This window comes from Caldicellulosiruptor diazotrophicus (assembly GCF_017347585.1).
GTDB classification, from domain to species: Bacteria; Bacillota; Thermoanaerobacteria; order Caldicellulosiruptorales; family Caldicellulosiruptoraceae; genus Caldicellulosiruptor; species Caldicellulosiruptor diazotrophicus.
In genome coordinates this window covers 1,349,757-1,407,427 of the sequence record NZ_AP024480.1, presented here as the reverse complement: position 1 = coordinate 1,407,427, position 57,671 = coordinate 1,349,757, and the positions used below count along the sequence as shown (strand labels likewise).

At 34.8% G+C, this 57,671-nt stretch carries 63 protein-coding genes (2 of these 63 cut by a window edge); 61 read left to right on the top strand and 2 right to left on the bottom strand.

Going from position 1 to position 57,671, the window contains the following annotated elements; all coding sequences use genetic code 11:
• The 22 genes from CaldiYA01_RS06790 to ftsY all read left to right on the top strand — a co-directional run.
• A protein-coding gene (locus CaldiYA01_RS06790; RefSeq protein ID WP_207178137.1) for an NAD-dependent epimerase/dehydratase family protein crosses the window boundary here: on the top strand, window positions 1-846 show its 3' portion. It extends 72 nt beyond the left edge of the window; 846 of the gene's 918 nt are visible here — the last part of the coding sequence; its start codon lies off the left edge, out of view; it ends in the stop codon at window positions 844-846.
• A 78-nt stretch (window positions 847-924) separates the two neighbouring features.
• The gene (locus tag CaldiYA01_RS06785) at window positions 925-1,242 is read left to right on the top strand and encodes a hypothetical protein (protein WP_207178135.1); all 318 of its coding nucleotides are present in this window, start codon (window positions 925-927) and stop codon (window positions 1,240-1,242) included.
• Window positions 1,243-1,325: 83 nt separating this feature from the next.
• Window positions 1,326-1,625, top strand: coding sequence for a DUF1292 domain-containing protein (locus CaldiYA01_RS06780; RefSeq protein WP_207178133.1), 300 nt, complete (start codon window positions 1,326-1,328; stop codon window positions 1,623-1,625).
• Between the two features lie 112 nt (window positions 1,626-1,737).
• Window positions 1,738-2,646, top strand: coding sequence for a UTP--glucose-1-phosphate uridylyltransferase GalU (gene galU, locus CaldiYA01_RS06775; RefSeq protein WP_207178131.1), 909 nt, complete (start codon window positions 1,738-1,740; stop codon window positions 2,644-2,646).
• Between the two features lie 129 nt (window positions 2,647-2,775).
• On the top strand, window positions 2,776-3,351 hold the full coding sequence (fapR, locus tag CaldiYA01_RS06770) for a transcription factor FapR (protein WP_207182760.1): 576 nt from the start codon (window positions 2,776-2,778) through the stop codon (window positions 3,349-3,351).
• Between the two features lie 14 nt (window positions 3,352-3,365).
• Window positions 3,366-4,370 carry a phosphate acyltransferase PlsX gene (gene plsX / locus CaldiYA01_RS06765; RefSeq protein WP_207178129.1) on the top strand — a complete coding sequence of 335 codons (1,005 nt, stop codon included), beginning with the start codon at window positions 3,366-3,368 and terminating at the stop codon, window positions 4,368-4,370.
• Window positions 4,371-4,373: 3 nt separating this feature from the next.
• Entirely contained in the window at window positions 4,374-5,360 is a 987-nt protein-coding gene (locus CaldiYA01_RS06760; protein ID WP_207178127.1) for a beta-ketoacyl-ACP synthase III, read from the top strand.
• Between the two features lie 18 nt (window positions 5,361-5,378).
• Window positions 5,379-6,290: an ACP S-malonyltransferase gene (gene fabD / locus CaldiYA01_RS06755; RefSeq protein ID WP_207178125.1), complete on the top strand. Its 912-nt coding sequence runs from the start codon at window positions 5,379-5,381 to the stop codon at window positions 6,288-6,290.
• 41 nt (window positions 6,291-6,331) lie between these two features.
• Complete coding sequence (fabG, locus tag CaldiYA01_RS06750) at window positions 6,332-7,078, top strand: 3-oxoacyl-[acyl-carrier-protein] reductase (RefSeq protein ID WP_207178124.1); 747 nt, start codon at window positions 6,332-6,334, stop codon at window positions 7,076-7,078.
• 56 nt (window positions 7,079-7,134) lie between these two features.
• Window positions 7,135-7,371, top strand: coding sequence for an acyl carrier protein (locus CaldiYA01_RS06745; RefSeq protein WP_013290663.1), 237 nt, complete (start codon window positions 7,135-7,137; stop codon window positions 7,369-7,371).
• A 79-nt stretch (window positions 7,372-7,450) separates the two neighbouring features.
• A complete protein-coding gene (gene fabF / locus CaldiYA01_RS06740; RefSeq protein WP_207178122.1) occupies window positions 7,451-8,689 on the top strand; it encodes a beta-ketoacyl-ACP synthase II in 1,239 nt (412 codons plus the stop codon).
• Between the two features lie 93 nt (window positions 8,690-8,782).
• A complete protein-coding gene (rnc, locus tag CaldiYA01_RS06735; RefSeq protein ID WP_207178121.1) occupies window positions 8,783-9,451 on the top strand; it encodes a ribonuclease III in 669 nt (222 codons plus the stop codon).
• A complete protein-coding gene (locus tag CaldiYA01_RS06730; protein ID WP_207178120.1) occupies window positions 9,448-10,473 on the top strand; it encodes an elongator complex protein 3 in 1,026 nt (341 codons plus the stop codon). The genes rnc and CaldiYA01_RS06730 overlap by 4 nt, the downstream gene beginning before the upstream one ends.
• A 123-nt stretch (window positions 10,474-10,596) precedes the next feature.
• Window positions 10,597-11,415 carry a phosphate ABC transporter substrate-binding protein gene (locus tag CaldiYA01_RS06725; RefSeq protein ID WP_207178119.1) on the top strand — a complete coding sequence of 273 codons (819 nt, stop codon included), beginning with the start codon at window positions 10,597-10,599 and terminating at the stop codon, window positions 11,413-11,415.
• A gap of 31 nt (window positions 11,416-11,446) precedes the next feature.
• Window positions 11,447-12,301: a phosphate ABC transporter permease subunit PstC gene (gene pstC, locus CaldiYA01_RS06720; protein WP_207178118.1), complete on the top strand. Its 855-nt coding sequence runs from the start codon at window positions 11,447-11,449 to the stop codon at window positions 12,299-12,301.
• Complete coding sequence (gene pstA, locus CaldiYA01_RS06715; protein ID WP_207178117.1) at window positions 12,298-13,140, top strand: phosphate ABC transporter permease PstA; 843 nt, start codon at window positions 12,298-12,300, stop codon at window positions 13,138-13,140. Before pstC ends, pstA begins: the two co-directional genes overlap by 4 nt.
• A 106-nt stretch (window positions 13,141-13,246) precedes the next feature.
• Window positions 13,247-13,507, top strand: coding sequence for a stage V sporulation protein S (locus CaldiYA01_RS06710; protein WP_207178116.1), 261 nt, complete (start codon window positions 13,247-13,249; stop codon window positions 13,505-13,507).
• 472 nt (window positions 13,508-13,979) lie between these two features.
• Window positions 13,980-14,198 (top strand): amidase domain-containing protein, encoded by a 219-nt coding sequence (locus tag CaldiYA01_RS12295; protein WP_238480486.1) that lies wholly within the window; start codon window positions 13,980-13,982, stop codon window positions 14,196-14,198.
• A complete protein-coding gene (locus tag CaldiYA01_RS06705) occupies window positions 14,173-14,583 on the top strand; it encodes an amidase domain-containing protein (protein ID WP_238480485.1) in 411 nt (136 codons plus the stop codon). Before CaldiYA01_RS12295 ends, CaldiYA01_RS06705 begins: the two co-directional genes overlap by 26 nt.
• 20 nt (window positions 14,584-14,603) lie before the next feature.
• On the top strand, window positions 14,604-15,299 hold the full coding sequence (locus CaldiYA01_RS06700) for a hypothetical protein (RefSeq protein WP_207178115.1): 696 nt from the start codon (window positions 14,604-14,606) through the stop codon (window positions 15,297-15,299).
• A 184-nt stretch (window positions 15,300-15,483) separates the two neighbouring features.
• On the top strand, window positions 15,484-19,017 hold the full coding sequence (gene smc, locus CaldiYA01_RS06695) for a chromosome segregation protein SMC (protein ID WP_207178114.1): 3,534 nt from the start codon (window positions 15,484-15,486) through the stop codon (window positions 19,015-19,017).
• A 6-nt stretch (window positions 19,018-19,023) separates the two neighbouring features.
• Window positions 19,024-19,929, top strand: a complete 906-nt coding sequence (ftsY, locus tag CaldiYA01_RS06690) for a signal recognition particle-docking protein FtsY (RefSeq protein ID WP_207178113.1) — start codon at window positions 19,024-19,026, stop codon at window positions 19,927-19,929.
• Window positions 19,930-19,963: 34 nt separating this feature from the next.
• Here the strand turns inward: ftsY and CaldiYA01_RS06685 are convergent, their stop codons facing one another.
• Window positions 19,964-20,644, bottom strand: a complete 681-nt coding sequence (locus tag CaldiYA01_RS06685; protein WP_207178111.1) for a Crp/Fnr family transcriptional regulator — start codon at window positions 20,642-20,644, stop codon at window positions 19,964-19,966.
• A 110-nt stretch (window positions 20,645-20,754) separates the two neighbouring features.
• Between CaldiYA01_RS06685 and CaldiYA01_RS06680 the strand changes: the two genes are divergently transcribed.
• The 8 genes from CaldiYA01_RS06680 (at window position 20,755) to CaldiYA01_RS06645 (ending at window position 29,277) form a co-directional block, all read left to right on the top strand.
• Entirely contained in the window at window positions 20,755-21,483 is a 729-nt protein-coding gene (locus CaldiYA01_RS06680) for an ATP-binding protein (protein ID WP_207178109.1), read from the top strand.
• 49 nt (window positions 21,484-21,532) lie between these two features.
• Window positions 21,533-23,182, top strand: coding sequence for a hydroxylamine reductase (gene hcp / locus CaldiYA01_RS06675; RefSeq protein ID WP_207182759.1), 1,650 nt, complete (start codon window positions 21,533-21,535; stop codon window positions 23,180-23,182).
• A 245-nt stretch (window positions 23,183-23,427) separates the two neighbouring features.
• The gene (locus CaldiYA01_RS06670) at window positions 23,428-23,790 is read left to right on the top strand and encodes a DUF2294 domain-containing protein (RefSeq protein ID WP_207178107.1); all 363 of its coding nucleotides are present in this window, start codon (window positions 23,428-23,430) and stop codon (window positions 23,788-23,790) included.
• A 143-nt stretch (window positions 23,791-23,933) separates the two neighbouring features.
• Window positions 23,934-24,359: a hypothetical protein gene (locus CaldiYA01_RS06665; protein ID WP_207178105.1), complete on the top strand. Its 426-nt coding sequence runs from the start codon at window positions 23,934-23,936 to the stop codon at window positions 24,357-24,359.
• 32 nt (window positions 24,360-24,391) lie between these two features.
• Window positions 24,392-26,260, top strand: a complete 1,869-nt coding sequence (locus CaldiYA01_RS06660) for a DUF4914 family protein (protein WP_207178103.1) — start codon at window positions 24,392-24,394, stop codon at window positions 26,258-26,260.
• Between the two features lie 94 nt (window positions 26,261-26,354).
• Window positions 26,355-27,521, top strand: coding sequence for a 5-(carboxyamino)imidazole ribonucleotide synthase (locus tag CaldiYA01_RS06655; RefSeq protein WP_238480484.1), 1,167 nt, complete (start codon window positions 26,355-26,357; stop codon window positions 27,519-27,521).
• Window positions 27,522-27,526: 5 nt separating this feature from the next.
• A complete protein-coding gene (gene purE / locus CaldiYA01_RS06650; protein ID WP_207178101.1) occupies window positions 27,527-28,054 on the top strand; it encodes a 5-(carboxyamino)imidazole ribonucleotide mutase in 528 nt (175 codons plus the stop codon).
• Window positions 28,051-29,277: an L-lactate MFS transporter gene (locus CaldiYA01_RS06645; RefSeq protein ID WP_207178099.1), complete on the top strand. Its 1,227-nt coding sequence runs from the start codon at window positions 28,051-28,053 to the stop codon at window positions 29,275-29,277. Before purE ends, CaldiYA01_RS06645 begins: the two co-directional genes overlap by 4 nt.
• Window positions 29,278-29,361: 84 nt before the next feature.
• Here CaldiYA01_RS06645 and CaldiYA01_RS06640 read toward each other — a convergent pair whose 3' ends face one another.
• The gene (locus CaldiYA01_RS06640; protein WP_207178097.1) at window positions 29,362-30,315 is read right to left on the bottom strand and encodes a hypothetical protein; all 954 of its coding nucleotides are present in this window, start codon (window positions 30,313-30,315) and stop codon (window positions 29,362-29,364) included.
• A gap of 458 nt (window positions 30,316-30,773) precedes the next feature.
• Here CaldiYA01_RS06640 and CaldiYA01_RS06635 point away from each other — a divergent pair, with 458 nt between their 5' ends.
• The 31 genes from CaldiYA01_RS06635 to nadB form a co-directional block, all read left to right on the top strand.
• Window positions 30,774-31,802, top strand: a complete 1,029-nt coding sequence (locus CaldiYA01_RS06635; RefSeq protein ID WP_207178095.1) for an aliphatic sulfonate ABC transporter substrate-binding protein — start codon at window positions 30,774-30,776, stop codon at window positions 31,800-31,802.
• 3 nt (window positions 31,803-31,805) lie between these two features.
• A complete protein-coding gene (locus tag CaldiYA01_RS06630) occupies window positions 31,806-32,645 on the top strand; it encodes an ABC transporter ATP-binding protein (RefSeq protein WP_207178093.1) in 840 nt (279 codons plus the stop codon).
• A complete protein-coding gene (locus CaldiYA01_RS06625; protein WP_207178091.1) occupies window positions 32,590-33,351 on the top strand; it encodes an ABC transporter permease in 762 nt (253 codons plus the stop codon). The genes CaldiYA01_RS06630 and CaldiYA01_RS06625 overlap by 56 nt, the downstream gene beginning before the upstream one ends.
• 26 nt (window positions 33,352-33,377) lie before the next feature.
• Window positions 33,378-33,587 carry a sulfur carrier protein ThiS gene (gene thiS, locus CaldiYA01_RS06620; protein WP_207178089.1) on the top strand — a complete coding sequence of 70 codons (210 nt, stop codon included), beginning with the start codon at window positions 33,378-33,380 and terminating at the stop codon, window positions 33,585-33,587.
• Complete coding sequence (locus CaldiYA01_RS06615; protein ID WP_207178087.1) at window positions 33,584-34,402, top strand: HesA/MoeB/ThiF family protein; 819 nt, start codon at window positions 33,584-33,586, stop codon at window positions 34,400-34,402. The genes thiS and CaldiYA01_RS06615 overlap by 4 nt, the downstream gene beginning before the upstream one ends.
• A gap of 45 nt (window positions 34,403-34,447) precedes the next feature.
• Complete coding sequence (locus CaldiYA01_RS06610) at window positions 34,448-34,858, top strand: M67 family metallopeptidase (protein ID WP_207178085.1); 411 nt, start codon at window positions 34,448-34,450, stop codon at window positions 34,856-34,858.
• A 22-nt stretch (window positions 34,859-34,880) separates the two neighbouring features.
• Window positions 34,881-35,771: a 4Fe-4S binding protein gene (locus CaldiYA01_RS06605; protein ID WP_207178083.1), complete on the top strand. Its 891-nt coding sequence runs from the start codon at window positions 34,881-34,883 to the stop codon at window positions 35,769-35,771.
• A complete protein-coding gene (locus CaldiYA01_RS06600; protein WP_011917163.1) occupies window positions 35,764-36,012 on the top strand; it encodes a sulfurtransferase TusA family protein in 249 nt (82 codons plus the stop codon). Before CaldiYA01_RS06605 ends, CaldiYA01_RS06600 begins: the two co-directional genes overlap by 8 nt.
• Window positions 36,009-37,238, top strand: coding sequence for an O-acetylhomoserine aminocarboxypropyltransferase/cysteine synthase family protein (locus CaldiYA01_RS06595; RefSeq protein WP_207178082.1), 1,230 nt, complete (start codon window positions 36,009-36,011; stop codon window positions 37,236-37,238). The genes CaldiYA01_RS06600 and CaldiYA01_RS06595 overlap by 4 nt, the downstream gene beginning before the upstream one ends.
• Window positions 37,239-37,280: 42 nt before the next feature.
• Entirely contained in the window at window positions 37,281-38,972 is a 1,692-nt protein-coding gene (locus CaldiYA01_RS06590; RefSeq protein WP_207178081.1) for an adenylyl-sulfate reductase subunit alpha, read from the top strand.
• Window positions 38,956-39,273 carry a 4Fe-4S dicluster domain-containing protein gene (locus tag CaldiYA01_RS06585; protein WP_013430461.1) on the top strand — a complete coding sequence of 106 codons (318 nt, stop codon included), beginning with the start codon at window positions 38,956-38,958 and terminating at the stop codon, window positions 39,271-39,273. Before CaldiYA01_RS06590 ends, CaldiYA01_RS06585 begins: the two co-directional genes overlap by 17 nt.
• A 14-nt stretch (window positions 39,274-39,287) precedes the next feature.
• Entirely contained in the window at window positions 39,288-40,088 is an 801-nt protein-coding gene (cysD, locus tag CaldiYA01_RS06580; RefSeq protein WP_207178079.1) for a sulfate adenylyltransferase subunit CysD, read from the top strand.
• Between the two features lie 22 nt (window positions 40,089-40,110).
• Entirely contained in the window at window positions 40,111-41,805 is a 1,695-nt protein-coding gene (locus tag CaldiYA01_RS06575) for a sulfate adenylyltransferase subunit 1 (protein WP_207178078.1), read from the top strand.
• Window positions 41,806-42,001: 196 nt separating this feature from the next.
• A complete protein-coding gene (gene hemA / locus CaldiYA01_RS06570; protein WP_207178076.1) occupies window positions 42,002-43,186 on the top strand; it encodes a glutamyl-tRNA reductase in 1,185 nt (394 codons plus the stop codon).
• Complete coding sequence (locus CaldiYA01_RS06565) at window positions 43,150-43,803, top strand: NAD(P)-dependent oxidoreductase (protein ID WP_207178074.1); 654 nt, start codon at window positions 43,150-43,152, stop codon at window positions 43,801-43,803. Before hemA ends, CaldiYA01_RS06565 begins: the two co-directional genes overlap by 37 nt.
• Window positions 43,804-43,821: 18 nt before the next feature.
• Window positions 43,822-44,694 (top strand): hydroxymethylbilane synthase, encoded by an 873-nt coding sequence (gene hemC / locus CaldiYA01_RS06560; protein WP_207178072.1) that lies wholly within the window; start codon window positions 43,822-43,824, stop codon window positions 44,692-44,694.
• 48 nt (window positions 44,695-44,742) lie between these two features.
• Window positions 44,743-46,218, top strand: coding sequence for a uroporphyrinogen-III C-methyltransferase (cobA, locus tag CaldiYA01_RS06555; protein WP_207178070.1), 1,476 nt, complete (start codon window positions 44,743-44,745; stop codon window positions 46,216-46,218).
• Complete coding sequence (gene hemB / locus CaldiYA01_RS06550; protein ID WP_207178069.1) at window positions 46,208-47,185, top strand: porphobilinogen synthase; 978 nt, start codon at window positions 46,208-46,210, stop codon at window positions 47,183-47,185. The genes cobA and hemB overlap by 11 nt, the downstream gene beginning before the upstream one ends.
• Before the next feature lie 2 nt (window positions 47,186-47,187).
• Window positions 47,188-48,468, top strand: a complete 1,281-nt coding sequence (hemL, locus tag CaldiYA01_RS06545) for a glutamate-1-semialdehyde 2,1-aminomutase (protein ID WP_207178067.1) — start codon at window positions 47,188-47,190, stop codon at window positions 48,466-48,468.
• Window positions 48,469-48,600: 132 nt separating this feature from the next.
• Complete coding sequence (larE, locus tag CaldiYA01_RS06540; RefSeq protein ID WP_207178065.1) at window positions 48,601-49,431, top strand: ATP-dependent sacrificial sulfur transferase LarE; 831 nt, start codon at window positions 48,601-48,603, stop codon at window positions 49,429-49,431.
• A gap of 67 nt (window positions 49,432-49,498) precedes the next feature.
• Window positions 49,499-49,897, top strand: coding sequence for a VOC family protein (locus tag CaldiYA01_RS06535; RefSeq protein WP_013403408.1), 399 nt, complete (start codon window positions 49,499-49,501; stop codon window positions 49,895-49,897).
• A gap of 260 nt (window positions 49,898-50,157) precedes the next feature.
• Window positions 50,158-50,658 (top strand): translation initiation factor IF-3, encoded by a 501-nt coding sequence (infC, locus tag CaldiYA01_RS06530; protein WP_013432495.1) that lies wholly within the window; start codon window positions 50,158-50,160, stop codon window positions 50,656-50,658.
• A 27-nt stretch (window positions 50,659-50,685) separates the two neighbouring features.
• Window positions 50,686-50,883: a 50S ribosomal protein L35 gene (gene rpmI, locus CaldiYA01_RS06525; RefSeq protein WP_013403406.1), complete on the top strand. Its 198-nt coding sequence runs from the start codon at window positions 50,686-50,688 to the stop codon at window positions 50,881-50,883.
• Between the two features lie 32 nt (window positions 50,884-50,915).
• The gene (rplT, locus tag CaldiYA01_RS06520; RefSeq protein WP_013430449.1) at window positions 50,916-51,275 is read left to right on the top strand and encodes a 50S ribosomal protein L20; all 360 of its coding nucleotides are present in this window, start codon (window positions 50,916-50,918) and stop codon (window positions 51,273-51,275) included.
• Window positions 51,276-51,319: 44 nt separating this feature from the next.
• Window positions 51,320-52,132: a TrmH family RNA methyltransferase gene (locus CaldiYA01_RS06515; RefSeq protein WP_207178063.1), complete on the top strand. Its 813-nt coding sequence runs from the start codon at window positions 51,320-51,322 to the stop codon at window positions 52,130-52,132.
• Window positions 52,133-52,203: 71 nt separating this feature from the next.
• On the top strand, window positions 52,204-52,458 hold the full coding sequence (locus CaldiYA01_RS06510) for an IreB family regulatory phosphoprotein (protein ID WP_207178061.1): 255 nt from the start codon (window positions 52,204-52,206) through the stop codon (window positions 52,456-52,458).
• The gene (locus CaldiYA01_RS06505) at window positions 52,406-53,914 is read left to right on the top strand and encodes a hypothetical protein (protein ID WP_207178059.1); all 1,509 of its coding nucleotides are present in this window, start codon (window positions 52,406-52,408) and stop codon (window positions 53,912-53,914) included. The genes CaldiYA01_RS06510 and CaldiYA01_RS06505 overlap by 53 nt, the downstream gene beginning before the upstream one ends.
• Window positions 53,901-54,848: an aldo/keto reductase gene (locus tag CaldiYA01_RS06500; protein ID WP_207178057.1), complete on the top strand. Its 948-nt coding sequence runs from the start codon at window positions 53,901-53,903 to the stop codon at window positions 54,846-54,848. Before CaldiYA01_RS06505 ends, CaldiYA01_RS06500 begins: the two co-directional genes overlap by 14 nt.
• Before the next feature lie 33 nt (window positions 54,849-54,881).
• Window positions 54,882-55,298, top strand: a complete 417-nt coding sequence (gene ruvX, locus CaldiYA01_RS06495) for a Holliday junction resolvase RuvX (RefSeq protein WP_207178056.1) — start codon at window positions 54,882-54,884, stop codon at window positions 55,296-55,298.
• A gap of 83 nt (window positions 55,299-55,381) precedes the next feature.
• Window positions 55,382-56,293, top strand: a complete 912-nt coding sequence (gene nadA / locus CaldiYA01_RS06490; RefSeq protein ID WP_207178054.1) for a quinolinate synthase NadA — start codon at window positions 55,382-55,384, stop codon at window positions 56,291-56,293.
• Window positions 56,294-56,316: 23 nt separating this feature from the next.
• Window positions 56,317-57,671: the 5' portion of an L-aspartate oxidase gene (gene nadB, locus CaldiYA01_RS06485; RefSeq protein ID WP_207178052.1), read on the top strand. 262 nt of this gene lie beyond the right edge of the window; the window shows 1,355 of its 1,617 coding nt (coding positions 1-1,355); the start codon lies at window positions 56,317-56,319; the stop codon falls past the right edge of the window.

Here is a 57,671-nt window from a genome sequence, read left to right as displayed (position 1 = left end):
TATGACGTATGCGTTGTTGATAGTCTTCTCTCCGGCAACGTTTGTAATATAAATCAAAAGGCCAAGTTCTATCAACTTGATATCCGAGACAATTTAGAAAAAGTATTTGAAGAAAATGAAATTGAATATTGTGTACATCAGGCGGCTCAGGTGAGCGTTGCTAAGTCTATGGAAGATTCTTACCTTGATTGCAGTATAAATGTCTTGGGCACAGTTAATCTTCTTGATTATTGCATAAAATACAAAGTGAAAAAATTTATTTTTGCATCATCTGCAGCGGTTTATGGAGAACCCAAATATATTCCAATTGATGAAAATCATCCATTAAGACCTGAATCTTTTTATGGTTTGTCTAAACTTACTTCAGAAGAGTACGTCAAGATGTTTGCCCACAAATTTCATTTTGAGTATGTTATATTCAGATACTCGAATGTCTATGGACCACGGCAAGATCCGTTTGGAGAAGGAGGAGTTGTCTCGATTTTTTGTGAGCGTATGTTGGGTGGCAAAGAGGTAATCATATTTGGAGATGGAAATCAGACAAGAGACTTTATATATGTTGAAGATGTTGCAGAAGCAAACCGTATTGCACTGGAAAGTTCTGTGTCAGGAACATTTAATTTAAGTACTGGTAAAAATGTATCGGTAAATGAACTATTTGAGATTATTTCTGGATTGACAGGATACAAAAGGGCTCCAGTTTATCAGTCAAAACGGCCCGGCGATATTGTACACAGTTGTCTTTCAAATCATCTTTTAAAGAATGTATTAGAGTTTTCGCCACAATTTTCACTTTTGGAAGGATTGAAAAAGACAGTTGAATATTTTATGGCTAAATCTGTTTAATAACTTTTTATATAGGGTATTATTATATCATAACGTTTAATAATTTATAAATGTTATGAAAAAGGGGTTGTTTAAAATATGATAAAAAGAGGCTTTAGATATCAGACAGGCGAAATTGATGAGGTTGCAAAACTTTTAAAAGAGGGGAATATCCCTGAGATTGATATTGATTTTGAATATGAGATTAAAGAAGTCATTAACGACCTTAACAGCTATGGGTTTGAGGTTGCTGAGGGGGATGCTTATGACTATGATGCAGTTGATAAGATAGAACATCCAGATTTTATGTTCAGATTAAAGATGGTTGAAAAATCTACAGGCAATATTTGTTATTTGGACTTTTACGAAGGGCCAAAGGACCAAGAAGATGGTTATGATGAAATCTGGTGGGGATAATATATTGTAGATGAATTTGAGTGTTGACATGTGCCAATTTTTGTATTACAATAATCTATATTTAGAAAAGAGGTGAATTTATTATGGATATGTTTGCAGACAATGTAGTAACATTGGTAGATGAGGAAGGAAGAGAAATATCATTTGAGATGCTTGATAAAGTCAATTACAATGGTAATGACTATATAGTACTTCTTCCTTTAGAAGAAATGGAGAAAGAAGACGAAGAGGCTGAGGTTGTAATTCTCAGAATCGAAGACAGAGATGGTGAAGAGGTATATGTGGGTGTAGAGGACGAAGAGGAGCTTGAAAACGTATTTGAAATATTCCAGTCCAGATTTGATGATGAAGACTTTGACATTTATGATGAAGATGAAGAGTAACCGTAAAAATAAAGCACGACCAATTTTTAAGGTCGTGCTTTATTTTTTCTCTCTCAATTTGTGGTATAATGGAATTAATTAAATAAAGTTATTAAAAGAAGGTGACAAATTAATGAGAAGACTTATCAAAAAAGCAATTATTCCTGCAGCGGGACTTGGAACAAGGTTTTTACCAGCAACAAAGGCACAGCCAAAAGAGATGCTTCCTATTGTGGACAAGCCAACAATTCAATACATAGTTGAAGAAGCGTTAGAATCGGGGATAGAGAGCATTTTAATTGTCACAGGGCGTGGCAAAAGAGCAATTGAAGACCATTTTGACAAGTCTTTTGAGCTTGAAGTTGCACTTGAAAACAAAAAGGATTTTGATAATCTTCAATTGATAAGAAAGATAGCAGATTACAATGTTCATTACATACGACAAAAAGAGCCGAGAGGACTTGGTGATGCAGTATACTGTGCAAGACTTTTTATTGATAATGAACCTTTTGCAGTCCTGCTAGGGGATGATATTATTATTTCTGAAAAGCCATGTTTAAAACAGCTAATAGAGGTGTATGAAGAGTACAGGACAACCATTTTGGGTGTGCAAAAGGTACCAAGAGATGATGTTAGCAAGTACGGAATTGTTGCAGGGAAACAAATAGAAGATAGAATCTATAAGGTAAAAGACCTTGTGGAAAAGCCAAAAAAGGAAGAAGCACCTTCGAATATTGCTGTGCTTGGAAGATATATCATCACTCCTGAGATATTAAATATCTTGGAACACACAAAAGAAGGTGTTGGTGGAGAAGTACAGTTGACAGATGCCTTAAGAGAGCTTTCAAAAAAAGAAGCTATGTATGCTTATGAGTTTGAAGGAAAAAGATATGATGTGGGCAATAAACTTGGATTTTTGCAAGCAACAGTCGAGATTGCTCTTTCAAGAGAGGACATTGGTAAAGATTTTTACAACTATCTTGTTACTCTTGTAAATGCTAAGAATTATAAAGAAAAATTAAATGAGTTAGAAAAGCTTTAAGATAAGTTTTTTGGCCACTTCTAGATGGTGGCTTTTTTGTTATTGAAAATTAAGTCATATTTATATATAATATTGGCATAAGAATTTAATACCTGATATTAATATCAAATATTAAATTATGGTGATAAAATTATGGCAAAGCTATCAAGGAAAGAAAGGCACAGACTTTTACTTCAAAGAATAAAAGAAAATCCTTTTATAACAGATGAGGAATTAGCTAGTGAATTTGGATGTTCGGTCCAGACAATAAGGCTTGACAGGGCAATTTTGGATATTAAAGAAGTCCGAGAGAGAATAAAGGAAATGGCGAAAGAAAGTATATCTAAGCTCAAGACAATCTCACCGCGAGATGTTGTGGGTGAGATTATTGACATAGATCTTGAAAATTTTGCTATTGCAACATTTGAGCCAGAGCTGTGGATGACCTTTACCAATAGTAATATGGTCAAAGGCCAGTACATCTATGCTTTTGCTGAGTCGGTTGCCATGTCTGTTATTGATGCAAAAGCAGCATTGATTGGAGTGGCAAATATAAAGTATAAAACACCAGTTTTTGCAAATGATAGGCTTGTTGCAAGAGCTGAGCTGAAAAAGAAAAGAAATAATAAATATATAGTATGGGTATTCATCAAGAGAAATAATGAAGAGGTTTTTAGGGGTAAATTTATACTTGTTGCATTGAATGAAGAGACAGTAGAAAAATAGGAGTGTAGTAAAACATGAGAATTGGCATTGATGCAATGGGTGGTGACAACGCACCACATGCAGTTATAGAGGGCGTTGCACTCTATTTAAATCAAAATCAGGATGACGAAGTGGTAATTTTTGGCGACAGAAGCATTATTGAAAAAGAATGTGCTCAAAAGGTGCAGTTTCTGGATAAAGTGGAGATAATAGATTGCAAAGAAAAGATAGAATTTGAAGATGAGCCAGTAAAAGCAATAAGGCAAAAGAAAGACTCTTCTATTGTAGTGGGTTTGCAGTACTTGAAAGAAGGCAAGGTTGATGCTTTTGTATCAGCAGGAAGCACTGGTGCTTTGATGGCAGGTGGACTTTTGATTGTTGGAAGAATCAAAGGGATAGATAGGCCTGCCTTGACAACCCGGCTTCCTTATAAAGACGGGCAATACCTTTTAATTGATGTTGGTTCAAACACAGATTGCAGACCAATAAATATTTTGCAGTTTGCTCAAATGGCAACAGTGTATGTAAGTAAGGTACTTGGCAAGAAAAACCCGACAGTCGGGCTTTTGAATATAGGTACAGAAGAAAATAAAGGCAATGACCTTTCAAAACAGTCATATGATCTTTTAAAAAGTGCAAAGAATATTAACTTTGTAGGAAATGTTGAGGCAAGAAGCTTGCCATTTTCACCACCTGATATAGTTGTGTGTGATGGATTTGTTGGCAATATAGTTTTGAAGCTTACAGAGGGAATGGGACTTTTGTTTTTTGATATCTTAAAAGATATTGCAAAATCAAGTTTTAGGTCAAAAATTGGTGGACTTTTGTTAAAGCCATACCTCAAAAGATTAAAAGGTAAATACGATTATAAGGAAGTAGGAGGAGCTCCTCTTTTGGGGATAGATGGGATAATAGTAAAGTGTCATGGTGCATCAGACAGCCAGGCAATTTTCAGCGGAATACATCAAGCAAAGTCTTTTTATAAGAATAATGTATTAGCATTACTTAAAGAAGAAATCACAGCCGAAAGCGAGGTCTAAAGAATGAAACAAAATGTCAGAATTCTTTCGACAGGAAGATTTGTCCCTGAGAGAATTTTAACCAACCATGATTTGGAGAAGATAGTTGAGACATCTGATGAATGGATAACCCAGCGAACAGGTATAAAAGAAAGAAGGGTAGTTGACGGAAAACTTTCTACAACCGACTTAGCAGTCCAAGCGGCAAGAAATGCTATGCAAAAGGCAGGGATTTTACCAGATGAGGTTGACCTTGTAGTTGTTGCAACAGTAACTCCTGAGATGTTTTTTCCTTCAACAGCGTGCCTTGTCCAAAAAGAGTTAAAACTTAAAAATGCGTTTGCTTTTGACATATCCGCAGCATGTTCAGGTTTTATTTATGGTATGGCAATTGCTACTCAATTTATTCAAAACGGGTTTTGCAAAACAGCTCTCGTTATAGGTGCTGAAGCACTCTCTAAGATAACTAATTGGTCTGACAGGTCCACATGTGTGCTTTTTGGTGATGGGGCAGGTGCTGCTATTTTAACAGCTTCAAGCGAAGAAGGTATTTTAGGGTTTGAGCTTGGAAGTGATGGGGAAAACGGGCTTTTACTTTACTGTCATGCGTTTGGGCTCAGTGATTTGAGCTATTCTCAATACAAAGACACGCCAAACTTCAGAAAAATCTATATGGACGGGAATGAAGTTTATAAGTTTGCTGTTAAAATAATGCCATACGCAGTTGAAAAAGTTTTGGAAAAGGTTGGTCTATCTTCTTCAGATATTGATGTTTTCATACCCCATCAAGCAAATATAAGGATAATCGAAAGTGCTGCAAAAAGGCTAAAAATTCCAATGGAAAAGGTGTTTGTTAATCTGCACAAATATGGTAATACATCTGCTGCATCAATCCCAATTGCACTTGATGAGGCAATAGAAGAAGGAAAGATAAAAAAAGGTGACAAGATTGTACTTGTTGGATTCGGTGGAGGTCTTACATGGGCAGCTTGTGCTGTTAAATGGATATAGAAAGGAGAGATATAAAAAGTGGGAAAGTTAGCAGTTATGTTTCCTGGTCAAGGGGCGCAATTTGTTAGCATGGGTTATGATTTTTATCAAAATTTTGATGCTTCTAAAATGATTTTTGATTTAGCAAATGAAGCTTTGGATTTTGATTTGAAAAATATTGTTTTCAATGGTCCTGAAGAGGAACTGAAACTTACAAGAATTACTCAGCCTGCAATTCTTACAACCTCAGTTGCAATATACGAAGCTGTGAAAGACAGACTGGAACCTAATGCTGTATTTGGCCAAAGCTTAGGAGAGTACTCTGCGCTTGTTGTATCTGGTTGTATTGATTTTAAAACTGCAGTGTGGCTTGTTTCAAAAAGAGGAGAATATATGCAAAATGAGGTGCCTGAAGGTATAGGGGCAATGGCGGCTGTTTTGGGTTTGTCAGTAGAAGATGTGAAAGAAGTTTGTAGAATAGCAAACGAGAAGGGAGTTGTTGAAATTTCAAACATTAATTCTCCTGAACAGACAGTGATTTCAGGAGAAAAACAAGCTGTGTATTTTGCAATGGAGATTGCAAAGCAAAAGGGAGCAAAAAGATGTGTGGAACTTAACGTTTCTGCCCCGTTTCACAGCAGTCTTATTAAGGGTGCAGGAGAGAAGCTGAAGAGACACTTATTAGAAATTGACATAAAAGAACCTCAAATCCCAGTCGTATCAAATGTTACAGCAGATTATATGAAAAAAGAAAATATTGTAGACCTTTTAGAAAGACAGGTTTATACTACTGTAAACTTCCTTGGATGTGTAAACAGGCTTTTGGAAGATGGGTTTGATACATTTGTAGAGATAGGACCTGGAACCACTTTAAGTGGTCTTGTAAAAAAGATAAAAAAGGATGTTAAAATTATAAGCATTAACAAGGTTGATGATATGAATAATCTTTAACTTGCCATTCATAAGATTTTGTTATAGGAGGATTTTAAATTATGGAACTTTTGAAAGATAAAGTGGCGCTCATCACAGGAGCTTCAAGAGGAATTGGAAAAGCAATTGCCTTAAAATTTGCTCAAAATGGAGCAAATGTAATTATTAACTACTCGTCAAGTCAGTCCCAAGCAGAAAGTTTGAAAGAAGAAATAGAAAAAATAGGAACAAAAGCGATAATGATAAAATGTGATGTTTCAAATCCAGATGAGGTAAATCAGATGTTTTCACAAGCGGAAAAAGAGTTTGGAAAGATCGATATACTTGTTAACAACGCAGGGGTTACAAAAGATGCTCTAATTCTTAGAATGAATGAGGAGGATTTTGACAAAGTTATTGCGATAAACCTAAAAGGAGCGTTTTTGTGCGCAAGAGCAGCTGCCAAGATTATGGTAAAACAGCGGTTTGGTAATATAATTAATATATCATCTGTTGTAGGAATTGCAGGCAATATGGGACAGGCAAATTATGCAGCGTCAAAAGCTGGAATAATAGGTCTTACGAAGTCGCTGGCAAAAGAACTTGCATCCCGAAATATCAGGGTAAACGCAATAGCCCCTGGTTTTATCAAAACTGATATGACAGAGGTTTTAAGTGACAAGATAAAAGAAAGTATGCTTTCTTCCATCCCACTTGGTCGTTTTGGTGAGGCTGATGAGGTGGCAAATGTAGCACTTTTTCTTGCCTCAAACCTTTCATCCTATATTACTGGGCAAGTTATTGTTGTTGACGGTGGGATGATTATGTAATAATATTCTTAAGTAGAGCGATTATAAAAAATACAAAATTTTTGGAGGTGTTTTTTGTGAACAGTGAAATTTTTGAAAAGGTAAAAAAGATTATAGCAGACAAACTCGATATTGAAGAAGACAAGATAACACCTGAGTCTTCCTTTTTAGATGACCTTGGTGCAGATTCGCTGGACATTGTTGAGCTTATCATGGAGCTTGAGGAAGAGTTTGGTATTGAAATTCCAGATGAGGATGCAGAGAAAATTAGAACAGTAGCAGATGCAGTAAAATATATTGAAGAGCATCAATAAAGAATGCTTGCCCCTGCTTTTAAAGTTTAAAAGCAGGGGTAAAGTATTCAACTTTTAAGTGTTTAGGAGGTAAACTTGAATGAAAAGAAGAGTTGTGATAACTGGACTGGGAGTTATATCCTCTTTAGGATTTGATATAGATACATTTTGGAATTCTATTAAAAATGGGAAAAATGGTATTAAGGTTGTTGAGAGATTTGACATTTCAAATTTTCCTACAAGGGTTGCTGCAGAGATTGTAAACTTTGACCCAACAAATTACATAGACAAAAAAGAAGCACGAAGAATGGACAGGTTCACACACTTTGCTTTAGCAGCAACAAAACTTGCAATTGAAGATAGCAATCTCAATTTAGAAAATATTGACAAGACAAAAGTTGGTGTGGTAATAGGAAGTGGCATTGGGGGAATTGAGACATTAGAGGAACAAGCAAATATCTTGAGAGAAAAAGGACCATCGAGGGTAAGTCCGTTCTTTGTTCCAATGATGATAGCAAATATTGCAGCAGGACATATTGCAATAACGTATGGGTTCAAAGGTATAAATGAGACAATTGTCACAGCATGTGCATCTTCTGCACATGCAATTGGAGAGGCATTTAGAATGATTCAGCAAGACTATGCTGATGTGATTGTCACTGGCGGGTCTGAGGCGGCAATCACCCCACTTTCGTTTGCAGGTTTTTGTGCTATGAAAGCAATGTCAACAAACCCTGATCCAAATTCAGCTTGCAGACCATTTGATAAAGACAGGGACGGTTTTGTAATGGGCGAAGGTGGAGCGATACTTATCTTAGAAGAGCTTGAACATGCGAAAAAGCGAGGAGCTAAAATATATGCTGAGGTTGTTGGATATGGTGCATCAGATGATGCATATCACATTACAGCGCCTGACCCAGAAGGAGAAGGGCCTATGCTTGCAATGCAAAAAGCAATAAAAGATGCGGGAATTGAACCGGAAAAGATAGATTATATAAACGCCCATGGTACTTCCACACCTTATAATGATAAATACGAAACACTTGCAATTAAGAAGTTGTTTGGAGAACATGCATATAAACTTTCAATAAGCTCCACAAAGTCTATGACAGGGCACTGGCTTGGCGCTGCTGGGGCAGTGGAAACGTTAATAACTACATTGGCAATATATAATCAATATGTTCCACCCACAATTAACTATGCAACCAAAGATGAAGAGTGCGATTTGGATTATACTGTTAATCAAGGTAAAGAAAGGCCTATAGAATATGCTATGACAAACTCTTTCGGTTTTGGAGGTCACAATGCTGTTCTTGTTCTAAAGAAGTACCGAGAATAAAAAATAATGCCCCAATTTTAAATAAAAAAATTGGGGCATTTTGTATTTGTTGACATAAAGATTTTTTAAGAAAGGAGAGGCATGGATATTAAAATGGAAGAAATTGAAAACGCTTTGGGATATAAATTTAAGGATAAAAATCTATTGAAACTTGCGCTTACTCATAAATCAGCAACACATAGTAACAAAAACTGCTATGAGAGACTTGAATTTCTTGGTGATGCAGCTTTAGAACTTGTTGTGAGCAAATATTTGTTTGTCAATTTTCCTGACCTTTCGGAAGGTGAACTTACCAATATAAGATCTGCAGTTGTGTGCAGTCAGACATTATCAGATGTTGCAGAAAAACTGAGTATCAAAAATCATATAATTTTTGGAAAACGTGAAAAAATGGAAAAATTTAATGAGAACAAATTTATTTTAGCAGATGTGGTTGAAGCTATTTTTGGAGCAATTTTTATTGAATCTGGATTTGATAAGCTTGAGAAGATTATTGTTAATCTGCTTAAACCTTACATTCAAAAAGCTATATCAGGTAAGCTTTTTTACGATTACAAGACAAAACTTCAAGAGATTATGCAAAGAGAAGGGCAAAAAGAGATTGCATACAAAGATTATGAAATAATTGAAAAGAAATATTTTAAGTCAGAGCTTTTCGTTGATGATAAAAAGGTTTCTGAAGGATATGGCTCTTCTAAAAAAGAAGCTCAGCAGGATGCAGCGTATAAATTCTTGCTTAAAATGGGGGAACAAGAGGAATGAAATATAGGATTTTACCCATATTTATTCCTCAGTATGCCTGTCCTTTTAACTGTATATTTTGCAATCAAAAAACAATATCTGGAGAAAAAGAAGAGGTAAGTTTGGACAGAATAAAAAGGCAGATTGAACAAGGATTGAAAATTAATTTGGATGAGGAGGTTGAACTTGCATATTATGGTGGCAATTTTACTGCCATCGATATAGATTTTCAAAAAAAATTGCTTGAACTTGCTAGTAATTTTAAAAGAATAAAAAGTATTCGTATTTCCACAAGACCTGACTATATTGATGAGGAGAGATTAAGATTATTAAAACTTTACAACGTGAAAACAATAGAACTTGGAATCCAAAGCATGTTTGACCATGTTTTAAATGCATGTGCAAGAGGACACACAACTGAGCATAGCAAAAATGCAATGGAAATGATAAAAAGGTTTGGGTTTTTACTTGGAGTTCAAGTTATGGTAGGGCTTCCAAAATCAGCATATGAGATGGACATTGAAACAGCAAAGATATTGACCAGTTTTTCGCCAGACATTGCAAGAATTTATCCAACTCTTGTCATAGAAGGTACTTATCTTGCAAAGATGTACCAAAGAGGAGAATATAAGCCTCTTTCTTTAAATGAGGCAGTAGAAAGATGTAGCCATATAAAGTATATATTTATAGAAAATGGTATTAATGTTATTAGAGTTGGGCTTCAGCCAACAGAAGAGATAAATTACGATGCAAAAGTTTTAGCAGGACCTTTTCATCCTTCGTTTGGTGAGCTTGTAGACTCAGAGATAATATTCAGTATGGTTGCCCAAAAATTACAAAAGCAAAAATTTTCTAAAGTTTTGTTTGTAGTACATTCTAAGAACTACTCGAAATTTGTGGGACAGAAAAAAAGTAATATTAGAAGGTTTAAGCAGCACTTTTCTCATGCTGAAATTGAGGTTTTATGTAGCAACGAAGAGGTTGATAAGATAAAGATAATTACAGAATCTATGGAGACTGTAATTGATATTAGCAGACTTTGAAGGTATTTAACATAGATTTAACATTCATTTTAATTTGATTTAACATTAGTTATGTAAAATTGTAATATACAAAAAGCATAAGGGTAAAAATAATATGTAAAAATTATAGTGGGGAGTGAAAAGATGTTCAAAAAATCTTTTGTCCTTGTGATTATATTATCTCTTTTGAGTATTCTTCTTTTTGGATGCAAAAACGTAGGAAGTGAGGCTCAGAAATCTAAAAATTCGATTACAGTTGCAGGTTCAACCTCTGTTCAGCCATTGGCAGATGATTTGGCAAAGGCGTTTATGGAAAAACATCCTGATATCAAAATTGAGGTCCAAGGCGGGGGTTCTGGTGTTGGGATAAAATCAGCAAGAGACGGAGTTGCTGATATTGGTACCTCTTCAAGAGAGTTGAAACCAGAAGAAAAAGGTCTTCATGAATATAAAATAGCAATAGATGGTATTGCAGTTGTTGTGCATCCTACAAATCCTATCGAAAATCTTACAATAAAACAGATAAAAGACATATATACAGGTAAAATAAAAAATTGGAAGGATATTGGTGGCAAAGATGCACAAATTGTTGTTGTAACACGAGAAGAGGGGTCTGGAACACGTGGTGCATTTGAAGAACTTGTGATGGGTGGTAGTTCAATTTCTGATTCTGCAGTTGTTCAGCCATCGACAGGTGCAGTAAAACAATCTGTTTCGCAAGATCCTAATGCAATAGGATATATCTCAATGGGTGTGTTGGATTCAAGCGTAAAAGCTGTAAAAATAGAGGGAGTGGAAGCTACAGAGGATAATGTAAAAAGTGGCAAGTATAAGCTTCAAAGGCCATTTTTATTTTTGACAAAGGATGAACCCCAGGGACTTGTAAAAGAATTTATTGATTTTGCATTGAGTAATGAAGGGCAGACTATTGTAGAAAAGTATCATTATATCAAAGTAAGATAATATTTTACTGTAATGGGGTGTAGGATTTATTATGCCTAAAAGAAAAAGTGCTATAGAGATTATTCTGTTTGTAGCTGCAGCAATTTCAGTAATTTCTGTTTTGCTTATAACAGTTTTTATTTTCAAAGAAGGTTTTATGATCATAAAAGAATATGGACTTTGGAATTTTATCTTAGGTAAAAAATGGGCACCTTTGAGTGGCAAATTTGGAATTTTTCCTATGATTTTGGGTTCGATTTATGTTACTTTGGGGTCAATTATTATAGGTGTGCCAATTGGAATTGCAACGGCAATATTTTTGGGTGAACTTGTAAATGAAAAGGTATCAAGGCTTATAAGACCATTTATTGAGCTATTAGCAGGAATTCCTTCTGTGATTTACGGCTTTTATGGTCTTGTTGTTGTGGTCCCATTGATAAGAAAATATTTAGGAGGTTCTGGCTTTTCCATTTTGGCATCTTCTATTATTTTGGGGATTATGATTTTACCAACAATTATTAACATCTCAGAAGTGTCAATAAGGTCTGTTCCAAGAGAGTATAAAGAAGGGTCTTTAGCACTTGGTGCTACTCACTGGCAGACAATAAAAGGGGTTATTTTGCCTGCTGCAAAGTCTGGAATTATTGCTTCAATAATTCTTGGCATGGGAAGGGCAATTGGCGAGACTATGGCTGTTATTATGGTAGCAGGGAACAGCCCTAAAATACCAAATAGTATTTTGGATCAGGTAAGAACCTTAACAGGGAATATAGCAATAGAGATGGGTTATGCATCTGGTAAACATGCTCAGGCGCTTTTTGCAACAGGTATTGTTCTTTTTGTAATTATTATGATTTTAAACACCATTGCAAATGTAATTGCAAGAAGAGTTGGTGAAGGGAAATGATAAGAAGAAATAAAGTTATACAGGGTATTGTATTTTCCGTAATAGGACTTTTTACGTTAATAACTATGATAATATTAGTTGTTATAGTATTTCATATCATTTCTAACGGACTTAAAGGTATAAGCTTAAGTTTTATTCTCCAATATCCTGAAGAAATGGGCAAAAGCGGAGGAATATTTCCTGTTATTGTAGGAACTTTGTATGTAACCTTACTTGCAGTCATAATTGCTTCACCTGTAGGGATATTAGCAGCAATTTATTTAACTGAATATGCAAAAAAAGGAAAAGTTGTTGAACTTATAAGATTCGGGACAGAAACATTAGCTGGAATACCTTCTATAATTTATGGGCTTTTTGGATTTGCATTTTTTGTAATTGCACTTGGGTTTAGATGGTCCATTTTATCAGGTGCACTTACGCTTTCGATAATGATTCTGCCTACCATTATACGAACGTCAGAAGAGGCTATAAAAACTGTTCCGATATCATTTAGAGAAGGGAGTCTTGCACTTGGTGCAACAAAGTGGCAGACAATAGCTAAGGTTGTAATTCCTCCTGCAATGCCCGGTATATTGACAGGAGTTATTTTGGGAGTTGGTAGAGCAATAGGTGAGACTGCAGCAGTGCTTTTAACAGCTGGGAGTTCGCTAAATTTCCCCACAAGCATATTCAGTCCAACGCGAACCATGTCTGTTCATCTTTATATTCTTTCTTCCGAAGGGCTTTCAAAATTAAATTCATATGCTACTGCGACATTGCTTATTGTAATTGTATTTATTATAAATACATTTGCTAACATTATAATTCGAAGGTATAACAGAATTTTGGGCAGAGGATGAATAAAAGAAGGAATTTTAAAATGATTGTAGAATTATATATAGTAGAACATTTAGCGTTATAATTAAACAAAGTCATGACAATTTATTCAGGAGGTATAACGTGAGGATGGAAATTCTAAAAGTTGCTGCAAATTCAAAACCACAGAAAGTGGCAGGGGCTCTGACTGCAGTTATAAAGGAAAAAAGAGTGGCTGAACTTCAAGCAGTTGGAGCAGGTGCTGTAAACCAAGCTGTTAAAGCTATTGCGATTGCAAGAGGAAAAGTGGCACCAAATGGTATTGATTTAATTGTTATTCCAGCATTTTCTGAAATTGATATTGACGGCGAAGAGAGAACTGCAATAAAATTTATTGTTCAAGCAAGGTAAAGAAAATCAATGTTTCACAAGTTAGGGCAGGTGGAAAAAACTACCTGCTTTTTTGTTTACTTGTTGTAGAAAATTGGGATGGTGTTTTGAATATCACCTTATTTTTAAACCCATTGTGTTTTTTACTTTAATACCTTTATTCTGTTGTTAAATTTAGAGTATTTACATATCACTTGAAAGCCAGTTGCGGAAATGGTAAAAGATAATAAAATATAACTTTGAATTTTGTGAAAAGTACACATTGATTTTTTTCTTTTTTTTTATTTTAAAGACAAATAAATTACCAAAGAGGTGATATTATTCCATTAAAACTTTAGTATACTAAAATAATATATTTCCGTTTTGTATAACTATTTATATTTCTGCTGAAATTATTAAGAAACATAAGAGTATAACATTAGCAAATTGAAAATGCAATACTTAAGAGCCTAAAATCAAACATGGTATTTTGTGTGGATGGAGGGGATAGACTATGAAAAGAAACATTGCGCTATCTTTAATGCTTATCTGTTTTGTTCTGATAAACTGTTTCAATTGCGTAAAAGTTGAAGCAGCTTACAATAGCTTTGGGGCTGCTTCATATGCAAATATTTGGGCACTAAGCAGAAATTCAAACTACCCTAATTTTGACGCAGATTGCACAAATTTTCCATCTCAAGCAATGCATGAGGGAGGAACTTTGGCCATTTGATAAACAAAATGGTTGGTATTGCGAGAAAGTTCTTTGGTGGTGGAATTGGGGAACAGCTTGGAGTGTAGCTGATGATTTGTACAGATATCTATCAAACTCAGCCAGGGGAACGATTTTAGGTAGATGGAAATATGAGGGGCAAATAGGCTTTAACGATTATAATGATGTACTTCAACCTGGTGATATTCTATTTTATGATTGGAATTCAGATGGAAGATTTGATCATGCTGGTGTTTCTGTAGGTTTAGGGTACGATTCTACTTATGGGAGAACTGGCAATGTTCAAGATCAACACACTTATGATAGATTTCATGCAATTTGGCATTTAAGTCCGTATAACCAAAAACGTACTACAACAACAATAGTTGCAATTCGCCCAAAATAAAAATAGAGAGGTGTTAAAAAATGAAAAGAAAGAAGAAAAGTATAGTTTTAATTATTTCTTTAATTTTAGTTGTAAGCAGTACAATAATAATTGGTATTAGTGTAAAAAGTAATCAACAATTAAATAATGAAAAACAAATAAAGGAGACAATAATAGGTGCTTTAAAGATATACGACCAGGCAAGTATCTTTCCTGCTGAATATGCAAAAGCACCGGACATTAAAATTCCTCAAGAAATTATAAATAAGAAACTGAATGAGGTTGAACAAGCATGTAAAAAGTATTTTAGTAACAAAGCTGGTTGGCTTAATAATAGACTGGAAGTTTACAAGAATGCTGTTGTTGGTTCAGCGTATAGCGATCTTAGATTTGTTGAAGATAAAATGACTGATATAAAATTTTTAGAAATAAAAATCGATGGAGACAAAGCAACAGCTACTGTGGATGTATTTGGTGAAAGCAAATCAATTGGTCTTGCCTTGGATACTGATAAAATACCAACTTCTGAATTGAATGAAATAACCAATGCAAAAGGTTATAAAATGTCACCTGAAGAACAGAAAAGATTTGTCGAGAAAACTGAAAAACTACCTATGAAAATACGTGAGTACAAAATAAAATATGGTATGCGCTACCAATATAGTTTAGAAAAAGAAAACGGAGAGTGGAAAATAATTTCGGAAGACTTTAATTATCTTCCCGGGTATGAGCCATAAAAGTTGCAAGAATGTAATATTTAATCCAAAAATTATGAGGGGCTGTTCAATAAAAATGGACAGTCTCTTTTTAATTTGTATTTTTAAATAATCATTCTGAGCCAGTTGCAATAGTAATATAGAATTGTCCCAATATTTTTGCTAAAATAATTGTTGTTTTAATCTTTATGGGGGAAGATCTGAAATGTACATAAAATGGCTTGAAATCTATGGTTTTAAATCTTTTTGTGAAAAGACAAGGATTGAATTTCAAAAAGGAATTACAGCTATTGTTGGACCTAATGGATGTGGAAAGAGCAATATTACAGATGCAATAAGGTGGGCCTTGGGCGAACAGAGCTTAAAAATTTTGCGTGCAGCAAAACAAGAAGACCTTATTTTTGCCGGCACAGAGAAGAGAAGATCTCAAGGTTTTGCTGAGGTTTCTATATGTTTTGACAACTCAAGCGGGATTCTTCCCATCGATTATCAAGAAGTGGTGATAACAAGAAGGCTCTTTAGAAGTGGTGAGAGTGAGTTTTTTATAAACAAAATTCCTTGTAGATTGAAAGATGTATATGAGATTTTTCTTGACTCTGGTCTTGGGAAAGATGGATATTCTATTATATCCCAAGGTAGAGTTGATGAAATAATAAATGCAAAGCCTGTAGAAAGGTATAGGATTTTTGAAGAAGCGTGTGGGATTACAAAGTATAAGTACAGAAAAGAAGAAACAGAGAGAAAGCTTAAAGCAACAGAGGAGAACATTCAAAGACTTCAGGATATAATGTTTGAACTGAGAACACAACTTGAGGAAATTAAGCCTGATGTAGAAAAAGCAAAAACATATCTGCAAATAAATCAAAAACTCCAGAGATTGAAAAAAGAAAAGTATGTTTATGAGTATAATTTGACTGGCAGAAAATATCATGATTTTCTCATAAAAGAGAAGCAATTAAATGAGGAACTTGAAAAGCTAATACCCTTGAGAAGAGAACTTGAAGAAAGTATAAATCAGAACAAATTGCAAATGGCCCTGCTGACCCAGCAGGTGGAGAAAATAAGACTATCTTATGATGATATAAAAAGTGAACTTACAGAGGCTATTACTCGATTAAAGTTTTTGAAAAAGCAGCTTGAAAGCAAGCAGCAACATACTGACGATTTGTCAAGGCAAATTTTACAGCTTGAGGAGCAAAAAGAGGATTTAAAAAAGAGCATAGAAGAATTACAAAAGAGTCTTTCTAAAAAAGAAGAAGAGCATAGAAGCATTTTAGAGGAACATGCGAAGTTACAAAAACAGATTACAGCTTCAAAAGAGAGCATTACAAAAGTAGAAGCAGAAATCCAAAAGAAAGAAGCAGAGTTAATTGAATGCATATCCCAGATAGAAAAGTTTAACCAAAAATTAAATGGAATTTTGCATTTGTCAGGTACTTTAGAAAATAGAAAAGAGAAAATAATTGAGCAGACAAATGCTATTTTAAATGAACTTGAAAAATTGACCGTTGCACAAGATACAAAAAAATCAAAACTTAGAGAATTAGATAATGAAAAGAAAAAACTTGTTATTTTACTTGAAGATTTAAACCAGCAGGTATCAGAAAAAGAGGGTTATCTTGCCAACATAAGAAATTTAGTAGAAGATCTTTCAAAACAGCTGATTAAAAAGCAGGAAAAATTAAATATTTTAAAAATGATGGAGGAAAGCTATGAAGGATATAGCAAAACAATCAAGGAAATTTTCAAACGAGTTAAAAATCTTCCCATTTGCCTGTATGGAACGGTGGGAAGTTTGGTATCTGTCAAAAGAGAGTATCTAAAAGCTATTGAAACGGCACTGAGCAGTTCTTTGCAACACCTTGTTGTGAAAAGTGAAGATGATGCAAAAAGGATAATAGAAATAGCAAAGAATGAGAAACTTGGCAAGGTCACAATTATTCCTGTTGATACCATTTCGGTTTTAAGTCAAAAAGAAGATATTAACGCAGATGGTTTTTTAGGATTTGCAGATGAGTTTGTTGATATAAATAATGAATTGAGAAAGGTAGTAGAATTTTTGCTTGGTCGGACTTTAGTTTTTGATACTATCGACAGAGCTATAGAATATCAAAGAAAGGTAGGATATAAGGCAAGGTGTGTTACACTTTCGGGAGAATTAATTTCTCCCGGTGGGATTTTTGTTGGTGGTGAAAAGAAAGCTGATTTTTCTCTTCTGGAAAGAAAAGTGGAGAAAGAAGAACTGGAACTTGATGTTAAAAACCTTTCATCTAAACTTGAAGAAAAGGATAAATTGATTATAGAAAATAGTAAAGTATTGTATGATCTGAAAACAGCAAAGCAAGAAGCGGAAGAAAACTTAAATAATTTATTGTCGAAAATAAGTGAGCTTGAAAGAGAAATTGAGATGTATGATTACAAAGTAAAACAGCTTGCACAAAACAAAGATGCTTTAGAAAACGAAAAGAATTTGATAGATCAGCAACTAATAACACTTGAATGCGACATAAAGTCTTCACATGAAAACTTAGATTATTTTAAAAAAACAAAGGGGGAATTAGAGAAAGAGATTTCAAATCTCAAGACTGCTTTGGGTAAACTAAAAGAAGATTATAATCTTTTAGATAGCAAGTTCACAAATGTAATAGAAGAAAAGAATAAAATTGAAGCAGAACTTTCTATATTAAAACACAAGCTTGAAAGTAAAAGTTATAACATTGCTGAGATAGAGAATCAGAAAATGTACAGGTTCAAAGAAAAGGTAAAATGTGAAGAGAATATAAGAGAGCTTGAGGGGCAAATTCTTCAAACTTCTAAAGAGATAGATGAGAAAAAACAGAAAGCAGAAGAGTTTAAAAATAATTTGCAACAGCTTGAGAAAGAACACTCTGAACTTTCTGAGCTATATAATTCTGAGCAAAAAAGGTTAAGTGAAGTTTCAAGTAAAATTCAAGAAATAGAAAAAAAACTTGGGCAAATTGCTCTTGAAAAACATGCTCTTGAAAACTATATGAAGAATATAAAAGAAAAATATTTTGAAAAATTTAATGAAGAAATCAATACTTCAAATAAAGAAGTTTTTTGGGCAAAAGAAAAAGAAGATGATCTTGAAAGGTGCACAGCAGCGCTTTCTGAACTGGGGGAAGTAAAGTTATATTCAATCGAACAGGAGAAGAGGCTACAGGAAAGAATACAATTTTTACAGAAACAGATTGAAGATTTGCAAAAGACAACAGATGAATTAAAAAGACTTATTAGTCATCTTGATAAAAATATGAAAGAAATATTTTTAGAAAACTTTGAAAAAATAAAGAGTTTGTTTTCAGATATATTCTTTGAGCTTTTTGGCGGAGGGAGTTGTGATTTGAAGCTTATAGGTCAGGATGGAGAGCTTGGTGTAGATATTGATGTTAAGCCTCCAGGCAAAAAGCTGCAAAATATAAATCTTCTTTCGGGTGGCGAAAAGGCTTTAGTAGCAATTGCACTTTTGTTCGCGTTCTTAACATTTAAAGGTTCTCTTTTGTGCATATTAGACGAGATAGATTCCAGCTTGGATGAGGCAAATGTTCAAAGGTTTGCCCAGTATATAAAAAATTTAAATCATCAGAGCCAAATCATTATCGTTACCCATAGGAAACCCACAATGGAGATTGCCGACGTTCTATATGGTGTTACAATGGAAGAACATGGCGTTTCAAAAGTTTTATCGCTAAACATCGAAAAAATACAGAAAGGATGATAGAAGATGGGATTTTTTGATAGACTTAGAGAAGGTCTTTCAAAGACTAAAAAGAATTTTACTGAGAAGGTGGAGAGTTTATTAAAATCATTCAGGCAGATAGATGATGATCTCTTTGAAGAACTTGAAGAGGTTTTAGTACTCTCAGATGTTGGTGTTAAAACATCTCAAAAAATAATAGAAAATCTCAAAGAGAGGGTTAAAAAAGAAAAAATTCTTAATCCTCAAGATGTAAAAGAGCTTTTAAAAGAAGAGATGCTGAACATTATTAATCTTGAAAATAAATTAAGTGAAAAGTATCCCCTCATAATCCTGATGGTTGGCGTAAACGGTGTAGGTAAAACAACATCCATAGGTAAAATTGCAAATCTTTTAAAATCAAATGGTAGAAAGGTTTTAATTGCTGCAGCAGACACCTTTAGAGCAGCAGCTGCTGAACAGCTTGAGATTTGGGCAAAAAGGGTTGGGTGTGATATTATAAAGCATGTGGAAGGTAGCGATCCAGCAGCTGTTGTGTTTGATGGTATCCAAGCAATGAGGGCAAGAAAGGCTGATGTTTTGATAGTAGACACGGCTGGCAGACTTCATACTAAGAAGAATTTGGTTGAGGAGCTCAAAAAGATTGACCGGGTGATAAATCAGCAAATGCCAGAAGCCAGCAAGGAGACTTTGCTTGTGATTGATGCAACAACCGGTCAAAATGCTTTAAATCAAGCAAAAGAGTTTAACCATGCAGTTAATATTTCTGGAATTGTACTTACAAAGCTTGATGGTACGGCAAAAGGTGGTATTGTGATTTCCATTTGTGATGAACTAAAGATTCCGGTAAAGTTTGTAGGTGTAGGAGAAAAGATAGATGATCTCCAGCAATTTAACGCAAAAGAATTTGTAGATGCTCTTTTTGAAAACTAAAAAGAGTCACAAGGCTGGGTAGATACCCAGCCTTTTATGCTTCTTCGTACAAATACCCCTCTATCTTTTCCAGATCTTTGACCCAGATCTCTTTTCCCCAAAAATCAATTAGTCCTTCTTCTTTCATTTTTATAAGCTCTCTTGAAAGTGAAGGCCTTTGCACATTAAAAATTTTAGCAAGCTCTTGCTTTGTCAAATTAAGTTTTAATTTTGTAGTTTTTTGTTTTTTGTACTCTTCAATTAAAAAATTACAAATCTTTTGTCTCAAAGTAGAAAGCGTATTTTCTTTAAGTTTAGTGTTCAAGAGAAGGATTCTATCTGAAAGAAGGTTTAAAAAGTTGTACAAAAACTTTTCGTTCTTTTTGCACATCTCAATTATGGCATGCTTTGGAATAAATATAACCTCTGTTTTGGTTTTTGAAACAATTGTCGCAGGAAAAGTGTTTGCCGAAGAAAATATGACAGCTTCACCAAATGTATCACCTTGTAACAATGTGGTTATGGTATATTCTTTGCCTGAGACAGAGCTTTTCTTCACTTCAACCATTCCGCTGAGTATAAGCCCTACAAAGCTGCATTCGTCACCTTCAAGTACAATCACCTGGTCTTTTTCAAAATCCTTTTTAGGAATATAAAAGGAATCTAATATCTCTTTTATTTCGCTTTGATCCATCATCTTAAACAGCTTGCTTTGACATACCATTTCAAGATTCATCGGATTTCACCTTCTTTAAAATGCATATAAAACTGTAACATATGTTACCGCAAATATATTCTAAACCATATAAAATATAATTGCAAGTAAACAGAGAGGGATGGTTGAAAATGATAAGAAAGATTGTGAAGATCAACGAAGAAAAGTGCAATGGGTGCGGACTGTGTGTGAATGCTTGTATTGAGGGTGCGATTGAGCTTGTAAATGGCAAGGCAAGACTTGTCAGTGAAGAATACTGTGACGGACTTGGAAATTGCTTACCTGTTTGTCCAACAGGGGCAATTGAGATAATTGAAGCTGAAGCAAAACCATTCAATGAAAAGGCTGTGGAAGAAAGACTCAATCAGAAAAAACAGCATGAGCAGTTTTCATGTATGTGCCCTGGTTCTCAGGAAAAGATTATTGAAAGAAACAATACTGATACAACTTCAGAGGAGAAAAATCAAAAGGTAGAAGAGACCAAAGAAGAGTTTTCTGAACTTGTTAACTGGCCGGTACAGCTAAATCTAATAAATCCTTATGCAAAGTTTTTTGATAACGCGCATATACTCATTGCTGCTGACTGTGTTGCCTATGCATATGCGTCTTTCCACAGAGATTTTATGAAAGGAAAAGTGACAATAATAGGATGTCCAAAGCTTGACAATATTGAATACTACTATGAAAAAATCTTAGAAATTATTCAAAGTCATAATATAAAAAGCATTACAGTTGTCAAGATGGAAGTTCCTTGTTGCAATGGTATTGCAAACATAGTTAAAAAGGCCATGCTTCAGGCACAGAAGATTTTGCCGTATCAAGAGGTAACAATTACCACCGATGGTGGTATAAAAGAATAATTTTTGGGTAAATAGAAATTGATAATATTTCAGGAGGTGCTATGTTGTGATGATTCAAACTGATATGTTTTGTTTCCAATGCGAGCAGACAGCAGGTGGGAAAGGATGCACAAAGGTAGGTGTTTGTGGGAAAGACAGCAGAGTTGCTACACTTCAGGATTTGCTCTTGTACCAGCTAAAAGGCATTGCATACTTGGGCAGCAAAATTTTAGCTGAAGGAAAAATGATTGACGAAGGTACAACCAAATTCGTGATGGATGCTCTATTTTCCACCCTTACAAATGTAAATTTTGATGAGAAAAGATTTGTAAGGTATATTCTTGAAGCAGACAGTGTGAAAGAAAATCTAAAAAATCAAGTTTCGAGCTTAGATAATTTGCCAAATGCCGTTTACTATCGACCACCAGAAGATGTTGAAAAGATGATAACAGACGGGAAAAAGGTTGGAATTCTGGCAGATGACATTGATGAGGATATCAGGTCTTTAAGAGAGCTTCTTATTTATGGTTTGAAAGGAATGGCTGCATATGCTCATCATGCATATAGGCTTGGCTACAAGGATGATGATGTGAACAATTTCTTCTTTACGGCGCTTGCAAAAACGCTGGACAGCAACTTGTCAACAGATGAGCTTTACAACCTTTGTATGGAACTTGGAAAGAAGAATTTTAGATGTATGGAAATTTTGGACAAAGCTCACACTGAGACTTTTGGTCATCCACAGCCAACAGAAGTTTTGATTTCCAAGAAAAAAGGACCATTTATAATTGTCTCTGGGCATGATTTGAAAGACTTGAAAGAGCTTTTAGATCAAACAGAAGGAAAAGGAATAAATATCTATACACACGGTGAGATGCTTCCTGCGCATGGTTATCCAGAACTAAAGAAGTACAAACATCTTGTTGGTAATTATGGTGGTGCATGGCAAGACCAACAGAAGGAATTTGACGGCATTCCAGGTTGTATCTTGATGACAACAAACTGTCTGCAAAAACCACGCGACAGTTACAAGGACAGAATATTTACAACGGGGGTAGTTGGGTTTGATGGTGTTGCACACATTGAAGAGGTAAATGGCAAAAAGGATTTTACACCAATTATTCAAAAGGCATTAGAACTTGGTGGTTGGCAGGAAGACGAAGAAGAAAAGAAAATCCTTGTTGGATTTGCTCACAAGACTGTGCTTAGTGTTGCAAACAAGATAATTGAAGCTGTAAAAAGTGGTCAGATCAAGCATTTCTTCTTAATTGGTGGATGCGATGGTGCAAAACCAGGTAGAAACTACTATACAGAGTTTGCTGAAAAAACTCCAAAAGACACGCTTATTTTGACGCTTGCATGTGGAAAGTATAGATTCAATAAGAAAGACTTTGGGATGGTTGCTGAATTTCCAAGACTTTTAGATGTTGGTCAGTGCAACGATGCATATTCTGCAATCATCATTGCAATTGAACTTGCAAAGGCTTTTGGAGTTGATGTAAATGAATTGCCGCTTACACTTGTCCTTTCGTGGTTTGAACAAAAAGCAGTAGCGATACTTTTAACACTGCTATCCCTTGGTATTAAAAATATCTACTTGGGTCCATCACTGCCAGCATTTGTTTCGCCAAATATTCTACAAGTACTTGTTGAAAGATTCAATATAAAGCCTATTTCAAACCCAGAGAATGATTTGAACGAAATTTTGTCAAAAAAATAAGCGAAGATAGAATAAAAGGCAGGACTGTGTCAAAAAACACAGCCCTGCCTTTTTGTTATCTTAAGGTGCATAATGAAAAAATCGAACTTGCAATTTATATAAAGTTAAACTTTTGAAATTTAGAATAATCAATAATTTAGCGACATAATAAAAAATTTAATTGAAATATATTGACATGTAACTTTCATTTTGCTATACTAAAGACAGAAATTGAACAAAGCAGGAATGGTTTTTGGGAAAACAAAATGACAAAGGGGCAGATAGAGGCAAAAATCAGCGAGGCGGTTAGCAAATTTGAAATAGACTATATGGGTAGAGGACCAAAGCAGATCAAAACTATAATTACAGAGGATATTATTGTAGTAAGACTGATTGGTTTTTTAAGTCCTACAGAAAAAAAGCTTGCACAAACTAAGGAAGGTATTGAACTTATCAAAAAGGTGAGAGCAACTTTGTTTGAGAATGCAAAAGATGATTTGGCAAACTTAATAAAACAGGTAATTGATGTTGATATTGCGGGTATTTACTCAGATGTGAACACAGTAAATGGTGAAAAAGTAATTGTAATAACTCTAAATGAAAACTTAGAAAAAAAATTAAATCAGTAAAATTTGGCAGACCGAGCAAAGGGCCAATAAATTGGCCAGTTGCAAGGTAGGCCAATATTTGCAGGGCGAAAAAGGTTTTGCAAATATTGGCCTTTTTTGATGCCCTGCAGAGGTGATAAATACAAATTAAGGAGGTATTTGTATTGTTTGCTGAAATTTATGAGGCAAACCTCCACAAGACTCAGGACTTAGCGTCAAAGTTGTTTACAAGAAAAACATTTTTTATACTCATAGAGAAATTTTTTAAAGAATACTGTGAGACAAATCCTTTTTTAACAGGCTTCTTTTATAAATATTTTTGGGATGGAAGCTACATTGACCTGTGGGCCTTGCCACTTGTGTTGTTGGATGTATTTCGCCTCAACACCAAAACCCTTAATTTTTATATAAGGAAAGATAAAAATTTTCTCAAAGACTTGAAAATTGTTGTGCAATGTTTGGAGTATTATGTTGTAGAATTTTTCAAAGAAAATGGAGAGTATTTCAGGCAAACTAAAGAGGTAATTGAAAACTATAGATATCTTTTAAAGCTTTTGATTGAGAAGATTGAGTTTATTGAGAGTAATTGAAAAATTTTTCTTGATAGGAGGTATATATCGCAATGATAAAGCTTCTAAACTTAAAGGTAAAAGATGAAGTGTATGAAATTTTAAGCAACTGCAAAGGAATAGTTATGCCAGAAAAGAGACTTGATTTTATAGATTTATCCCTTGGTGGAAAAGATAATATGGTGTTTGAGGTGAAATATGAGGTAGAAAGTAAGGGTGAAGTGGTTGAGGCGATAGTTACAAGATGTAAAAATGGTATTGTTGTAAATTATCCTGATGTGTACATGAGAAGAAGAGACCCAGATAGCTTAATTATTGGTGATGATGGTGAAACTGACAAACAACGATATAAAGACATTTATGGAGACAATTTTGAAACAGTGAGGAAAGAAACATTTGAATGGTTAAAAAAACAAGAATTAGTAGTATACGGTTTCTATGCTGGAGGAAAGGAACATGGATATCCTGCTCTTGTGATAGCTCCGCTCAATGCTGCATTTTTTGGATTTGCGCTTGCTGATATTCAAGGGTTTATTCCAAAAACTGAATTTGAAAAGATTGATGTTTTTGAACCAAAAGCAGTGATATATGTAGCTCCACCTTTTAGACATACACATTTTAACGGAAAACAAGTGGTTGTGCACAATAGGTTAAATGGTGTCCATGAAATATTTTCATATAACTTGTACCCAGGACCAAGTGCTAAAAAGGGAGTATATGGTGTGCTTTTGAACATCGGTGAAATGGAAGGCTGGGTTGCAGCTCATGCTTCAACAGTCAGGATTGTTACACCATATGACAACGTGATAACAATCATGCACGAGGGAGCAAGTGGTGGCGGAAAGAGTGAAATGTGCCAGCAGATGCATAGAGAAAAAGACAATAGAGTCTTGCTTGGAGAAAATATTATAACAAAAGAAAGAATTTACCTTGAGATAAAAGAATCTTGCGAGATACATCCAGTTACAGACGATATAGCACTTGTTCATCCCAGCCTTCAAAAGGGTTCAAAAATGGTTGTAAAAGACGCAGAACAAGGTTGGTTTGTAAGACTTGATAATATTCCACATTACGGTACAGACCCACAGCTTGAAAGGCTTTGCATTCATCCACCCGAGCCGTTAATATTCTTAAATTTAGAGGGTGTTCCTGGTTCAACCTGTCTTATATGGGAACACACAATGGATGAGCCAGGAAAACCTTGTCCTAACCCAAGAGTTATTTTGCCTCGCAGGTTTATTCCGAACATTGTGGATGAACCTGTTGAGGTTGACATAAGAAGCTTTGGAGTGAGGACACCACCTTGCACTAAACAAAAGCCAACTTACGGTATTATAGGGATGTTTCACCTTTTACCACCTGCACTGGCATGGCTGTGGAGGCTTGTTAGCCCCCGCGGCCATGCAAATCCAAGCATAACACAGGCAGAAGCATTGAGTTCAGAAGGGGTTGGGTCTTACTGGCCATTTGCAACAGGGCTTATGGTAAAGCAAGCGAATCTTTTGCTTGAACAGATTTTGCAGTTTACAAAAACTCAATATATTCTAGTTCCAAACCAGCATATAGGTGCATACAAGGTTGGTTTTATGCCGCAATGGATAACAAGAGAGTATTTAGCAAAAAGAGGAAATGTAAAATTAAGATCTGACCAGCTAAAGCCTGCAAAGCTGCCGCTTTTGGGGTGGGCACTTGAATACATGAAAGTTGAAGGAACTTATATACCAAAGTTTTTACTCCAGGTTGACCTTCAGCAAGAGGTTGGAGAAGAAGGCTATATGGAGGGTGCAAAGATTTTGACAGAATTTTTCAAGAAAGAGATTATAAAATTCAAAACATTGGATTTACATCCCCTTGGAAGAAAAATTATAGAATGTTGCTTGGATGATGGAAGCCTGGATGACTATGTATCTTTGATAAAATAGACAAAACAATGCCTCCCTGCAAAGAATATTTTGTGGGGAGGTCATTTATTGTTTTTTGAAGAGTTTGTGGTAAACTATATATTGGAAAGGAGAGATGAAAAGCAAAATGCATCGCAGCACTTTTAGTTTTCCCATAAAAAAAATTGGAATTATTGGTGGCGGACAGCTGGGTAAGATGCTTGCGCAAAAGGCAAAACAGATGGGCTTTTATGTCATCTCTTTAGATCCCAGCCCTGAGTGTCCTGCAGCTTCGGTTTCTGATGAGCTGATTGTAAGTGATTTTTTCAACCCTGAAAAGTTAAAAGAACTTGTTGAAAAAAGCGATATCACCACTTATGAGATAGAACATATCAACACAGCAGTGTTAAAAGATCTTTATGATAAGGGATATCAAATTTATCCATCACCTTATTGTTTGGAAGTCATTCAAGACAAATACAAACAAAAGCAAATGTTCAAAAACGCAAATCTTCCCGTACCAAGGTTTGAAAAGGTAACTAATTTGGATGTGTCTTTTTTTGAGAAGTTTGGTTTCCCGTGTGTCCAAAAGGCTTCAAAAGGCGGCTATGATGGAAGAGGAGTTGTTGTAATAAATGATAAAGAGGATTTAAATAAAATACTTAAGACAGATTCTTTTGTAGAGGAGTTAGTTGATATAAAAAAGGAATTGGCAGTGATTGTTGCCAGGAACAAAAGAGGAGATGTTAAAAGCTATCCTGTTGTTGAAATGGTTTTTGAACAGTCAGCAAATATTCTTGACTTTTTAGTTGCGCCTGCAAGGATTGACGAAAAGATAGCACAAAGAGCAAGAGAAGTAGCAATCAAAGTGGTTGAAGTACTGGATGGTGTTGGTGTGTTTGGAGTTGAGTTGTTTTTGACAAAGGATGACGAAATTTTAATAAATGAAGTTGCTCCAAGACCACATAACTCTGGACATTATACAATAGAAGCATGTGTGACAAGTCAGTTTGAACAGCATATAAGAGCAATCTGTGACCTGCCGCTTGGGTCTACAAAGCAACTTTCACCGGCTGTCATGATAAACCTCTTGGGCGAAAAAGATTATAAAGGAAGACCAAAAATAGAGGGCTTGGCAGAAAGTTTGGCGATTGAAGGGGTTTCATTTCATTTCTATGGAAAAAATATAACAGCACCTTTCAGAAAAATGGGGCATGTGACAATAATCGATAGTGACTTGGAAGCAGCAATTGAAAAAGCAAAGAGGGTTAAAGAAATTCTAAAGATTAAAGCGGAGGTGTAAGATTAATGAAAAAACCACTTGTTGGTATCATTATGGGGAGCGATTCTGACCTTCCTGTGATGAAAGAGGCAGCAAAAGTTTTAGAAGATTTTGAGATAGAGTATGAGATAACAATTGTTTCTGCTCACAGGACTCCTGAGAGGATGTTCAAATATGCAAAAGAGGCAGAAGTCCGGGGGATAGAAGTAATTATTGCCGGTGCTGGCGGCGCTGCACACCTTCCTGGCATGGTTGCTTCAATTTCATCTTTGCCGGTTATTGGCGTTCCAGTAAAAACATCTTCTTTAAATGGACTTGATTCTCTTTTATCGATTGTGCAAATGCCAGCGGGAGTGCCTGTTGCAACTGTTGCAATTAATAATGCTAAGAATGCCGGAATTCTAGCAGCTCAAATCCTGAGTATAAAGTATCCTAATATCAGACAAAAGGTGGTTGAATATAAAGAAAAAATGAAAATAGAAGTAGAAGAAAAAGCCAAAGGCTTAGAAAGCGTTGGATATGAAGAATATCTTAAAAGGAGGCAGGAGGGGTGATAAAAAATCATCATAAAAATTTTGTAGCCAACAAAAAGCGTTATATTTACATATTGTTGGGACTCATTATTAATTTATGTCTTGGTTCTGTATACTCATGGAGTGTGTTTAGAAAACCGCTTGAGCAACTATTTAAACTAAGTGCAACAGAAAGTAGTTTGCCATATATGTTTTTTCTTGTATTTTATGCTATTTTGATGCCGCTTGCGGGAAGGGTTTTAGATAAGTTTGGACCGCGGATGGTATCAATAGTTGGAGGAATTTTAGTTGGTATTGGTTGGATTTTGGCGGGTTTTTCTAATGGTTTGATAAATTTGATTCTGGGATATGGAATTATTGCTGGAACTGGCGTGGGAATTACGTATGGGGTGCCAATTGCGGTTTCTGCGAAATGGTTTGAGGACAAAAGAGGATTTGCAGTAGGGTTGACTGTCTTAGGATTTGGTATGTCACCTCTTATTACAGCGCCTATTGCAAGAAAACTTATACAGATGTATGGTCCTCTTTTTACATTTAGAATATTAGGAGTAGTTTTTCTGATTGTTATTATTTTATTATCAATCCCATTAAAGTTCCCATTTAGAGAAGTAAAAACTGATGAAGGAGTTAAGGCCCAAAAAGACAAACTTTCTTATTCTCCTTCTGAGATGGTAAAAACAAAAACCTTCTGGGCTCTTTGGATTTGCTTTGTTATAGGGACACTGAGCGGACTGATGGCGATTGGAATATCAAGCCCTGTTGGGCAGGAGATAATAAAATTATCAGCTGAAGCTGCTGCTGTGTCAGTTTCTATATTTGCTATATTTAACGGGATTGGTCGGCCATTTTTTGGATGGCTTACTGATAAAATTACACCAAGATTTGCGGCAATAATTAATTTTTCTTTAATGTTCTTAGCATCGTTAAGTATGCTTTTTGCAAAAGAGAGAATGACTCTTTTGTTTATGATAACTTTTAGCTTATTGTGGTTGAGCTTAGGTGGCTGGCTCTCAATCGCACCAGCTGCAACTGCACAGTTTTTTGGAACAATTCACTATAGTAAAAATTATGGTATTCTATTTACAGGATACGGGGTAGGGGCTGTTTTAGGAAACTTAATGTCTGGAAAAATAAGAGATATTTTTGGGAGTTATATATTTAACTTCTATATAACAGCCATATTATCAATTATTGGAATCATAATTATTCTTTTTTACTTAAAACCAACCAGAAAATATGAATAAAAAATCCATCCTCATTGAGGTAAAATTTCAATCACAAGAAGGAAAACGCAACAATGAGGATGGTAAATAACAAAATTGAAAAAGTTAGGCATTTTTTATTCTTGAAACAAGTTTAATACCTGCAACAGTCATAGCGGTTGCCAGCAATAAAATTATTGTTATAAGCATATTTTTTATTTTATTTCTGCGCTCATACACGCTTTCATAAAGAGGTTTAAATGGTAAACCACCCAAAGGCATCTCTGACACATATTTATGTGTCTCGAAGTAATTTAACATTTCTTTTGGTCTATTGTTTAAATTATTTTTTATTTCTTCAAAACTCCATATCATATTTTTATATTTTGCTGGATTTATAGTTCCTTCACCGTCAGTGCACCACCAATTCCCATCTTCTGAAACAATATATTTTGCTAATCCATCAAATGATAAGATTTTGACGTTGGTATTTTCTTTTTTGTATTTTAGAAAATCTTTCATGGTTTCTATTGCATTAAATAAATGGTAATTACCTATCGACCATTCTGACGAGTCATAACTGCCTATATCATCATACCAATTAATTTGAATATATCCAACAGGTTTATCTTCATAGTAAACTATTCTTAACCATTTTTTGTCAACAAATTGGTTATTAATAAGATCCTGAAACGTATCAATCCTAAAATTTTTCATTTTATCTTTAACATTTTCTTCAAAATAGATAGATGTGCCACGTTCGGTTAATATCTTTTTGTAAGGAAAAACAAACGGACGATATAACTCATACTCTTCACTTAACTTGAACCTGGTTCGTTCATAAGGTGCTTTTTTACCGGTTAATTTTTCTAATTCTTTTTTAAAAGGATTTGAATCTTTGCTGTTTACTATATCACATATAATATTTAATGTATATTCAGCTGATACTTGCCTTTGTGACTTCATTATTTCTTCATCATGGTTTATAGTTGAACTTGAAAGCATATAAGCAAATGCTGGTGTATGTAATAAACACATATTCAACAATACTACCAATACTAAAATGATATACTTTTTCATTTTTTACACCTCCTCTCTTTTTTTCTTTATCCTATTAACTTTACAATTAAAACATATCTGAAACTTTTTTTAGTCTCAATTAATAATATTGTTTTTTTTGCAGTATTTTGCATTCAAATTTAAATTATTTTGATATAGCATTTGTCAAAAAAAAATACACGCTCAAAATTTGTGTTTATCTTTTAATAAAATTTTACTGAGTTTACATTGTATACTCTTTGAATTTATTGTAATTAAGTGGTTATGAATATTCTGTTCACCATTTGAAAAAACATTTAAAAAAACTATTGACATAAAAATTACCATGTATTATAATTTTAATAACCAAGTAAACTGATAGAAATTTATAAGTTTAAGTTAAAAACTTGTCTCTGCTCATTGTTTTTTGAGCAGAGATAAAAAATAATACTAATACAAAGTATTTCGATAAAAATAGTTAATATTAAGGAGGCACATAAATGGCAATAAAAAGATATTATAAAGTGGCTGCCTTAATCATACTACCAATTACTTTGTCATTTCTCCTTTCAGGATGCTATGCAAGAAAAGAAGACAAAAATCTAAAGGTAAGAATTGCATTTTTCCCGAATATAACTCATGCCCAAGCGTTGGTAGGGAAAGAACTTGGTACCTTCCAAAAGAGAATAGGCAAGGATGTAAAAGTTGAATATAAGGTCTTCAATGCAGGTCCGGCTGAGATAGAAGCGTTTTTACCTGATGAGGTTGACATAGGTTATATTGGGCCAATTCCTGCGATAAACGGCTTTGAAAAGACAAACGGGGAAATAAAGATTATCGCAGGTGCTGCAAATGGAGGAATGATGCTGGTCTCAAGGCAGGGCTTGGATATAAAAAATTTAGGTGACCTAAAAGGTAAGAAAATTGCGGTTCCTCAATTTGGGAATACCCAGGATATTGTATTAAGGTTTTTATTAAACAAAGCTGGGCTAAAAGATACTACCAAAGGTGGAGATGTTGAGATTATTCAAGCTGAAAATCCAGACATTAAAACTTTGCTTGATAGAAACCAGATAGATGCTGCGTTGGTTCCTGAACCTTGGGGGACAAGGTTAAAAAAAGAAGTAAATGCCAATGTTGTGCTTGACAGTAGCCAAATAAGACAATACATAGATATTCCTACAACAGTAATTATTACTACCACAAAGTTTTTAAAAGAGCATTCTGATATTGTAGAAAAATTTCTCATAGCGCATCTTGAGGTAACAGACTTTATTGAAAAAAATCCTGAAAAATCATATGAAATAATAAATAACCAAATTTCTGAGATAACTTCTAAGCCGCTGCCGGCAGACATCCTAAAAGACTCCTTCAAAAATATCAAACTTTCAAGCGAAATACAAAGAGAATCCTTAGAAAAAGCCATTGAGTCATATTTTGAGTTGGGATACTTAAGAGAAAAGCCAAATATTAAAGAATTAGTAAACGCAGAAATTTTAGATAGAATCAAAAACAAAGAGGTGTACTAAAAATTGGCACTGGTAATTGAAAATGTAAGCAAGAGATTTCAATCAAAAAACAAAGAAATAAATGTGTTAGAAAAAATAAATTTAGAAGTACAAAATGGAGAGTTTATATGCATTCTCGGTCCATCTGGCTGTGGCAAATCTACACTTTTGAATATAATAGCTGGGCTTGAAAAACCCTCTGAGGGAAAGGTTTTTTTAAACGGCAGAGAAGTCTTGTCACCCGGACCAGATAGGATTGTAATGTTCCAAGAGTCTGCTTTATTTCCATGGCTAAAAGTTATTGACAATGTTGAATTTGGTATGAAATTACGCGGTGTCCCCAAAAAAGAAAGATATGAAAAAGCACTAAAATACCTAAAGATGGTTCACTTAACAAAGTTTAAAGACGCTTATGTTCACCAATTATCAGGCGGAATGAAACAGAGGGTTGCCTTAGCAAGGGCGTTGACGCTTGATTCTGAAGTATTGCTGATGGATGAGCCTTTTGCAGCACTTGACAGCCAGACAAAAAATATCTTACTGCTTGAACTTCAGCGAATCTGGTGGGAGACTAAAAAGACAATTATGTTTGTGACACACAATATAGAAGAAGCGGTTCTTTTAGCAGACAAGGTTGTGGTTATGTCTTCAAACCCGGGAAAAATCAAAAAGGTTTTTGAAATAAGACTTGCAAGGCCGCGACTTCTTGATAATCCTGACATAGTCTATATGATATCTGCTATTATGAAAGAATTAAAAGATGAGGTGGAAAAGATTGCAAAAGCAGAATACGATAGCGATTGGAGTTTTGAAAAGGACACTGTTTTATATAGCTCTGATAGCAGCTTGGGAATTGGTCTATAGAATTTTTGTTGAGCTTTTTAAGATATGGAAACCTTATGTGTTTCCATCTCCTGTATCAGTAGCAGAAACTTTTATAAGACTTCTGGATAACAATGTTTTGTTCATAGCAATCTGGGCAACAACTAAAAGAATGGTTATAGGTTATTTGATTTCTCTTATTGCGGGAATTATTCTTGGACTTTCAATAGTAAAGTTCGGATTTTTAGATAGAAATTTAAGACCACTTATTCTTGGTTTTCAAACATTGCCAAGCGTCTGCTGGCTACCATTTGCCATATTATGGTATGGTCTTTCAGAAAAAGCTATTATATTTGTAACTGCAATTGGTTCTCTATTTTCTATAACACTTGCAGTTGAGTCAGGTATTAAAAATGTAAATCCACTTTATATAAAAGCAGCAAAAACGATGGGTGCAAAAGGTATAACACTTTACTTAAATGTAATAATCCCCGCAAGCCTTCCGTATATTATTTCAGGCATGAAACAAGGTTGGTCGTTTGCATTTAGAGCATTGATGGCAGGTGAGATGCTCTTTGCTACAAAAGGTTTAGGGCAAGTACTCATGGTTGGGAGAGACCTTGCAGATATGAGCCAAGTCATTAGCGTGATGATAGTAACAATTATTTTCGGACTTGTTGTAGAAAAGGCAATATTTGGCCCTTTAGAAAATCAGATAAGACTTAGATGGGGCCTTAAAAATACATGAAAAATTTATGAGGGAGGTAGAAAAGAATGAAAATTAAGGCAAATGGTAATGAAGTACAAATTGAAAGAGAGATGACAATCTTTGAGATGTTAGATGCTTTAAATGTCTCAATGAAAGAATACGTAACAGTGCAGCTGAACGGTCAAATTATCCCCAGAAGTGAGTATGATAAGGTTACAGTAAAAGATGGCGATGAGGTTGAGTTTTTATATTTCATGGGAGGGGGACAATTATGAAGTTAACAGATACACAACTTGAAAGATACTCAAGACATATCATCCTGAACGAGGTTGGCGCAAAAGGACAGCAAAAACTTTTGGAATCTAAGGTTTTGATCATTGGGACTGGGGGACTTGGCTGTCCTGCTGCAATGTTTTTGGCAGCTGCCGGTGTTGGGACAATCGGGCTTGTTGATTTTGACGCAGTTGAGCTTTCCAATCTTCAAAGACAAATAATACACTTTACACCTGATGTAGGCAAGCCAAAGGTGTTTTCTGCAAAGGAAAAGATAAACCAAATGAATCCTGACGTGGAAGTAGTAATTTATCGTGAAATGGTAAATTCAAAGAACATAATAGATATCATCAAGGATAGAGATTATGATTTTATAATCGACGGCACAGACAACTTTCCAACAAAATTTTTGATAAACGATGCCTGTGTAATGCTAAAAAAACCATTTTCACATGCAGGTATCATAAGATTTGATGGGCAAACCATGACTTATGTGCCAGAGAAAGGGCCGTGCTTTAGATGTATCTTTCAAAACCCACCACCACCTGATGCAGTTCCAACTTGCAAGCAAGCAGGAGTTTTAGGTGTGATGGGTGGTATAATTGGCACAATCCAGGCAACAGAAGCAATTAAATATTTGCTTGGAATTGGTGACCTGCTAACAGGATATATCTTAATTTACAACGCTTTGAAGATGGAATTTAGAAAAGTAAAGATAAACAAGAGAGAAAGCTGTGAGGTATGTGGTAAAAATCCAACAATAAAAGAATTAATCGACTATGAACAGCCTCAGTGTGATTTAAAAGGTCAAGGATAAGAGTACCAAAAGTGAATGCCAAAAAACAGGAGGGATAAATTAGAATTGATAATATTGCCAAAAACATTATATGAGGAGATGTTAAATCATTGTTTAAACTCCTTGCCTATGGAGGCGTGTGGACTTCTGGGTGGAGTTATTGAGGATGAAAAAAGAATTGTCAAGAAAGTTTACTTACTTACCAATGTAGACAAAAGTCCAGAGCATTTTTCAATGGATCCGCTTGAGCAGTTTGCAGCTGTAAAAGACATGAGAAAAAATGGCTGGGTATTACTTGGCAATTTTCATAGCCATCCAACCACACCCGCAAGACCGTCTGAGGAGGACAAAAGACTTGCTTTCGATAAGAGTTTGAGCTATCTCATATTATCACTCATGGACGAAAAAAATCCTGTTTTAAAATCATTTAGGATATATGAAAGTTATGTGGAAGAGGAAGAAATCCACATCATTTAAAAAGATTAGGGGGTAATTTGAGGTGAAAGAGATAAATTACAGTGAGCTAAAAAAAGGGGGGTTTATGCGACAGGTCCAAAAAGGTTATTTTTCTATGAGGCTAAGAGTAGTTGGCGGAAGACTAAGTGCCGAACAATTAAAAAAAATATACGAGGTTGCAAACAAATATGGTAGAGGATATGTACACCTGACTGCACGACAGGGAGTAGAAATACCATTTATCAAACTGGAGGATATAGAGGCAGTTAAAAAAGAGTTATCAGAAGCGGGCATTGAGCCTGGTGCATGCGGACCAAGAGTAAGGACAATTACTGCTTGCCAAGGCAGTAGCATTTGCCCAAACGGAATTATAGACACAACAGAGCTTGCAAACGAGTGTGATAAGAGATATTATGCCCAGGAACTTCCACACAAATTTAAAATCGGAATAACAGGTTGTGGTAATAATTGCCTTAAAGCTGAAGAAAATGATTTAGGTATAAAAGGAGCAGTAAAACCTGAGTGGGAAAAGAGCAGCTGCACGTTTTGCGGACTTTGCCAGGCTGTATGTCCAACAAAAGCAATACAAATAGATGAGAAAAATAAAGAGATTACCATAGATAGAGACAAGTGCACCTATTGTGGAAGGTGTGTAAAGTCGTGTCAAACTAATTCGTGGAAAGGCAAGCCTGGCTATCTTCTCTATTTTGGTGGTATGTTTGGAAACAATATAGCACTTGGAAAACAGATTTTGCCGATCCTATTTTCAAAAGAGGATGTTCACAAGGTCATTCAAGCTACACTTGAATTTTACAAAAAATATGGCAAACAAGGCGAGAGGTTTAGAAATACCATAGAGAGAGTTGGATGGGATATATTCAAAAAAGAGTTAGAAAAAGCAATAGAAAATGAAAGGAGTGATTTTGATGAGTGACATCAAAGCTGATGTTTTTTTGGATATTACAAATCTTGTGTGTCCAATGACGTTTGTAAAGGCAAAAGCCACAATGGAGGACATGGAGGTAGGACAAATCATAGAGATAAGAATGAACGAGGGTGAGCCTATTCAAAATGTCCCGAGAAGTTTAAAAGAAGAAGGTCATGAGATTTTAAAAGTGATAAATAACAATGATGGGACATATACAGTATTTGTAAAAAAGGGTGGACAAGAATGAGATTTAATACTTCTTTGATTCATGGAAATGTTGGTCCAAAGGAAGAAAGGGGTTCAACAAATATTCCAATATACCTGTGTAATTCTTTCCAATACGAAACTGCACACGAACTGGAAGAGGTTTTTTCTGGGAAAAAGCCAGGTTTTGTATATACAAGGATTAATAATCCTACAGTTGAGGCATTTGAAAGGAGAATAGCATTTTTAGAAGAAGGCATTGCTGCTGTTGCCACATCGTCTGGCATGGCAGCAATTGCCTTAGCAATATTGAATTTGGTAAAAAGTGGAGATGAAATTGTCTCAGCAAGTGGCATTTTTGGTGGCACATATTCATTGTTCAGATCATTTGAGAATTTTGGTATCAAAACAAGATTTGCAGAGGACAGTAGCGTTGAAAGCTTTAAAAAGTATATAACAGATAAAACTAAAGTAATTTTTATAGAAACGATAGGAAATCCAAAACTTGATGTTCCAAATATCAGGCAAATAGCTGAGCTTGCACATGAGCATGGTATTGCACTTGTTGTTGATAGCACTGTCACAACGCCGTATCTTGTAAAACCCATAAAACTTGGTGCTGATGTAGTGGTTCATTCAACATCAAAGTTTATAAATGGAAGCGGCAGCTGTATTGGCGGAGTTATAGTTGCAAGCAGCAACATGAAAATTGATTATGATAGGTATCCGCTTATTAAGGAATACAAAAAGTATGGTGAATTTGCGTACATTGCACGACTTCGAAATAACTTACTTAAAGATTTTGGTGCCTGTATATCGCCTTTTAATGCATTTTTAAATACAATCGGGCTTGAAACTCTTGGTGTTCGTATGCAAAAGATTTGCGAAAATGCTCTTAGTCTTGCCAAGGCCTTAAAGGAAAATAAAAAGGTAGTTTCAGTAAATTATCCTGGGCTTGAGGAAAGTATATATTATCAGCTTGCAACAGAACAGTTTGGAGGCAAATATGGAGCAATTTTAACAATACGGGTTGGAACCAAGGAAAATGCATTTAAAGTGATAAATTCACTAAGGTATGCCATAAACTCAACCAATATAGGAGATGTAAGGACACTTGTTGTACATCCCGCGTCAACTATATATGTAGGTTTTTCCGCTGAAGAAAAAGAAGCTATGGGTGTTTATGAAGATATGATAAGAATATGTGTTGGCCTTGAGGATGTAGAAGACATAATAGAAGATTTTTACCAGGCACTTGAAAAGATTTAAAAGGGCATGCCTCCCAAAACTAAAGAAGGGTGATAAAGTAAGATGAACTTTGAAGTGAAGATGCTAAAAACTGACATACTCATAATTGGTGGTGGAACAGCTGGGTGTTTTGCTGCCATAGCAATTGCTGAAAAAGCGCCAAACGTGAGTGTTTTAATTGCAGAAAAGGCAAACATTAAGCGAAGCGGATGCCTTGCTGCAGGTGTCAATGCTCTCAATGCCTATATCACAGAAGGTGAAACTCCAGAGACATATTTGCAGTATGTCAAAGAAGATTATGAAAATATCGTAAGAGAAGATTTAGTATACACTATGGCCTTGAGGTTAAATGAAGTTACTAAAAAGATTGAAGATATGGGTCTTGTCATTTTAAAAGATTCAAATGGGAAATACTTAGCAAGAGGTAAAAGAAACATAAAAATAAATGGCGAAAATATAAAACCAATTTTAGCAAAAGCAGTTGAGAGTAAAGAAAATGTTAAAGTGCTAAATCATGTGAACATCATTGATTACATCGTCAAAGACAGTAAAGTAATAGGGGCATATGGATTCTCTATAAATAGCAATGTTTTCTACATTATCATCGCCAAAGCAGTGATTTGTGCAACAGGTGGTGCTGCAGGTCTTTACAGGCCCAACAACCCTGGATTTTCAAGGCACAAGATGTGGTATCCGCCTTTTAATGTGGGTTCAGGATATGCAATGGGAATCAGAGCAGGTTGCGAAATGACAAGTTATGAAGTTAGATTTATAGCTCTTCGCTGCAAGGATACTTTAGCGCCAACAGGAACAATAGCTCAAGAGGTAAAAGCTGAGTTTATCAATTCAAAAGGTGAGTACTATGAAAAAAGATATGGAAGACCTACCACATACAACAGAGTATTTTCAACAGTTGAGGAAATAAAAGCAGGCCGAGGTCCGTGTTATTTAAAAACAGTTGGGATTTCTAAAGAGGACGAGCAGAGGCTAATAAAAGCATATCTTCACATGGCACCATCACAGACACTTAAGTGGATCAACAATGGCAGAGGACCGGCGGTTGAGAATGTCGAAATTGAAGGCTCAGAACCATACATCGTTGGTGGTCATTCAGCAAGTGGTTATTGGGTAGATACAGAAAGACAAACAACCTTGAGAGGCTTATTTGCAGCAGGCGATGTTGTTGGAGGATGTCCTCACAAGTATGTAACAGGCTGCTTTGCAGAGGCTGAAATAGCTGCAAATTCTGCGCTAAAGTATATAAAAGACAAAGAGTTTGAAACCTTAGATATATCCTCAATAGAACAAAAACTCAATGAGGTGCAGAGATTTTTCACCAATACTTCTCCTTTGTACACCACAGAAGAATTAGAAGAAGCTATGCAAAAAGTAATGGATGTTTATGCTGGTGGGATTTCGACAGGTTATGCGTACAATCTAAAAGGGCTACAAATTGCTAAAGAAAGAATAGAAGAACTTTTTACACTTGCCCAAAGATTAAGAGCCGAAGATACTTACCAGCTTATGAAAATTTATGAGCTTATTGACAGGCTTTATGTTTGCAAAGTTTTGCTACATCATTTAGAAGCAAGGAAAGAAACAAGATGGAGAGCATTCCAAGAATTTGTTGATTATCCCTATAAGGACGATGAGAACTTTTTGAAGTATGTGAATTCCCGATTTGAAGATGGCCAAGTCAAGATAATCTTTAGAAGCTTAGTAAAAAAGGATGAGGTATATGAGCATAAGGATTGATAGACAAAGATGTATTGGATGTGGAAAATGTGCTGAAATTTGTCCAGGCAATTTAATTGTGATAGATGAAGATAAGAAAGCATTTATCAGAGACCCGCGTGATTGCTGGGGCTGTGCTGCGTGTGTAAAAGAGTGTAAATTTTCTGCAATCAGATATTTTTTAGGTGCAGAAATTGGGGGAAATGGAACAACTATGTATGTAGAAAAAGAAAATGATGAGATTATGTACTGGTACTTTGAAAAACCCAGCGGCGAAAAAGAAATGATTGTACAGAATCTCAAAGATAACACCACATATTAGGAGGGAAGAATAAAATGGATCACTTAGATAGATTGGAAGCAGAAAGCATATATATTTTGAGAGAGGCTTATAGCAAATTTAGCAAGATAGCAATGCTATGGTCAATAGGAAAAGACTCAACAGTGCTTTTGTGGCTTGCTAAAAAAGCGTTTTTCGGACATTGCCCGTTTCCCCTGATTCATATAGATACCACATATAAAATTCCAGAAATGATAAAGTACAGGGATAAATTAGCAAAGGAATACAACCTTGATTTAATTGTCCACATAAATGAAGAAGCCATAAAACAAGGGATGGGGCCTGAGAAGGGAAGACTTGTTTGCTGCAAAGCACTAAAGACTGATGCACTTCAGCAGGTGATTAATAAATACAAATTTGAAGCTTTGATACTTGGCATAAGAAGAGACGAAGAAGGTTCAAGGTCAAAAGAGAGGTTCTTCAGTCTTAGAAATGAGGATTCTGAATGGGACTATACAAATCAGCCACCTGAGTTTTGGAATCAGTTCAATACAGATTTTCCTAAAGGAAGCCATGTAAGAGTTCATCCTTTGCTTAGCTGGACAGAAATTGATATTTGGATGTACATCAAACGTGAAAACATCCCAGTTATTGACCTGTACTTTGCTAAAAATGGAAAAAGATACAGAAGCCTTGGTTGTGCACCGTGCACATTCCCTGTTGAGTCAAATGCAACAACAATTGATGAGATAATTGAAGAGCTAAAAAACACCAAGGTAAACGAAAGAGCAGGACGAGCTCAAGACCAAGAAGATGCGTATGCAATGCAAAAACTGAGAAAAGAAGGTTATATGTAATTAAGTAGGAGGTAAAGAACGCATGACTGCAAGAGAATTACTCAAGATTGTGGTGGTTGGACATGTTGACCATGGAAAGTCTACAATCATAGGAAGACTTCTTTATGATACCAAATCTGTTCCGGAAGCTGCAATAGAAAGAGTAAAAAGAATAAGTAAAGAAAAAGGCAGACCTTTTGAATATGCTTATCTTTTAGATGCATTAGAAGAAGAACAAAAACAAGGAATTACAATTGATACCACTCAGATAAAATTTTCAACACCAAAAAGAGACTATTTAATTATAGATGCTCCGGGGCACAAGGAATTTCTCAAAAACATGGTTTCAGGTGCTGCAAATGCAGAGGCAGCACTTCTTGTTATTGACGCTGCTGAAGGTGTACAGGAACAGTCAAAAAGACATGCATATATTCTATCACTTTTGGGTATCCAAAAGGTATATGTTATAGTCAATAAAATGGACATGATAGAATTTTCAGAAAAAAAGTTCAAAGAAATCAAATACGAAATCTCAACATTTTTGAGCAAGCTCAACGTATATCCTCAAAAGTACATTCCAGTATCAGGTTTTTTGGGAGAGAATATAGCAAGAAAGTCTGATAAAATGCCATGGTACAAGGGTGAGACTCTACTTCAGGCTTTGGACCTTTTTGAGAAAGACAAAGAATTGGAAGACAAACCTCTAAGATTTCCTATACAGGATGTGTATAAATTTGACCACAGGAGGATAATTGCTGGCAGACTTGAGTCTGGAAGGCTAAAAGTGGGAGACGAAATAAAAATCCTGCCAGAAGGAAAGGTTAGCAGAGTAAAATCAATTGAGTTTTGGCCAGAAAATAATAAAAAAGACGAAGTAGTGGCAGGAATGTCTATTGGAATTACTATTGAAGATGAGTTCTTTAACAAAAGAGGAGAAGTTATTGTTCACAAAAACGATAATACTTTATATGTTTCAGATACGTTCAGGGCAAATCTGTTTTGGCTTGGAAAAAGAAATCTTGTGAAGAATAAAACATATAAACTAAAGCTTGTTACACAAGAGACAGAATGTGAAATTGTTTCTATAGACAAAGTTATAGATGCGACAACTCTTGAGACAGTTGAAAATGCTCTTGAGGTTCGAACAAACGATGTTGCAGAAGTGACTATAAAAACTAAGGAAAAGATTTGCTTTGATGAATTTAAAGCAAATTCTTCAACAGGTAGGTTCGTTATAGTAGACGAGTATGATGTCTCTGGCGGTGGCATCATATCAGGCTTAGCTAACCTAAAAGAAGAGGCAACTAAATTTGCAAAAGATGACAAAGAGATGATAGTTCATTGCTTTGATGAATATTATTATTCATTGTCTGAAGATCTTATTAGAAAACATCCAAAGTACAAAAAAACATTTAAAGTAGGAGATGCTGTTCCTATTGAGGGTGAAACTTATTCTTACCCTGAAAGTTTTGATGTCATTGATATAGTTGGTAAACTTGTTGCAAAAATTAGAAAAGGCCAATTAAACGACTTAGTAGATATTGATCAGTATATTTACAGTGAACTTCCAATTATAACAGCAGATGGATTTTACTTGAAAGTGAACTCAATTGATGAATTTAAGGATTTTAAGAATGAATTAGTTCAATTACAAAAAAACGATAACCTTCTTTTAGCCATGTTTGCTAACAAGTGGTATGATATATCTGCAAATAAAAGTTTCAAATTTACAGACTGAAAGTATTATAATATCTAAATTTAAAAAATAAAATTTTGCAATACTAAAAATTATTTGCCAGCCCTCAAGAGAATTATAATGGAATTTGCAAACTTGCTAAAATTTCTCTTGAGGGCAGTTCATCATAAGGAAAAATATATTTCAAGCATTTCATTTGTTCAATTATATACTCAAAAACCTTTGGAGATGATGTTTTGTGCTTTGGGTCATTGGGATCAATCACAAAGTAGAAGTTGATATCAGACAAAAATTTTCTCTGACAAAGACCAAGCTACAAGAAAAGCTAATTGGCTTAAAAAAATTAGCAAATGAAGTCATAATTCTCAGTACCTGCAACAGAACAGAAATCTACTTCTTTTCAGAAGAGTATGTGGACATAGAAAAAATATTCACTGAATTTGACTGGGATAAGAGATATATGCATTTATTTTATATTTACAAAGACAAAGATTGTATAAAGCACCTATTTGAAGTTGTATGCGGCTTTGATTCACTTTTAATTGGCGAAGAACAAATTGTTGCTCAGGTAAAAGAAGCAAAAGAGATTTCAAAGCTGGTGGGCGGTAAAAATCCAGTCCTTGAAAGGCTTTTTGAGGTTGCCTTAAAATGTTCAAAGGAATTTCGAACAAAGTCAAGGTTAAACGAGCATCCCATCACCATCGCATCAGTTGTTGGAAAGGTTTTGAAAGAATCAAATATCAGAAAAATTGCTATAATTGGACTTGGAAATATTGGATTTTTATTTTGCAACTACTTTAAAAACTCAGATGTGGACAAAGTATTTTTAATTGGGCGCAAAAACGAGAGAATTGACCAATTTGTCAGGCTATATCCTGAAAAATTTGAGTATAGCGACAAAAAAGATGCAATCTCAGAAGCACAATGCCTGATATGTTCAACATCTGCCCCACATCCAGTTGTCCACAAAGATGATATACCAGAGGGAAAAAATCTGCTCATATTTGACCTTGCTGTGCCAAGAGATGTGGATGTTGAGGTGTATAAACTTCCGAACGTTAAAGTGATTGATATAGACCAAGTCCATAAAATGGATGCTATCTCCAGAGAAATTAGAATTTCCAAAATGCAAGAAAATTATAATATAATTGAGAAATATATTGATGAATTCATTGAATGGCTTGAATTTAGACAGTACAGAAACTTGATTATGGAGATGAAAAGACACGCAGAGCAGCTGTGCAAAGCACAGGTGAAGTATATAAAGAATGTTAATAGCAGAGAAAGAGAAGAGGTTGAAAGGCTTTTGATAAGGATGGCAAATTTATATATTGACAGGGCAATTGAGGTTTTAAGAGAGGCACACAAAGAGGGAAGTGGTGAAATTTGCTCAAACCTGATAGAGAGGATATTCTTGAAATAGATTCAGGCTTTGAAAATCTCATGCATATTGGACTTGTAGCAAATAACATTAAGGTGGGGGTTATTGGTGCAGGAAAAGCTTCTTTGATAAAAACCAAAACATTTCTAAAAGCTGGCTGCGAGGTTGAAGTTTTGTCGCCAAGGTTTGATATAGGCTTTAGAAGGTTGAGATGTGAATGTCTTAAGCTTAAGAAGGGAAAGTTTCACAAAAGTTTTTTAAATGATAAACACATAATTGTGATTGGAGTGTCAAACAAAAAACTTGAAAAAAGAATTATTTGGCACTGCAAAAGACTGAATAAACTATATCTGGTGTGTTCAGATTATAAGCTTGGAAACTTGAGGCTTGGTGCTCAAGAAAGAACTGATGAATTTGTTTTTAGCTTGTCAATAAATAGGGGAAATCCGAAACTTTCAAAATATCTTACACCGAAAGTTCTCAATTTTCTTCAGACTTTTGCCATGTTCTGCAAATGGGCAACTGATTTGAGAGAAAAATTAAAGCATCACCCGCAAAAAGACCAAATATTGGAATTTGTCTGTTCAGATGACTTTTATTATTTTTTCAAAAAAGGATATGCAAATAAAGTTATAAAGTTATTTTATGAAGATGTTTAAAATTTTGAGGTGAAAAAAGTGAAAAAATTAAGGATTGGTGCAAGGGACAGCAAGCTTAGCAGAATTCAAGTTGATATTGTAGCAAGAAAAATCAAGCAAACCTTAGGTATTGAATGTGAATTTGTTCCTATAAAGACAAAAGGAGATATTGATAGAACAAAAAGCCTAAAAGATTTTAAAAGCCCTGGTGTATTTGTAAAGGAGATTGAACTTGCACTTTTATCAAGAGAAATAGATTTAGCTGTCCACAGCTTAAAGGACCTGCCTTGTGAAATGGATAGTAATTTTGAGATTGTTGCAGTTGTTGAAAGGGAGGACCCCAGAGATGTGCTTGTGTCAAAAGATGGTGTGGGATTCTACCAGCTAAAACCAAACGCAAAAATTGGAACAAGCAGTTTAAGAAGGGAGGTACATTTAAAAAATTTAAGAGAAGATATACAGGTTGTTAACATAAGAGGCAATATAGAAACGCGACTTTCAAAGATTGAGTCAGAAGGGCTTGATGGAGTTGTGCTTGCTTATGCTGCATTAAAACGATTAAACTTAGATTCTCATGTGAGTTATATTTTCGATGTAAATGAGATTACACCTTGCCCAGGTCAAGGAGCAATATGCATTGAGTGCCTTAAAGATAGTCCTTATAAAAGCATATTAAGTAAAATAAACGATACTGATGCATATATCCAAACCCAGTTTGAAAGACTTGTTTTGAAGTTTTTGGGAGGAGGGTGTCATTCGTCGATTGGTGTTTTTTGTAAAACAGACCAGGACAAAATTTATGCATTTGCTTCCATTTTAAGAGGTGATAAATTAGTAAAAGCAAGTATTGAGGGTGACAAAGCTGACTTTTTGTCTCTTGCAAATAAGCTAAGTAATATGCTCAAAAGTTAGCTTTTTATACCTTGTGAAATTAGATTTCCAAAGAAGGAGTTGTGTATATTGAAAGTTGGGAAAGTATATATTGTTGGTGCTGGTCCATACATGGAGGACTTGATAACAGTAAAGGGTCTGAATGCTATAAAAACTGCTGATGTAATAATTTACGATAGGTTAGTAAATAAGAATTTGCTGAAGCTTGCAAAAGATGAGGCAATTTATGTCTACTGTGGCAAAGAGCCAAAAAACCATACCCTTTCTCAGGATGAAATTATAAACTTGATAATAGAATATGCAAAAAAAGGTTTTAATGTTGTTCGGTTAAAAGGTGGAGACCCATATATATTTGGAAGGGGGGCAGAGGAGGCAGAAAAACTATTTGAAAATAACATACCTTTTGAGATTATTCCTGGTGTTAGTTCATTTTACTCTGCTTTAACCTTTGCGGGTATTCCAATCACGTATAGAAAACTTGCACGTGAATTTCATGTGTTTACTGGGCACACGTGCGATGATGAAGAACTGAATTGGAACATAATTTCTAAACTTGATGGAACTTTAATATTTCTCATGTCTGCCGAAAATATTAAAAGTATCTCACAAAAACTGATTTTACACGGCAAACAGCCTCAAACCCTTGCTGCAGCAGTAATTAATGCAACAACTGGTCGGCAAAAAGTAATTAGCGGGTATTTAGAAGACTTTGCAACTGGAAAGTTCAAAAATCAAATTGCATCGCCAATGGTATTTGTAATAGGTGAGGTTATAAAATTTAGAAATAAGCTTTCTTTTTATGAGAGTTTGCCTTTATTTGGTAAGAGAATTTATATCACACGTCCAAAAAGTGTCTCAAGGAATATAAAGAGTTTGCTATTCAGTCTTGGTGCGGACGTTGTTGATGGTTGCTGCTCAAAACTGGTTCTCCATAGGGAGGAGATTGATAAAGTTTTAAACTCTTTGCCAGAGTATGATATATTAGTGTTTACAAGTGTAAATGGTGTTGATAGTTTTTTTGACTACTTGATTGAAAAAAATGTAGATGTAAGAAATATTAAAGGTGACTTTGCTGCAATAGGCAAAAAAACTGCACTTTCACTCCAAAAGAGAGGATTTGGGGTAAAATACATTCCAGATGAACATTCATCAGATGGCTTGTTCAAGATTTTCGAAAATGAAATTGATAAAAGCAAAAAGATATTGACTGTGCAGTCAAAAAATGCAGAAGATTACCTAAAAAATTCCCTTGAAAGCTTGGGATTTGAGGTTGATACCATCTTTGCATATTCAATGGAATTTACTAAAAACCCAAATGACGCAGTTTACGATTCAGATATATTTGTATTCACAAGCTCAGGAATGTTTAGACACTTTATAGAATGCTATGGGGTTGAAGTGCTTTCTAATAAAATAGTCATTTCAATCGGTGAGCATACTCAAAAGACATTGGAAAGTTTCGGTATTAAAAGTATCATTAGTAATGAGGCAACTGATGAGGGAATAGTAAATAAGATTTTGGAGGTTGTTAAAAATGGAGTTTAAAAGATTAAGAAGATTAAGACAGACAAAAGCTTTAAGAGAACTTTTTTATGAAACAAGACTTTACAGCAAAGAGTTTATTTTTCCACTGTTTATTGATGATGGTAAAAACGTGTTTGAAAGAATGCCGCAATTAGATGGCATTGTGAAGGTATCTGTTGACAGACTACATGAAATTTTGGATGAGATCAAGAAAGCTGACATTGGCGGTGTAATTTTATTTGGTGTGACTTCACAGAAAGATGAGATGGGCAGTTATGCTACCAAGGATGATGGGGCAGTCCAGCAGGCAATAAGGAAAATAAAAGAATATTCCAAAGATATATTGGTGTTTGCAGATGTGTGCCTTTGTGAGTACACATCTCATGGACATTGCGGTATTTTGAAAGGTGAAAAAATAGACAATGATAAGACAATAGAAGTTTTAAGTGAAATAGCACTGTCCTATGCAAAAGCAGGGGCAGATATAATTTGCCCATCTGATATGATGGACGGAAGGGTTGCCACTATCCGTGAGAAACTTGACAGTCACGGATTTGTTTATACTCCCATCATACCATACAGTGCAAAGTTTGCATCCTCACTTTATGCACCGTTTAGAGATGTAGCAAACTCACGGCCTGCTTTTGGTGACAGAAAAAGTTATCAAATGCCATACCAAAACAAAAGAGAGGCTTTGCGAGAGATAGAAGCTGACATTTTAGAAGGCGCCGATGCAGTAATTATAAAACCTGCTTTGACATCACTTGATGTAATTTCTACTGCAAAAGAGAAATTCAATATTCCTATTATAGCTTATAATGTTAGCGGCGAGTATGCTATGGTAAAAAGTGCTGGCAAGCTTGGTCTTTTGAATGAAGAAGAGGTTATAATTGAGATATTGACTGCTATGAAGAGAGCAGGTGCTGATGCGATTATAACATACCATGCTTTAGAGGCTGCAAAGATATTGAATGGAAAGGAGCTTTAAAAATGAGACTTGACAAAAGTAAAGAAGTATTTGACAACACCAAAAGATATATACCAGGCGGGGTTAACAGTCCAGTTCGTGCATTTAAAAATTTGAGTATTACACCGCCTGTCATCTCAAAAGGAAAAGGTTGCCGTATATTTGATATTGATGGCAATGAATACATTGACTTTGTATTATCATGGGGAGCGATGATATTAGGACATTGTGACCATGATGTTGTAAATAGGATAAAAGAAGTGGTGGAAGATCAAATAGCATTTGGTGCTCCAACAGAAATTGAATATAAGATGGCAAAGCTTGTATGTGAGACAGCCCAAATTGATATGGTTCGATTTGTTAATTCAGGGACAGAAGCTACAATGACTGCTGTAAGACTTGCGAAAGGCTATACTGGGAAGAAAAAAATAGTAAAGTTTGCAGGCTGTTATCATGGTCATCATGACATCTTTCTGAAAGAAGCAGGGTCAGCAGTAGCCGAGCTAAGATTAAAGGGAATTGATGAAGACATTGTACAAAATACAATTGTGGTTGAATACAACAATTTAGATTCGGTAGAAAAAGCTTTTAAAGAAAACAAAGATGAGATAGCAGCTGTTATAATCGAGCCTGTGGCAGGGAATATGGGTGTTGTACCTGCCAAAAAAGAGTTTTTGCAAGCCCTAAGAGAAATTTGCAACCTCCACGGCAGTCTTCTGATTTTTGATGAAGTGATAACTGGTTTTAGACTTTCACTGAAAGGTGCAAGAGCTTTATATAATGTTGAGCCGGACCTTATAACTTTTGGAAAGATAATTGGCGGGGGGCTTCCTTGCGGCGCAGTTGGTGGCAAAAAAGAGATAATGCAGTGCTTAGCACCCCAAGGAAATGTCTTTCAGGCAGGTACTATGTCGGGCAATCCAATTGTGATGAGTGCAGGGTACGTTACTATCAAGAAGCTTAAAGAAAATCCTCATTTTTATAATAATTTGGAGATGTTATCAGGAAAACTCGAAAAAGAGTTGACACAAGTCTTTTCTAATTCCAATTTAACTTTTTGCATAAACAGGGTAGGTTCAATGCTAACAATATTTTTTGGAGTTGAAAAGGTAGAAAATTTCGAGATGGCAAAGATGAGCGATTTAGACTTGTTCAGAAGTTTTGCAGAATATATGATAAAAAACCATATTTATGTTCCTTCCTCTCAATTTGAAGCGTTTTTCTTGTCTGTAGCACATAGCGAAAATGATGTAGAAAAATTCGTTGAAGTTGCTGAGGAATTTTGCTCTTCAAAAAGGAAATGATAAGAACAACATCTTGTAGCTTACTTAGTGTGTTTAAAAAGATGTTGATAGAAGAAAAAGAGATGTGTAAAATAAATTTATACTAAATCTATCTAAATGATTTAATACAATAACATACAGGAGGATAATTTTATGGATATCATAATAGATGAAACATTACAAGGAAAATATGAAAAATTAAAAAACTATATCAAAAGCTTAGGAAGCCTTGCAATTGCTTATTCAGGTGGAGTGGATAGTACATTTTTAGTCAAAGTTGCTTATGATGTTTTAGGAGATAGAGTTATTGCTGTGACTGCAACATCCTCAACCTATCCAAAAAGAGAACTCAATGATGCAATAACATTCATAAAACAAGTAGGAGCAAAACACATAGTCATAGAATCAGAAGAGCTTGAAATTGAGGGATTCAATAAGAACCCTGTTGATAGATGCTATTACTGCAAAAAAGAGCTTTTTGAAAAGATATGGAAAGTAGCAAAGGCACATGGAATTGAGTATGTTGCGGATGGTTCAAACTTTGATGATTTGAATGATTTTAGACCTGGCATGAAGGCGGCATGTGAGCTTAATGTTGTAAGTCCACTTAAAGTTGCTGGGCTTACAAAAGAGGATATTAGGAAATTGTCAAAAGAGTTTGGACTTCCAACATGGGACAAACCTGCCTTTGCATGCCTTTCTTCACGTATACCTTACGGAGAAAGAATAACAAAAGAAAAATTGAGCATGATAGAAAAAGCTGAGGAATATTTACTTGGACTTGGGTTTAAGCAGGTGAGGGTAAGGTATCATCAAGACAAACTTGCACGAATAGAAATAGGTAAGGATGAGATGGAGAAGTTTTTAGATATTAAGTTAATAGAGAGTGTTAGGAATAAGTTTAAAGAGTTAGGTTTTTTGTATATTACTTTAGATTTAGAGGGGTACAGAACAGGGAGTATGAATTTGAGTTTGAATTTGTGAACTTTGTATTAAAATAAAGTGTGTATAAAAATTATATTTTTTTGATTTGAAAGGTAGGAAATAAAAAATGAAAAAAGTAATTCCTGAACTTCATCTCAATGATTGTGCACAGGCAATAGAATACTATAAAGATGTGTTTGGAGCAGAAGTAAAAAATGTTCAGATGGCTGATAACGTTCCAGGTTTTGAGAATTCCAAAGGTAAGGTACTCCATGCAGAACTTTTTTTATCTGATGAATGCGTAATATATTTAGCAGACCAATTTAATAACACTAATGAAGGAAGCAACATTACACTTGTGATTGAATGTGACTCAGAAGAGGAGATTAAAATGATTTATAATAATCTTTCAAAGGAAGGGACAGTAAGATTTCCTTTACAAAAGACATTTTGGGGTGCGCTACATGCAGTTATAACCGATAAGTTTGGAGTAACGTGGGGACTTAACTTTATGCTAAAGCCATAAACTTCAAATTTTTCTTTTTTGATATTGACATTTTCAAAGTATATATGGTATCCTTATAGAGGTGAAAAAGAAGTAGAAGTCTATCGCTTCTCACCTTTCCGAGAAATGACTCGGAGGGTCAATAGTGCTTTTTGAGCCATTTAATATGGCTCAAAAAGAGTTACGGGAGTGGATAGGCTATGCTTCTATCCACTTTTTGTTTAAATTAGGAATTAGGGTTATTTATTTCCAGGAGGTGTTTTAATATAAATAATAAAGATTTGCTCATTAATGAGCAGATAAGAGACAAAGAGGTAAGAGTTATTGATGAGAACGGTGTTCAACTTGGAATTATGAGCATAAAAGAGGCACTGAGGATTGCTGAGGAAAAAAAGCTTGATTTAGTTAAGATTGCTCCTCATGCTAATCCGCCTGTGTGCAAGATAATGGATTATGGCAAGTATAAGTTTGAACTTGCCAAAAAAGAGAAAGAGGCAAAGAAAAATCAAAAGGTTATTAACGTAAAAGAAATCAGGCTTACAACCACAATTGAAGAACATGACTTTAACGTAAAAGTAAAAAATGCAATTAGATTTTTACAGGATGGAGACAAAGTAAAGGTATCTATTCGCTTTAGGGGTCGTGAAGTCTTGCATCCTGAAATAGGTGAAGAGATTATAAACAAGTTTATAGAAAAGATAAAAGAGTACGGAGTTGTTGAGAAAAAGCCAAAATTGGATGGTAAGAACCTTACAGCGGTCATTGCGCCAAAACAGCAATAAAAATTTTTGATGGGGAGGAGTTTTTTGATGCCGAAACTAAAAACACATAGAGGTCTTGCAAAAAGAATTAAGATTAGCGGAAGTGGGAAATATTTGAGAAAGAAAGCAGGTAAAAGTCACCTTTTGAGCGGTAAGTCAAGAAAGAGAAAGAGAAATTTGAAAAAGACGGTGGTTGTTGATGCTACTAACGTTAAAGCAGTCAAAAAGCTTTTGCCGTACCTATAAACAACAATTTTGAGCAGGAGGTAGAGTTATAAATGAGAATAAAAAATGGTGTTTGGGCAAGAAAGAGACATAAAAAATGGCTAAAACTTGCAAAGGGTTATTTTGGTGCAAAGAGCAAGATTTTTAAACAAGCGCATGTAGCTGTAATGAGGTCTTTAAGATATGCATATATAGGTAGAAGGCTTAAAAAGAGAGATTTTAGAAGGCTGTGGATAACAAGAATTAATGCAGCAGCAAGACAAAATGGTCTTTCGTACAGCAAGTTTATGAATGGTCTTAAGAAAGCAGGAATTAATCTTAATAGAAAAGTCTTAGCAGATATGGCTGTTAATGACCAAAAAGCATTTGCTGAGCTGGTTGAAATTGCTAAAAAGCAAATAAATGCGCAGTAAAATGTTTTAAATTTTAATTTTTTTGAACAAGGGTTATTGGTAAGATGTCCACAAAAAAAGTTGAGTTTATTAGCAGTCGCGAGAACGAATGTATAAAGAGAGTAAAAAAACTGCATGATAAAAAGTACAGAGAAGAGTTTAGGTCTTTCATAATTGAAGGTTTAAAACTTGTAAAAGAAGCTATTGACTATCAGATTGAATGTATAAACTTGGTGATATTTTCTCAACAGGCGAAAGATAGGTATCAAGAATTTTACTGGGAGTGCAAGCGTCTTTTAGAAGATGGGAAAATAAAAAGAGTTATTGAGATTCCTGATAAGTTGTTTGAATACATTACTACAACTTCTACACCGCAAGGTATTTTAGCTGAGTGTAACTTTGTTGACAAAGACATAAACTTTATAAAAAATCTGAGAAGAGTAGTTATAGCTAACAATCTACAGGACCCTGGCAATTTAGGAACATTAATTAGATGTGCTGATGCATTTGAATTTGATGCTATTATTACAACAAAGGGTACAGTTGATATCTACAATCCCAAGACAATACGTGCCACAATGGGTTCACTTTTTCATCTGCATATTATGAGAGAGGCTGAAGAGGGAAAATTAATCAAAATCCTAAAAGATAATAGCTTTGCAGTTTATGTGGCAACGCCGTATGGTGATATTGAAATTTCAAAAGTTGTTCCTGACAAAAGATTTTGTGTTGTTATTGGTAATGAGTCTGAAGGAGTTAGCGATTCTTTTGCAAAGGTGGCAACAAGAAAGATAAAAATTCCTATGGTTGGCAAAGTAGAGTCTTTAAATGCGGCGGTGGCAGCTTCAATTGTGTTGTATGAATTGAGAAAAAGATAGAATTTAAGCCTTCATCCAGAGTTAAAATTGTGGATGAGGGCTTAAAAATTAATTAAAGGGTGGTATAAGAAATGAACGATAAAACTCAACATTTTTCATTTGAAGAGAGTATGGACAAAAAGGTTAAAGAGATATTGAGTGAGGTTTACAGTGCGCTGAAAGAAAAGGGTTACAATCCAATTGCGCAACTTGTAGGATACTTAATATCGGGCGATCCAACTTATATTACTAATCATAAGAATGCCCGCTCTATAATAAGGAGAATTGAAAGAGATGAAATATTGGAAGAAATTGTTAAGTTTTATATTGATAATAATGTTGAGTAGTTTAATTTTCAGCTTAAGTTTCGCATTCAGTTTCTACAAGTTTGAAGGGAAAGAGTTTATTAATAAATATTTTTTTGCTACTGTAAAAGAAGTTATTTCAAGTAGCAAAAAAGGTTGGGCAGTGATTGTAGTTTTAAAAGATGAAGAAAGAAGTCAAAAGATTAAAGAATATCTTGGAAAAAAAGGGACAAATATTAGTAATCTATCACAGATGAAAAAGAAAAAAGAGGGTCTATTTTTTTTATACAGTGGTGATGGCAGGTTAATCTTTGTGTTCAATAACCTTTCTGATGAAGGCTTTTTTACTTTCAAATCAGTTCACACTAAAAGAGCTGGGCTTGTACTGGACAGAGAGTTTATGGATATATTAGAAGGCAAGTTTAATAAAGATGCTAAAATGTTAATAGCAAAAGACTTTTTACAATACTTGTGGAAGTTTTTTTGGGTATTGAATTATCAGCTTATGTATCTTAATAAGTATTTGATAGTGCTTTTTACTGTTATTATTATTTTCTCAATTTTAGAAGCAACAATCTATTTTGGCGATTTTAAAATAGATGCAGGAAACGGCATACGTATGTATATTTTAAAATTATTGCCTACCACTGTGATACTTTCATACCTTTTTATTATCTACTCACCGATAATAGTTCAGTATATTAACCATGTTTTTGTATTTTTATTACTGTTTTTTGCAACCTCGTTAATATTATCATACTTCAGTTTAGAAAAAACTCAAGCTGGAGTTGCTTTGGCTGGAATCCTTTCTATTTTGATTCAGGCTATTTTTTATGACAACTATTTGCAACTTATTTCTACTGCAGGATATCATCCTTCATTTGCAAACAGGTTTTATGGTATAGGCAATGAATTTTTTGCTTATTTATTGGGCTTTACATTTGTATTTTCAGTTGCAACTAAAATTCCTTTAAAAAATGTTTATATAATACTCGGGGCCTTAGCTATATTTTTGACGATTCCATATTATGGTATAAATTTTGGCGGGCTTGTTTCTATACTTTTAGGTTTTACTTTATTTTCAGTTATAAAATCAGAAAATAAAAAAAAGATGATTTTTTTGTTGTTACCAGTTGCAATCTTGATAGTTTTTGCTATCTTCAAGAATAGCTATCTATTTAATGTTTTTTCAAACACTGAGGTTTTGCTTGACACAATAAAAAGAAAATTGTTCATGAATCTTTCTTATTTTGTATCCTATCCATTGACAATTTTGCTTGTTAATTGCTCTGTAGCTTTAAGTATCTTAGCTTTGTCCAAAAATAAAATTTTGGTTTTGAGATCACTTGAAAGAGAAAAGATAAAATTGTTTATTATAATCACTATGTTTGGATGGCTTTTGAACGATTCAGGTACGATAATTGTAGGTCTTTTATTAGGATTTTTAAACTTGAGTATATACCTTGCAAAGTTGGTGAATGAATATGGAAATAATTAAACTTGGAAATACATCACTTTATGTGAGCAAAATATGTTTTGGTACATTGACTATGGGACCGCTTCAAAAGAGATTATCTATTGAAGATGGGGCAAGGCTTTTAGCGTACGCATATCGAAAAGGCATAAATTTTGTTGATACTGCTGAGTTGTATGAGACATATGAATACATAAGAAAGTCAATCCAGATAAGTGGGATACGACCTGTGATATCTACAAAATCATATGCTTATGATAAAAAATCAGCAGAGTTTTCTTTATATAAGGCTTTGAAAGAGCTGGATGTTGACTACATAGACCTATTTATGCTCCATGAACAGGAAGGTGAGCATACTTTCAAAGGACATTATGAAGCAGTTGAGTATTTTTTAAAAGCAAAAGAAAAAGGGTATATCAAACATTTTGGCATTTCTACCCACTATGTAAAGGCGGTAAAAGATGCCCTCAAATATCCAGAAATTGAAGTTATCCATCCAATATTTAACTACAAAGGAATCGGAATTGTAGATGGTACAGTTGATGAGATGGCAGAGGCGATAAAACAAGCTTACATACACGGCAAAGGAATTTTTGCTATGAAAATATTTGGTGGAGGCAACCTCCTTTCTAATTTTAAACAAGCGCTTGAGTTTATATTTGACTTTCCATATCTTCATTCTGTTGCAATTGGTATGCAAAGTATATTTGAGGTTGATTATAATATTAGATGCTTTGAGGCAAAGAAGGTTTACTTGGAAAAGGAATTATTAGAAAATATAAAGACAAAAAAGCTTCATGTTGAAAGCTGGTGTGAAGGCTGTGGAGAGTGCGCCTTGCATTGCCACCAAAATGCTATTTCTGTGAAAGATAGAAAAGTGATTGTTGATTACTCCAAATGTCTTTGCTGTGGATACTGCAGCAGCTATTGTAAGCTTTTTGCTTTGAAAGTAATCTGAAGCAAATTGGAAAAGTAGAAAGGTGGTTGTAAATTGAGGATTCTTTGTCTTGACATAGGTAACAGCAGAGTTGGTGTTGCAATTTCAGACCCACTCAAAATTACTGCTCAGCCGGTTATGACAATTGAGCTACGAAATAAAGATTTGTTTGAGGAGCTTGACAAGATATTTCAAAGATACAATATAGAAAAGGTTGTGATAGGCTATCCTCTTTCTAAGCTGCATCCTGATCAGAAAGATGAAAAACTCAAAAAAATTGATGAGATTTCTGAAAAGATTGAAAGCAGATACAATGTAGAGATTGTAAAATGGGATGAGAGATTTTCAACAAAAGCTGTTGAAAGGGTGATATATGAAGAACTAAACTGGAAAAGAAAAAAAAAGATAATTGACAAGGTTGCGGCAGTTTATATTCTCCAGGGATATCTTGACTTTTATAATGGAAGCTAAGAATCTTTTGTGTATGTTGATTTTGGTCTTCTTAAATGGTATATTAATGATAAAAATCTTACCAAGAAAAGCGAGTGATATTATTGAATATAGAAGTGGTTAAAAATGAAATTTACAAGCTAAAAGAAGAAAAGAAAGCTTTGATAGTTGCTCACAATTATCAAATTGATGAAGTGCAGGAGATTGCAGATTTTGTGGGCGACTCTTTTTATCTTAGCAAAGTATGTGCTCAGCGTCCTGAAAAAGTTATAGTGTTTTGTGGAGTTCATTTTATGGCTGAGAGTGCAAAGATACTTTCGCCACATAAAAAAGTCCTATTGCCAGAGATAGATGCTGGATGTCCTCTTGCTGATATGGTGACTGCAGAAGATGTTGAAAATTTAAAAAAGAAATATCCTGATTATTCAATTGTATGTTATATTAACTCTCCTGCTTCTGTCAAAGCAAAATCAGATGTTATCTGTACTTCATCAAATGCTGTAAAAATTGTAAAAGACTTTCCCAATGACAAAATAATTTTTTTGCCAGACAAAAACTTAGGGAGTTTTGTAAAAAAACAGGTACCTGAAAAAGACATCATTCTATGGGAAGGATTCTGTATTACCCATTACAAGATAAAAAAAGAGGATGTTGAAAAAGCCAAGTCTTTACATCCAAATGCTTTGGTTTTGGTCCATCCTGAGTGTAGACCGGAAGTAGTTGAGCTTGCTGACTTTGTCGGAAGTACAAAACAGATAATAGATTTTGCTACTGCCTCAAAAGAAAAAGAGTTTATTATTGGAACAGAGATGGGAGTGCTATACAGTTTAAAGAAGCTAAATCCCGACAAGAAGTTTTATATTCTTCATCCAGGGATGATTTGTCCTAATATGAAGAAGAATACTTTGCAATCGGTAAGAGATGCTCTTTTGTATGAGAGGTACCAGATAGAAGTTGAGGAAGAAATTATGGAAGGCGCAAAAAGAGCACTTTCTAAGATGCTTGAAATGGGCTAATTTGTAAATTGGGGATGGTTAGCTTGGCAGAGTTTAAAAGGTTTTGTATTGAATTTGACTCTGGTAGTGATGAAGTATTAAATTTTGATGTAGTGATTATTGGAACAGGTGTTGCAGGGCTATACACTGCAGTCAATCTTGACAAAAGACTAAAAACTGCTCTTGTAACAAAAGAAACCATGCAGGTTAGCAATACCAATTTAGCCCAAGGCGGGATTGCAGCGCCACTCAGCCATGATGACAGCCCTGACATACACTACATGGACACGATAAAAGCAGGCAGTGGTCTTTGTGATTTGCACATGGTAAGAATTTTGGTTGACGAGGCTATTGAAAATATAAACATTTTGCTTAAGATGAATATTCCATTTGATTTAGATGACGAAGGGGAGATTATTTTAGGTCAGGAAGGAGCACACAGCCGAAGAAGAATAATTCATGCAAGTGGAGATGCAACAGGAAGAATTGTGTCTGAGCATTTAGGACATGTAGTAAAGTCGTATGAAAATGTTACAATATTTGAAAATGCTTTTCTGGTTGATATACTCACCGATGAGAATAACACTGCTATAGGAGTTTTACTAAAGATAAAGAATAAGAATGTCATTTTATTTGCAAAAAACATTGTTCTGGCATCTGGTGGCTATGGATATTTATACAAATACACAACAAACCCTGAGGTGACAACAGGTGATGGCTGTGCTGCAGCAATAAGGTGTGGAGCAAAGGTTGTTGATATGGAACTTGTGCAGTTTCATCCTACAGTGCTTTATCATAAAGTAAACAAAAGTTTTTTGATATCAGAGGCAGTAAGAGGAGAAGGTGGCCTTCTTTACAATATTTTTGGTGAAAGATTTATGCCCCAGTACCATCCTCTTGCAGAGCTTGCACCAAGAGATATTGTTTCTCGTAGCATATACTTTGAGCTGCAAAGGACAGGTTCTGAAAACGTATTTCTCGATATTACTCATCTTGATGCTAACTTTATAAGAAAGAGATTTCCTAATATATATAAAAAATGTTTGGAACTTGGCATTGATATTACAAAAGAAAGAATTCCTGTTGCACCTGCGCAGCATTATAGTATGGGTGGCGTGCTTTCTGACGAGTTTGGCAGAACCACTGTAGAAAACCTTTTTGTATGTGGTGAGGCAGCAGGGACACGTGTTCATGGAGCAAACAGGCTTGCATCAAATTCACTTTTAGAAGGTCTTGTTTTTGGAAGAAGAATAGCTCAATATATCAATGGCAGGTCACAAAAAAATGTAAAATATATAGCAATCTGCCATAGAAGTTTGAGTAAAAAGGATTTTGATTTGAACGTAGCTACCGAGATTGAAGGTTTGAGAAGTAAAATGAGTGAGCATGCAGGGATTGT

What these genes read in the sequence shown, in the direction of transcription:
- CaldiYA01_RS06785 (WP_207178135.1), top strand. Translation starts at nt 925, where the DNA reads ATGATAAAAAGAGGCTTTAGATATCAGACAGGCGAAATTGATGAGGTT.
- CaldiYA01_RS06780 (WP_207178133.1), top strand. Translation starts at nt 1,326, where the DNA reads ATGGATATGTTTGCAGACAATGTAGTAACATTGGTAGATGAGGAAGGA.
- galU (WP_207178131.1), top strand. Translation starts at nt 1,738, where the DNA reads ATGAGAAGACTTATCAAAAAAGCAATTATTCCTGCAGCGGGACTTGGA.
- plsX (WP_207178129.1), top strand. Translation starts at nt 3,366, where the DNA reads ATGAGAATTGGCATTGATGCAATGGGTGGTGACAACGCACCACATGCA.
- CaldiYA01_RS06760 (WP_207178127.1), top strand. Translation starts at nt 4,374, where the DNA reads ATGAAACAAAATGTCAGAATTCTTTCGACAGGAAGATTTGTCCCTGAG.
- fabG (WP_207178124.1), top strand. Translation starts at nt 6,332, where the DNA reads ATGGAACTTTTGAAAGATAAAGTGGCGCTCATCACAGGAGCTTCAAGA.
- fabF (WP_207178122.1), top strand. Translation starts at nt 7,451, where the DNA reads ATGAAAAGAAGAGTTGTGATAACTGGACTGGGAGTTATATCCTCTTTA.
- rnc (WP_207178121.1), top strand. Translation starts at nt 8,783, where the DNA reads ATGGAAGAAATTGAAAACGCTTTGGGATATAAATTTAAGGATAAAAAT.
- CaldiYA01_RS06730 (WP_207178120.1), top strand. Translation starts at nt 9,448, where the DNA reads ATGAAATATAGGATTTTACCCATATTTATTCCTCAGTATGCCTGTCCT.
- CaldiYA01_RS06725 (WP_207178119.1), top strand. Translation starts at nt 10,597, where the DNA reads ATGTTCAAAAAATCTTTTGTCCTTGTGATTATATTATCTCTTTTGAGT.
- pstC (WP_207178118.1), top strand. Translation starts at nt 11,447, where the DNA reads ATGCCTAAAAGAAAAAGTGCTATAGAGATTATTCTGTTTGTAGCTGCA.
- pstA (WP_207178117.1), top strand. Translation starts at nt 12,298, where the DNA reads ATGATAAGAAGAAATAAAGTTATACAGGGTATTGTATTTTCCGTAATA.
- CaldiYA01_RS06710 (WP_207178116.1), top strand. Translation starts at nt 13,247, where the DNA reads ATGGAAATTCTAAAAGTTGCTGCAAATTCAAAACCACAGAAAGTGGCA.
- CaldiYA01_RS12295 (WP_238480486.1), top strand. Translation starts at nt 13,980, where the DNA reads ATGAAAAGAAACATTGCGCTATCTTTAATGCTTATCTGTTTTGTTCTG.
- CaldiYA01_RS06705 (WP_238480485.1), top strand. Translation starts at nt 14,173, where the DNA reads ATGAGGGAGGAACTTTGGCCATTTGATAAACAAAATGGTTGGTATTGC.
- CaldiYA01_RS06700 (WP_207178115.1), top strand. Translation starts at nt 14,604, where the DNA reads ATGAAAAGAAAGAAGAAAAGTATAGTTTTAATTATTTCTTTAATTTTA.
- smc (WP_207178114.1), top strand. Translation starts at nt 15,484, where the DNA reads ATGTACATAAAATGGCTTGAAATCTATGGTTTTAAATCTTTTTGTGAA.
- ftsY (WP_207178113.1), top strand. Translation starts at nt 19,024, where the DNA reads ATGGGATTTTTTGATAGACTTAGAGAAGGTCTTTCAAAGACTAAAAAG.
- CaldiYA01_RS06685 (WP_207178111.1), bottom strand. Translation starts at nt 20,644, where the DNA reads ATGAATCTTGAAATGGTATGTCAAAGCAAGCTGTTTAAGATGATGGAT.
- CaldiYA01_RS06680 (WP_207178109.1), top strand. Translation starts at nt 20,755, where the DNA reads ATGATAAGAAAGATTGTGAAGATCAACGAAGAAAAGTGCAATGGGTGC.
- hcp (WP_207182759.1), top strand. Translation starts at nt 21,533, where the DNA reads ATGATTCAAACTGATATGTTTTGTTTCCAATGCGAGCAGACAGCAGGT.
- CaldiYA01_RS06670 (WP_207178107.1), top strand. Translation starts at nt 23,428, where the DNA reads ATGACAAAGGGGCAGATAGAGGCAAAAATCAGCGAGGCGGTTAGCAAA.
- CaldiYA01_RS06660 (WP_207178103.1), top strand. Translation starts at nt 24,392, where the DNA reads ATGATAAAGCTTCTAAACTTAAAGGTAAAAGATGAAGTGTATGAAATT.
- CaldiYA01_RS06655 (WP_238480484.1), top strand. Translation starts at nt 26,355, where the DNA reads ATGAAAAGCAAAATGCATCGCAGCACTTTTAGTTTTCCCATAAAAAAA.
- purE (WP_207178101.1), top strand. Translation starts at nt 27,527, where the DNA reads ATGAAAAAACCACTTGTTGGTATCATTATGGGGAGCGATTCTGACCTT.
- CaldiYA01_RS06640 (WP_207178097.1), bottom strand. Translation starts at nt 30,315, where the DNA reads ATGAAAAAGTATATCATTTTAGTATTGGTAGTATTGTTGAATATGTGT.
- CaldiYA01_RS06635 (WP_207178095.1), top strand. Translation starts at nt 30,774, where the DNA reads ATGGCAATAAAAAGATATTATAAAGTGGCTGCCTTAATCATACTACCA.
- thiS (WP_207178089.1), top strand. Translation starts at nt 33,378, where the DNA reads ATGAAAATTAAGGCAAATGGTAATGAAGTACAAATTGAAAGAGAGATG.
- CaldiYA01_RS06615 (WP_207178087.1), top strand. Translation starts at nt 33,584, where the DNA reads ATGAAGTTAACAGATACACAACTTGAAAGATACTCAAGACATATCATC.
- CaldiYA01_RS06600 (WP_011917163.1), top strand. Translation starts at nt 35,764, where the DNA reads ATGAGTGACATCAAAGCTGATGTTTTTTTGGATATTACAAATCTTGTG.
- CaldiYA01_RS06595 (WP_207178082.1), top strand. Translation starts at nt 36,009, where the DNA reads ATGAGATTTAATACTTCTTTGATTCATGGAAATGTTGGTCCAAAGGAA.
- CaldiYA01_RS06590 (WP_207178081.1), top strand. Translation starts at nt 37,281, where the DNA reads ATGAACTTTGAAGTGAAGATGCTAAAAACTGACATACTCATAATTGGT.
- CaldiYA01_RS06585 (WP_013430461.1), top strand. Translation starts at nt 38,956, where the DNA reads ATGAGCATAAGGATTGATAGACAAAGATGTATTGGATGTGGAAAATGT.
- cysD (WP_207178079.1), top strand. Translation starts at nt 39,288, where the DNA reads ATGGATCACTTAGATAGATTGGAAGCAGAAAGCATATATATTTTGAGA.
- CaldiYA01_RS06575 (WP_207178078.1), top strand. Translation starts at nt 40,111, where the DNA reads ATGACTGCAAGAGAATTACTCAAGATTGTGGTGGTTGGACATGTTGAC.
- hemB (WP_207178069.1), top strand. Translation starts at nt 46,208, where the DNA reads ATGGAGTTTAAAAGATTAAGAAGATTAAGACAGACAAAAGCTTTAAGA.
- hemL (WP_207178067.1), top strand. Translation starts at nt 47,188, where the DNA reads ATGAGACTTGACAAAAGTAAAGAAGTATTTGACAACACCAAAAGATAT.
- larE (WP_207178065.1), top strand. Translation starts at nt 48,601, where the DNA reads ATGGATATCATAATAGATGAAACATTACAAGGAAAATATGAAAAATTA.
- CaldiYA01_RS06535 (WP_013403408.1), top strand. Translation starts at nt 49,499, where the DNA reads ATGAAAAAAGTAATTCCTGAACTTCATCTCAATGATTGTGCACAGGCA.
- rpmI (WP_013403406.1), top strand. Translation starts at nt 50,686, where the DNA reads ATGCCGAAACTAAAAACACATAGAGGTCTTGCAAAAAGAATTAAGATT.
- rplT (WP_013430449.1), top strand. Translation starts at nt 50,916, where the DNA reads ATGAGAATAAAAAATGGTGTTTGGGCAAGAAAGAGACATAAAAAATGG.
- CaldiYA01_RS06515 (WP_207178063.1), top strand. Translation starts at nt 51,320, where the DNA reads ATGTCCACAAAAAAAGTTGAGTTTATTAGCAGTCGCGAGAACGAATGT.
- CaldiYA01_RS06510 (WP_207178061.1), top strand. Translation starts at nt 52,204, where the DNA reads ATGAACGATAAAACTCAACATTTTTCATTTGAAGAGAGTATGGACAAA.
- CaldiYA01_RS06505 (WP_207178059.1), top strand. Translation starts at nt 52,406, where the DNA reads ATGAAATATTGGAAGAAATTGTTAAGTTTTATATTGATAATAATGTTG.
- CaldiYA01_RS06500 (WP_207178057.1), top strand. Translation starts at nt 53,901, where the DNA reads ATGGAAATAATTAAACTTGGAAATACATCACTTTATGTGAGCAAAATA.